Consider the following 57,138-nt stretch of genomic DNA (forward strand, 5'->3'; position numbering starts at 1 on the left):
GCCCGTGCTCGTGCGCGACGGCCGGACCGGCGGCCAGTGGCAGTGCCAGTACCCCGGCGACCAGGGCGATTGTTACCCGCTTCATCCCGTTTCTCCTCCTCCGGCGCGTGGACCGCGCCGGAGGAGGAGTCTTCGTGGCCGAAGTGGACATCGGCTGGCTTCGAGGCGACCGTGGCGTTAACGGTGCGGCCGGCGGGTCTGCCGCGACCGGTCGTGAGTGAGGAACAGTGTTCTGACCCTGTTCCCACTCACGACCGTCAGCGGTGCCGGCGGACGTGGCCCACCGCTGCCCCGCCGCCCAGCACCAGGATCAGCGCCGTCAGGCCCCAGCGGCGTTTCTCCTTCGTCTTCACCGCCGTGCCCTCGACCACCGGTTGCGGTTTCTCCGTCGGCTGCACGCGATGCTTCGACGGGGGCGCCGTGGGCTCCTCCGCCCTCGGCTTCGGCGTCGGCGTGACCACCGGGGGCGGGGTGGGTGCGGGAGCCACCGCCGCCGGCTGCTCCACCGGGGGCGGCCGCGACGGCGGCGGTGGCTCCGGCGCCGGCGTGGTCGGTGTCGTGGGTGTCGTCGCGGTCGGCGAGGGAGGCGGCGGCGAAGTCGTCGAAGAAGGCGTGGGAGCGGGTGACTCCGAGACAGTTATGGGCGGCGGTGCGGCCTCGGCGAAACACCCGGCCGCGTCCCCGCTCACCAGCGCCGGTCCGGTCGACACCTCGACCGCCGGACCCGAACCGTCCCGGAGCAGCCGGTACGTCACACTCCGGCGCCCGTCCCGGTTGGCCGTCGCGTAGATCGCTTCCGGACCGAGCACCACCGACCCGTACGCACCCCCTCGCGGGAACCGCAGTCCGGGCACCACCGCGACCTCCCCCGTCGACGGGTCGAGGCTCACCACCGAACTGTCCCCGCGCGAAGTCGTCGACACCCCGAGCAGCAGGCCGGACGACGAGTCGTACGCGAAGTCGTCCACCCCCACCGCGAGCGACACCGGCCGCAGCGCCGTCCGGTGCACCACGCGCAGGTAGTCCGCCGAAGCCGGGTCGACGTCCACTGTGTACAGATCGCTGTCCTGCCGCACGTACCAGCGGTTCCCGGCGATCGCACCCGCCGTCGCGCCCGTGACCAAGCTCCACACCGGACGCCGCGCGCCCGCCCGGCCGACCACGCCGAGGTCCGTCACCGACCCCGACGCGTCGATCCGCACCGCGTGCGAACCGTGGTCGTACCGGCCGCGGCGCGTTCCGTCGGCGACGCCGTACACCACGTCCTGCGCGGCCGAATACCCCATCGCGTTGATCCAGTACCCCGCCTGCGTCAGGCGTTTCGTCGCGCCGTCGGGCAGGGACAGCAGCCGCAGCGTCGTCGGTGCGCCGTCGCGTTCGTTCTCCGCCTGCAGGATCGTGCAGGACGCCGGGTCCTGGGCCGCCGGGCCGCGGGACGGCCCGGGCGCGAGCCAGCCCGTCGCCGCCAGCAGAGCCGAGACCGCCGCGGCCACGCCGAGCATCGCCGCCCAGCGGGCCCGCCCGCCGGTCAAGCCAGCCTTTCCAGCGCGCCGGTGAAGGCCTCCGCCGGGATCCTCGCGCCCCCGCTGAAGGGGTTCTGCAGCTGGTAGATCGCGAACAGCAGCAACGTGATCGTGCCGGCCAGGGTGGACACGATGATGATGTGCGCGGCCGGCCGCGTGCCGCCGAACAGGTTGGGCAGCAGGATCGCGGTGATCAGGCTGCCGAGGATCAGCGCGAACCAGACGACCGCCCCGACCCCGCCACCACCGGCGTTGTTCAGCCGCTGCGTGCGGGCCTGGTAGACCGACCAGAGCTGGTTGCTCGCCTCGGTCTTGCGGTCGATCTGCCAGTCGCCGTCGACTTCGGCGGCCGCGACGGCCTGGCGCATCTGGTCCAGCTGCGTCCAGCCCGTGACGGGGATCTCGCCGCCGTCGCTCAGCCGCGGCCATTCCTGCTGCTCGACGGTCTGCGCGTACGCGACGGCGAGCTGCTGCACGCGGTCCTTCGTCTCGGCGGGCAGCGCGTCGGCCGCCCAGGTCGCCGCGACCAGGCTGTCCGCCTCGGTCTGCGCGTCCTGGCTCGCGGCGCCGACCGAGTCGAACAGCGAGATGAGCACGAACGCGACCAGCACCGCGTGCAGGCCGCCGACGATGGTGAACACCTGGCCCGCCGCGTCGTTGTTGTCGGGCCGTCCCTCGTCCCAGCCGAACCGGCGGACCAGGTACGCGATCACGCCCCCGACGAGGGCCGCGCCGGCCACCCAGAGACCGCCGGCCACGAAGATGTTCATCCACGTCCTTTCCCACCAGGCGGATTCACCGCCGGATCGCTCAAGTTAGCCACCCATTTCCGGGCCGACAACCAAGAATTGTTCGATTCAGCCGAGCGGCCTCACCCAGGCCGCGACCATAGCCGGTTCGGCGCAGTTCACCGGCACCGGGGCGGCCGGCACCACTCCCGACCGCGACGACGGTTTCCCCTTATGAGCCAGGATCTTCCCGACCGGGTGACGGCCAGGAACGGCGGGTGATGACCGGCACGGACCAGGTGCCCGGAATGGCCGGAAACCAACCAGGTGAATACCGCGCCGACCCGATCGTGTCATTGTGCAGCCGGACGCCGTTGCTATGTTGATTCTCCGTTGCCTGCCTCGGGCATTCCCGGCTTCCGAATGATTGGTGGTTTTCGCTGTGACCGTCACCGACCCGGTGGACACCGACCCGGCACCGCTGAGCCTCGGCCGGGCCGCGGCCCGCACCCTGGCCACCACGACCAAGTCGGTCCCCCAGATGCAGGGCATCTCCTCCCGCTGGCTGCTCAAAACCCTGCCCTGGGTCGAAGTCTCCGGCGGTGCCTACCGGGTCAACCGCCGCCTGTCCTACTCCGTCGGCGACGGCCGGGTCACCTTCACCACCACCGGCGCCGACGTCCGCGTCATCCCACCCGAACTCGGCGAACTCGCCCCGCTGCGCGGCTACGACGACGAAGACGTCCTCACCGAACTCGCCGCCCGCTTCACCCAGCACGACTACGCCCCCGGCGACGCCCTGGTCGAATTCGGCTCCCCCGCCGACCAGGTGTTCCTCATCGCCCACGGCAAAATCACCAAGATCGGCACCGGCGCCTACGGCGACCAGACCGTCCTGGGCACCCTCGCCGACGGCGACCACTTCGGCGACACCACCCTCACCCACACCGACGGGATCTGGGAGTTCACCGCCAAAGCCGTCACCACCTGCACCGTCCTGACCCTCCCCCGCACCGCCTTCGACGACGTCCTGACCCGCTCCGACACCCTCCAAACCCACCTCGACGCCTACACCGCCGGCGGCGCCACCGCCCGCAACGACCACGGCGAAGCCGAAATCTCCCTCGCCTCCGGCCACGACGGGGAACCACTGCTGCCGGGCACCTTCGTCGACTACGACACCCACCCCCGCGAATACGAACTCTCGGTCGCCCAGACCGTGCTGCGGGTGCACTCCCGCGTGGCGGACCTCTACAACCAGCCGATGAACCAGATCGAGCAGCAACTGCGGCTCACGGTCGAGGCGTTGCGGGAACGCCAGGAACACGAACTGATCAACAACACCGAATTCGGGTTGCTGCACAACGCCGACTTCGCCCAGCGCATCCCCACCCGCACCGGTCCCCCGACCCCGGACGATCTGGATGAGTTGCTGGCGTTGGTGTGGAAGGACCCGGGGTTCTTCCTCGCCCACCCCAAGACGATCGCGGCGTTCGGGCGGGAATGCACCAAGGCCGGGATCTACCCGGACGCGGTCGAGTTCGGCGGGCACCACGTGCCGGGGTGGCGGGGGGTGCCGATCCTGCCGTGCAACAAGATCCCCGTCACCGGGACCCGGACCAGCTCGATCCTGCTGATGCGCACCGGGGAACAGGCCCAAGGCGTGGTGGGGTTGCACCAGACCGGGTTGCCGGATGAGTACCAGCCGGGGTTGAACGTGCGGTTCATGGGCGTGTCGGAGCAGGCGATCATGTCGTATCTGGTGTCGGCCTACTACTCCGCCGCCGTGCTGGTGCCCGACGCACTCGCCGTGCTGGAAAGCGCCGAACTCGGCCGGGAAGGCTGAGAACCGTGACCGTGACGGAGGAACCGACGTCCCAGCAGCTGTCGCTGAGTGTCAAAGCCGCGCGGACGCTGAGCACGACGACCAAAACCCTGCCGCAGATGCGCGGCATCACCACCCGCTGGCTGCTCTCCCAGCTCCCCTGGGTCGACGTCCCCGCCGGCAGCTACCGCGTCAACCGCCGCCTCACCTACACCCTCGGCGACGGCAAACTCAGCTTCTACACCACCGGCACCCGCGTCCACGTCGTCCCCGCCGAACTCACCGAACTCGAACTCCTCCGTGACTTCAACGACGAACAGGCGCTGAGCGCGCTGGCCGACGCTTTCGAACAACGCGAATACGAACCCGGCGCCACCATCACCACAGCCGGCCAACCGCTCGACACCCTGATCCTCATCGCCCACGGCAAAGTCACCCGCCACGGCCGCGGCGAATACGGCGACGAAATCACCCTCGGCACCGCCACCGACGGCGACCACTTCGGCGCCGAACTCCTCGCCCACGAGGATGCGAGGTGGAGCTTCACCGCCCGCGCCGCCACCCGGGTGATCGCGCTCGTCCTACCCGCAAGCGCCTACGCGCGGCTCAACGGACGCTCCGAATCACTGCGCGCGCACGTCGCCGACGCCATCAGCCGGCCACGGAAGCCCCAGAACGCCAAAGGCGAAGCCAGCATCGACCTGGCGGCCGGGCACGACGGCGAACCGATGCTGTCCGGCACCTACGTCGACTACGACCCCTCACCCCGCGAATACGACCTCGCCGTGGCCCAAACCGTGCTGCGCGTGCACAACCGCGTAGCCGACCTCTACAACAACCCCCTCAACCAGCTCGAACAACAACTGCGGCTCACCGTCGAAGCACTGCGGGAACGGCAAGAACACGAACTGGTCAACAACACCGAATTCGGGCTGCTGCACAACGTCGACCTCAAACACCGCCTCACCACCCGCACCGGACCACCCACCCCACTCGACCTCGACGACCTGCTCTGCCGCCGCCGCAAGACCAAGTTCTTCCTCGCCCACCCCCGCGCCATCGCCGCGTTCGGCCGCGAATGCACCCGCGCGCACCTCTACCCCGACACCACCGCCCTCGACGGCAAACGCGTCCTGGCCTGGCGCGGCGTCCCGATCCTGCCGTGCGACAAGATCCCGATCACCGACACCGGCGCCACCTCGATCCTGGCCATGCGCACCGGCGAAAACGACGCCGGCGTCATCGGCCTGCGCCCCAAATCGCTACCGGACGAATACCAGCCCGGGCTCAACGTCCGGTTCATGGGCATCACCGACCGCGCCGTGACCTCCTACCTGATCAGCGCCTACCACTCTGCCGCCGTGCTGGTCCCGGACGCGCTCGGCGTGCTCGACGACGTCGAGATCGGACGCTCATGACGACCATGGACTCCCGGACCGCCGCCCGTCCCCTCGCCGACGTGCTCGCGTGGAGCAAGGGCCTGGTCGACCCGGCGTTGCGCACGGCGGCCGAGCGGCTGCCCGAGGCGATGCGGCGGATCGCCGGCTACCACTTCGGCTGGGAAGACGCCCACGGCGAACCCTCTTCCGCCGACGGCGGCAAGGCGTTGCGCCCGGCGCTGGTGCTGCTGTGCGCGGAAGCCGCGGGCGGTGAGCCCGCGGACGCGGTGCTCGCCGCCGTCGCGGTCGAGCTGGTGCACAACTTCTCGTTGCTGCACGACGACGTCATGGACGGCGACACCACCCGGCGCCACCGGCCGACGGCGTGGACGGTCTTCGGCACCGGGGCGGCGGTGCTCGCCGGGGACGCGTTGCTGAGCGTGGCGTTCGAACAACTGTCACCCGAGGGCGCGAAACTGCTGTCCCACGGCGTCCTCGAGCTGCTGGAAGGCCAGGCCGCCGACCTGGACTTCGAGCAGCGCGACGACGTCACGCCGGCCGAGTGCCTCCGGATGGCGGGCGGCAAGACGGCCGCGCTGATCGGCGCGGCCTGCGAACTGGGGGCGCTGCTCGCCGGCCGGCCGGAGGAGGTGCCGCGGTTCGGCGAGTTCGGCCGGTCGATCGGGCTGGCGTTCCAGCACGTCGACGACCTGCTCGGCATCTGGGGCGACCCGGCGGAGACGGGCAAGCCGGTGTATTCGGACCTGCAGAACCGCAAGAAGTCGCTCCCGGTGGTGACGGCGCTGTCGTCCGGCACGACGGCGGGCGCGGAGCTGGCGACCCTGTACTCGGGCACCGACCCGCTCGACGACGCCGAGCTGGCCCGCGCGGCCACGCTCGTCGACGAGGCCGGCGGCCGCCAGTGGAGCCAGGCCCAGGCGGCCGCGCTGGTGGCGAAGGGACTGCGAGAGCTGGCGGCGGTGAACCCGGTCCCCCGCCCGGCCGCGGAACTGGCCTCCCTGGCCCGCCTGATCACCACCCGCACCCACTGAGGCGTGATCAGAACGCCAACTCACGTGATTGGAGGGTCGACACGCGGCGGCAGGCTGGTGGCCGCTGTGTCGACCCTTCAATCACGCGTGTCGACTCCTCAATCACGCGTGTCGTCCGTTACTTGCCGGGGCGGGTGAGGCCGGACTTGTCCGCGTCCAGGCTCAGGATGTTCTTGTCCGTGTCGGACAGGGCCTTGGTGACCTGCGCCGAGGGCTGCGATGTCGACAAGTCGATCAGGCGGATCGGGGCGTCGAGCTTGATCAGCGTCGGGATGTACTCGGCCTTGTCGACCTTCCAGCGGTCGCCGTCGCGGACGAAGCGGAAGCGGGCCGCCGCGCCCTCTTCCGTGTCGCCGCGCGGTTCGGAGTGGCGGGCGACGCTGTTGCCGAGCCCGTAGGCGACCCACTTGCCGCCGATCTTCTCGAACGGCTGGACCACGTGCGCGTGGTGGCCGACGATCAGGTCGATGTCGTCCGACGCCAGGAGCTTCTTGGCCTGCGAGCGCTGCTCGGCCGTCGGGTCGTGCTGGTATTCGACGCCCCAGTGCAGGCTCGCGATCACGACCTGGGCGCCGGCCTCGCGGGCTTTGCGAGCCGCCGCCAGGACGTCGTCGACGTCGATCTGGTTGGCCAGCCACGGCTTCCCGGCCGGCACCTTGATTCCGTTGAACCCGAAGGCGTACGACACCTGCGCGACCTTGACGCCGTGGACGTCGAGGATCAGCGGCTTCGCCGCTTCGGCGGCCGACCGCGCCGAGCCGGTGTGCTTGATCCCGGTGGCGTCGAGCTTGTCCAAGGTCCGCTTCACGCCGTCGGCGCCCTGGTCGATCGTGTGGTTGGACGCCGTCGAGCAGGTGTCGTAGCCGGTGTCCTTGAGCGCGTCGGCGATCTCCGGCGGCGCGCTGAACGACGGGTACCCGCTGTACGGGCCGCCTTCCGGTGCCAGCGGCGTCTCGAGGTGGCAGATCCCGAGGTCGGCCCCGGAGATCAGCGGCTTGACCCCGGCGAGCAACGGCCGGTAGTCGATCTTCCCGCCGCCGTCGGCCTCGGCCTGCTCGGTCAGCGCCGGGTGGATCAGGACGTCGCCGGTCGCGACGACGCTGAACGAGCCGTCCGGGGCCGCTGCCGGCGAAGCAGACGTCTCCGGGAACGGCGTCGGCGCCGGGCCGGACTGCGGCGGGCTGCTGCTGCACGCGGCCGCCAGGACGGCGACACCGGCGAGCGCGGCGACACGGAGCTTCGTCATCGGTCCCCCTGCTGCTGTGGTCCGGCCATCCTGCCATCCGGACGAACCCGGCAGGTGCCGCCTCCCAGTCAACGGAAACTTCCACCACAGTCGACAACACCGATCAGAACATTCACACAGGACAAAACCGGACAACGCGCAGGACAGGGGGTAAAAAATACGATAAATGACCCCTGAGCATGCCACGATGCAACTACAGAGAGTAGGTGTCACTCCGCTAACTGCGGCTTGACGCTCCACGAACGGGTGTTTTGTAATACGAGTCACCCGGCGGTAACCCGCCAGCAACACTCGTCCCCGGCCCCCTTGGGAGCACTCGATGTCCACATACCCGCACAGGTTTCGCACCTGGAGCGTTGTTGGTTGTTGTTTGATTTCCGGTGTCCTGATGGCCTCGTGCTCCTCCGGAAAAGACACCGCCGCACCGCAGCAGCAGGCACCCGCCAACGGCAAGATCACCCTCTACTACCTGCAGAAACAGGGTGATCAGCAGTACTTCGTCGAGCAGGCCCAGGGGGCGCAGGAGAAGGCGAAGGAGCTCGGCGTCGAGCTCAAGGTCGTCAACCTCGGCCAGGACGCCAACAAGGCGATCACCGAACTGGACGCCGCGGTCGCGCAGGGCGCGAACGGCGTCGCCATCGTCGTCCCGGACCAGGCCATCGGCCCGCAGGTGATCGACAAGGCCAAGAGCGCGGGCATCCCGCTGATCGCCTCCGACGACGTCATCAAGGACGGCACCGGCGCGAAGGCCCCGTTCGTCGGCTTCAACGGCAGCCAGATGGGCGACTCGGTCGGCACCGAGGCCGGGAAGCTGTTCAAGGCCGCCGGCTGGACCGCCGCCGACACGAAGATCATCAGCGCCTACAAGCAGGACCTCACCGTCTGCACCGACCGCGTCACCGCGGCCAAGTCGGCCTTCGCCAAGGCCGCGGGCGCGGACGTCCAGGTGATCGACGTCGGCACCGACAACTCCCCCGTCGACGCGCAGAACCGCTCCGGCGCGGTGATCGGCTCCAACCCGGGCGTCAAGCACTGGGTCGTCTGGGGCTGCAACGACGAGAACGAGACCGGCGTCGTGACGGCGCTGGCCAACTCGGGCGTGCAGGCGAACAACATCATCGGCGTCGGGCTCGGCGCGTACCTCGACTGCAAGGACTGGGCGGCCGGCAAGGACACCGGCAACAAGTCCGCGCTCTACATCTCCGGCGCCGAGGTCGGCCGCTCGGCGATCCAGGTGCTGGTGGACAAGGTGAAGAACGGCAAGGAGCTGCCCGCGGAGACGATCGCGAAGACCACGATCGTCAACAAGGACAACTACAAGCAGGCCGGCGTCAACTGCACCTGACCGACCCCTCGTGAGTGGTAATTCGGGTTCTAACCCGAATTACCACTCACGACCGCTGTACGGAAGGCGATCATGTCCAGCTCTGCTCCCGCGCTCGCCGTCGAGGGCATCGGCAAGCGCTTCTCCGGCGTCACCGCCCTCGACGACGTCTCGCTGGAGATCCGCTCCGGCGAGGTGCTCGCGCTGATGGGCGAGAACGGCGCCGGGAAGTCGACGCTGCTGCGGGTCCTCTCCGGTGACCAGGGCCCCGACGACGGCCGGCTCCTCCTGGACGGCACCGAGGTCACGTTCGACACCCCGCGCGCGGCGATGGCCGCCGGGGTCCGCGTGATCTACCAGGAACCCGAGATCATCCCGCACGTTTCGGTCGCGGAGAACGTCTTCGTCGGCGAGCTCCCCGCCAAGGCGCGGGTGTTCAACCGCCGCACACTCCTGAAGGCGACGCAGGACGCGCTCGCCGAGTACGGCTTCGAAGGCGTGCTCAACCCGGCGACGCTCGGCGTCGCGCTGTCGGCCGCGCAACGCCAGATCGTCGAGATCCTGCGCGTCCTCACCGCGGCCACGCCGCCGAAGGTGATCGCCTTCGACGAGCCGACGTCGTCGCTGTCCGAGCACGAGGTCGAGGCGTTGTTCCGGCTGATCGGGCGGCTGCGCGACAGCGGGGTCGCGGTCGTCTACGTCTCGCACCGGATGAAGGAGATCTTCCAGCTGGCGGACCGCGTCGCCGTGCTGCGCGACGGCAAGCTCGTCGGCGTCCAGCAGGTCGCCGAGACCGACGAGCCCGGCCTGGTCCGGATGATGATCGGCCGCGACCTTTCGGCGCTGGAACGCCGCGTCACGCAGGAAACCGGCAACGTCGTGCTGAAGCTGGACGACGTCACGACCGACGACGTCACCGGCATTTCGCTGGAGGTCCGCGCGGGCGAGGTCGTCTGCCTGGCCGGCCTGGTCGGCGCCGGACGCTCGGAGCTGGCCCGCGCGATCGTCGGCGACCTGCCGATCCGGTCGGGCACCGTCGAGCTCGACGGGAAGCGGCTGCGTGCGCACAACCCGGGTGACGCGGTCAAAGCCGGCATCGGCTTCGCGCCCGAAGAACGCAAGACGGACGCGCTGCTCATGCAGCGGTCCGTCCGCGACAACATCTCCATCTCGGTGCTGGACCGGCTTCGCCGCTTCCGCGTCGTGAAGCGCGCGAAGGAACGCGCGCTCGTCGAGGAGTACATCAGCGAGCTTCGCGTGCGGACGCCGTCGATGGAGCAGGAAGTCCGCAAGCTTTCCGGCGGCAACCAGCAGAAGGCCGTGCTCGCGCGCTGGCTCGCGCGGCGGCCGAAGCTGCTGATCCTCGATGAGCCGACCCGCGGCGTCGACGTCGGCGCGAAGGCCGAGATCTACCGGATCATCGACGGTCTCGCCGGCGAAGGCATCGCCCTGCTGGTCATCTCGTCCGACCTGCCCGAGGTGCTGACGCTCGCCGACCGCATCCTCGTGATGCGCGCCGGGCGCCTGGCCGGCGAGATCAGCCGCGAAGAAGCGACCGAGGAAGCCGTGCTGACCCTCGCCATCCCCGAAACCGAACCGGCAGTAGAAGAGCAGCAGGAGATCGGCGCATGAGTACCCCCACCCAGGAGAAAGCCATGTCCTCGGAGCCGGCCGCGCCGCAGCAGCCGTCCGCGTTCCGCCGCGTGCTCGCCGGCATCGGCGTGCAGAACTCGAGCCTGATCATCACGCTGATCGCGCTGATCGTCCTGCTGAGCGTGCTGAACGACAACTTCCTGCGCACCAACAACCTGCTGCTGATCGGCAGCGCGATCACCATCATGGGACTGCTCGCCCTGGTGCAGACCCTGGTGATCATCCTGGGCGCGCTGGACATCTCGGTCGGCTCGATGGCCGGGCTCGCCTCGGTCGTGTCGGCGATGGTGTTCACCTCGACCGGCAACGCCGAGGTCGGCATCCTCGCCGCGGTCGGCGTCGGCATCCTCTGCGGCCTGGTCAACGGCATGATCATCATCTTCGGCCGGGTCAACCCGGTGGTCGCGACGCTGGCGATGCTCGCCACCTACAAGGGCATCGCGCAGGTGATCTCCGACGGCAAGTCGCAGGGGTACACCGGTGGCGACGACCTGTTCATCTTCCTGGCCAAGGGCGCGATCGCGGGCCTGCCGTCGCTGGTGTGGGTGTTCCTCATCGTCGCGGCGCTGCTGCACTTCCTGCTCAAGTACACCGACATCGGCCGCAACGTCTACGCCATCGGCGGCAACGACACCGCCGCGCGGCTGGCCGGCATCAACATCAACCGGTACATCATCGGCGTCTACGCGCTGGCCGGCGTGGTCGCGGCGGTCGCGGGCATCCTCATCACCGCGCGCACCGGTTCCGGCCAGCCGGTGTCCGGGTCCGAAGGCCTGGAGCTGCAGGCCGTCACCGGCGCCGCGCTCGGCGGCACGATGCTCAAGGGCGGCCGCGGGTCGATCATTTCGACTGTGCTCGCGGTGATCATCCTGGGCGTGCTCGACAACGGCATGTCCGGGCTGGGCATCAACCCGTTCTGGCAGAACGTCGCGCACGGCGCCCTGCTCGTGATCGCGGTCGTGCTGCAGCAGCTGCGCAGCGGGGAGCGTCGCGTCGGCCTGCCCGAGTAGCGCGGGCGCCCGGCGATGAGCGCTCCCCGGAACCTGCACGCCCGCATCGTCGACGAACTGGGCAGGCTCATCGTCGAAGGAGTCCTCGGGGACGGGCAGCCGCTCGTCCCCGAGGAGCTCGGCCGGCGGTTCTCCGCGTCCCGGACCGTGGTTCGCGAGGCGCTGCGCGTGCTGGAGTCCAAGGGCATGGTCACCGCGCGGCCGCGGGTCGGCACGTGGACGTTGCCGCCCGACGCCTGGGACGCGATCGACCCGGACGTCATCGCGTGGCGCGTCAACGGGCCCGACGGCCGCAAGCACCTGCACGAGCTGCTGGAGCTGCGGCTGACGATCGAACCGCAGGCGGCGCGGATGGCCGCGCAGCACCGGCGTCCCGACGAGCTTTCGGCAATGGCCGCGGCCTACGAGCTGATGGCGGACGCGGTCGAGCGTTCCGACACCGCGGCGTTCCGGGAAGCCGACTCCCGGTTCCACGCGGCGCTGATCCGCGCGTCCGGGAACGCGCTGATCGCGCAGCTGCAGGTGCCCGTGGTGGCCGCGCTGACCGCGCACGGCGAGCCGATGGAACTGCCGGAGGGCAACACGCTCGTCGCGCACTCCCGCGTGCTGACCATGGTGCTGGCGAAGAACGCCGACGGGGCCGAATCCGCGTCGCGCCGGTTGCTGGAAACCGTTGCGCCGTACCGCTCACCGGCACCTTGACACGTCCACCGGGAACCCTGAACACTCGCTGCGAACGACCGCCGCCATGACGTGCTGAGGAGGACGCTTTCATGCGTTTCCCGGGAATTCGTGGTTTCGGCGTGCTCGCGGCCGCGGTGGTGGCGGGCGGGTTGTTCTCCGCTCCGGCGGCAGTGGCGGCTCCCGCCGAGTGCCCGATCACCGACCAGATGGTGTCCGCGGGCAACTACTGGGTGACCAACGGGACGAACCTGGCCGCCCCGGACTGGCAGAACGCGACGTTCCACGTCGGCAACCTCGCGCTGGTCCGGACCACCGGCCAGTCGAACCACAAGACGCTGCCGTGGGCGCAGGCCAACGGCTACCAGCTGCCGTTCGACCCGAAGCGGCCGTTCTTCCCGGACAACCAGGCCGCCGGCGAGGCGTACCTGGACCTCTACACGTACTTCCACCCGGAGATCTCGCTCGACTCGATCCGCACCCGGATCCGCGACGAGGTCGCCTCGGTGCGGGCCGGGCACCGCGACTACTGGAACTACGTGGACGCGCTGAACATGGCGATGCCGTCGTTCGCCCGGATGAGCGTGATCGACCACGATCCGTCCTATTTGGACGCCATGCAGAAGCTGTTTTCTTCGTCCGAGCGCAAGCTGTTCGACGAGTTCACCGGCCTGTGGTACCGCGACGAGCGGTTCAAGGGCTCCGGGGTGTTCTGGTCGCGCGGCAACGGCTGGGCGCTGGCGGCCCTGACGAAGGTGCTGCAGGTCCTGCCGGCCGACGACGCGCGTCGCCCGGAGTACCTGCGGGTGTACAAGAAGATGGCGTTCTCGTTGTCCTTGCTGCAACGGCGGGACGGCTTCTGGAACTCGGACCTGCTGAACCCGTGGGACCACGGCGGCCCGGAGACGAGCGGCACGGCGTTCTTCACGTTCGGCATCGGCTGGGGCATCAGCGCGGGCATCCTGGACGCGAAGCGGTTCCGCCCGGTGGTGGACAAGGCGTGGACGGCATTGTCGACGAAGGCGTTGCAGGCGGACGGCAAGGTCGGCTACGTCCAGCCGGTGGGCGACCGCCCGGCGACGGCTCGACCGGACGACACGGCGGCCTACGGCGTCGGCGCGTTCCTCCTGGCGGCCCAGGAAGTGGCCAAGCTCCAGGGTTGCTCGGCCGACTAGGTCCCAAGCGCCCCAATGTGGCGTTGGTTGCGTCAGACGCACCCAATGTGGCGTTCGGTGCGTCTGACGCACCGAACGCCACATTGGGGCGCTTCACTTCAGGCAGTCGCCCGGGTCGCCGCGGGTCAGGGCCGGGTCGGACTGGGGGAACGTGCGGGCCGCGCCCGGGCCCGACGAGCGGTGCTCGAAGCGGACCGTCACGCGGCCGTGGCCCGCGCCCTGGACCCAGCCCGTGCCGAACTCCTCGTGCACCACGTCGTCGCCCTGCCGCCACTCCGAAGGCGGAGCCACCGGCGTCGGCGCGGACGAAACCACCGTCGACGCCGGGGCCACCGAAGGGGCCGCCAAGGTGAACAGCGCGTCCTGGTGGGGCACCGAAAGCCCGCTGTAGGCGACGCCGGCGAGGCGGATGCCGCCGAACTCCGCCGGGTCGAGCAGCAGCCGTTCCGCGACGGCCGACAGCTCGGCCAGGTCGTCCGTGGGCGCCGAGATCGTCTCCGAACGGGTCACCGTGTGCATGTCGGTGTGCCGCAGCTTGATCACCACCGTCCGGGCCACGCGCTCGGCCTTGACCAGCCGCTGGTGCGCCCCGACCGCGATCCGCCGGACCTCCGTGCGCAGCGTCGCCAGGTCCTTGATGTCGGTGTCGAACGTCGTCTCCGCGCTGACCTGCTTGGTCTCGCCGCGGTCGGCCACCGGGCGGTCGTCGAACCCCGTCGCCAGCCGGCGCAGGTCGCGGCCGACCACGCCGCCCAGCGTCGCCACCGCGTCCTGTTCGGACAGTGCCGCCAGCTGCCCGAGCGTCTGGACGCCGATGAACCGCAGCTTCCCCTCGGCCACCGGGCCGATCCCCCACAGCGCGCGCACCGGCAGCGGCGCGAGGAACTCCCGTTCGGTGCCCTGCGGCACGACCAGCAGGCCGTCCGGCTTGGCTTCGTCCGAGGCGATCTTGGCGATCTGCTTGCCGTTGCCCGCGCCGATCGACGCCACCAAGCCCGTCTCCGCGCGGATGCGGGCCCGCAGCGTGGCGCAGAACGAAGTCACCTCGTCGAGAGAGGCACCCGTCAGCTGAGGCGGTTCGGCGAAGGCTTCGTCGAGGGAGATCTTCTCCAGCACCGGCGCCACTGCCGTGACGACGGCGAAGACCTCCTGGCTGAGCCGCTCGTACACGCGGAACCGGGGAGGCACGATCACGCCGTTCGCCGGGAGCAGCCGCCGCGCCTGCGCCATCGGCATGGCCGAGCGGATGCCGAACGCGCGGGACTCGTAGCTCGCGCCCGCGACGACGCCGCGGGGCCCGGTGCCGCCGACGAGCACGGGACGCCCGGCCAGCGTCGGGCGGGTGAGCTGCTCGGCCGACGCGTAGAAGGCGTCCAGGTCGAGGTGGATCACCCAGCGGGCCACGTCAGTCCCCGCCGGTGGCGTCCAGCAGCTGGTGCAGCGCCTTGGTGTAGCTCTCGAACGCCGCGCGCCCGGCCGCGGTCAGCCGGACCAGCGTGACCGGCGTGCGGTGCTCGTAGGCCTTGGTGATCTCGACGTACTCGGCGTCCTCGAGCTTGCGCAGGTGCGTCGAGAGGTTGCCGGCGGTCATGTCCAGCAACTGCTGCAGGCGCGGGAAGGTGATCTGGTCGCCGGCCTGCAGCCCGGCGAGCGCGACCGTGACCCGCAGCCGCGCCTGGGCGTGGATGACCGGGTCGAGCTGCGGCAGGTCGCTCATCGGCGCCCGGACTTCTCGCGCACGAAGTAGACGATCGCGCCCAGCAGGAACCCGCCCCCGCCGCAGATCGCCAGCACCAGGAAGTTGGCCGGGAACCCGACCAGCACGCTGAGCCCGGCGGAGACGATCATCCACGCGCCGAGGCCGTACATCAGCTTGTCCTGCCAGAGCATGCCGCCGGCGAGGTACAGCACGCCGGTCAGCAGCAGCCAGGTGCCCGACCAAAGCAGGGACACCTGATCGGAGGACAGCGAGCCGAACTGCGTGATCCGGATGTCGATCACGGTCAGCCCGATGGCGGAAAGCGCCCAGCTGTAGCCGTACATCGCGCCGACCGTCTTGGACGGGCCGCGGATCCCCCGCCCGGCCCGGGCGCTCACGTAGCCGGTGTAGGTGATCGCGAAGACGAACAGCACCGCCACGACCACGCCACCGACCCAGCCCGGGATGCTCTCGGTCCGCGTCGCGAAGTAGGTGAAGCCCCACCCGAGCAGCCAGGCGAGGGCCCACGCGGCGAGCATCCGCGCGGGGCCCCCGCCCAGCTCCCGGCGGTTGCGCCGGTTCTGCTGGGCGATCAGGTTCAGCGACTCCTCCGCCGACATCGGCTCGTCGTCCACCTGTACCGCCCTTCGCCCGCGCAGACCCCTCAGTACTGCACGGAAGTTAACACGCATTCACAGCCTGGCCGTGTCCAGCCGGAACCGGCGCACCACGACCAGCGCGGGCACGACCAGCCAGCCCGCGAGCACGAGCACCGCGAACCCCATCCCGCCGGTGTGGGCCAGGGGTTCGAGGCCGAGCCGGCCGAGCCAGTACGTCGGGAAGAAGTGCGCCAGCGTCGCCATCCAATCCGGGAGGACGTAGAGCGGGATCCACAGGCCGCCGAGCATGCCGAGCGGCATCATGAGGGCGCCGGTCACCGCGCCGACCGTGTCGCCCTTGCCGAACAGGCCGATCGCCAGGCCCAGCACGGCGAACGGCAGCACGCCGGCCCACAGCGACACGAGCACGAGCCCCCACTGCGCGGCGGTCATGTGCACGCCCATCGCCAGGCCCGCGAGGAACACGACCACGAGCACCGGCAGCGCCACGGCCATCGCGGAGATGACCTTGACGACCAGGTAGCCGGAGCCGCGCATCGGGGTCAGCCGCAGCTGCCGCTGCCAGCCGTCGGTGCGTTCCTGCGCCACGCGGGTGCCGGTGAACAGGGCACCGCCGCTGGCGCCGTAGGCGGCGAGGTTGATCATGGTCTGCACGTCGGCGGGCAGGCCGTTCGGCGCGATGAGCTTGCCGAAGATCGACCCGAACAGCACGAACATCGCCACCGGCATGCCGATGGTGAAGATCGTGAACTGCGGGCTCCGGACGATGCGCTTGATCTCCAGGCTCAGGTAGGTGGTGTTCACGCGGCCACCCCTTCGGTCTCGTCGGCGGTGAGCGCCAGGAAGGCCTCTTCCAGGCCCAGCGCGGTGATTTCGATGTCGGCGGCCTGCGGGTACTTCGCCAGCAGCGCGCGGATGGCGGCGTCGGAGTCGGCGCAGGCCAGCTCGGCGCGCCCGGCGCGCAGCTGCACGGTCGTGACGCCCGGCAGGTCCGCCAGGTCGCTTTCGCCGGCGCCCGGCACGACGGCCTTGAGCACCCGCCCGGACACCGCGGCGCGGACCTCGGCGACCGGGCCGTCGGCGACGACGGTGCCGTGGCGCATCAGCACCACGCGGTCGGCGTAGTCCTCGGCCTCGGCGAGGTAGTGCGTCGCGAACAGCACGGTCCGGCCGGTGGCGGCGAACTCGCGGATGGACGCCCAGAACGCGCGCCTGCCGTCGACGTCCATCGCGGCGGTGGGCTCGTCGAGCACCAGCAGCCGCGGGTCGCCGGCCAGCGCGAGCGCGAACCGGACGCGCTGCCGCTCGCCGCCGGAGAGCTTGCCGCAGCGGCGCTTCACGAGGTTCTGCAGGCCCGCCCGCGCGATCACCTCGCTCGCGGGCAGCGGCTTGGCGTGCGTCGAGACGATCAGGCCGACGATCTCGCCGACGGTGACGTCCGGCAGCAGCGCACCGTTCTGCATCATGGCGCCGACGAGGCCGTGGTCGACGGCCTCGCGTGGACTGCCCCCGGCGACGGTGACCTCCCCCGCGTCCGGCTTGGTCAGCCCGAGCAGCATGTCGACGGTGGTCGACTTGCCCGCGCCGTTCGGCCCGAGCAGCGCGACGACCTGCCCCTGCGCGACCTCGACGGAAACGCCGTCGACGGCGGTGACCTGACCGAACCGTTTGGTCAGGCCGTGGAGCGCGAACGCCGGTCCCCCACCCATGACGCTCTCCTTTCGTTCGTGGACTTTGCATCGCAAAGTCGCTACCTACTTTGTAACACAAAGTCCACGCGAATTCAAAGCCCACGGTGCCGGAAAGCGCGAAAAACGAGGTGCCGGGCAGCGTGCCCGACACCCCGTTTCCCAGGGTTTGCGCAGGTCAGCCGGTGAACCGCCCGGCGACCAGGCCCTGCGTGGCACTCAAGTCGGCCTTCGCCGCGGCCGGCGCCGGGGGCGTCGGCTGGGGCAGCGGGGCGCACTCGACGTCAGCGGTGCGGCCCGGCTTGCGGGCCGGGAGCGCGCCCGTCGCCAGGTAGTCCGCGATCTTGGTGTCGACGCACGCGTTGCCGCGCGGGGTGATCGCGTGGCTCGTGCCGCCCGGCTCCGCGACCAGCGACGCGCCCGGGAAGCGGCTGCGGACCTCGAGGCTGCCCGGGAACGGCGTCGCCGCGTCCAGCGTCTCGTCGATCATCAGCACGCTCTTGACGCCGCTGCCGTCGATCTTGGTCAGCTTGCCCGCCTTCGCCGGCCAGTACCGGCACGGCGCGTTGAACCAGGCGTTCTGCCAGGTGAAGTACGGCGCCTTCGCGAACGTCTTCCAGTTGTCGATCTTCCACTGGTTCCAGCTCTGCGGCCACTGGACGTCGGAGCACTGCACGGCGAGGTAGACCGCGTAGCCGTTGTCGTCACCACGGCCGCCGAAGGCCTCGAACAGCGACTTCCGGTTCTGCCAGTCCCCCTGGTTGACGAACCGCGAGAGCGCGTCGCCCAGCAGCGTCCACCGCAGCTGGTAGTACGACGCCTGCTGGATGACGTCGATGATCTCGGCCGATCACGCCGCCGGCGAGCCAGCCGAACCAGATGAGGATGTTCTTGTCGAACGCGACGTCCTGGTCGAGGTTGTCGCCGTACCAGACACCGCGCGGGTCGACCGTCGAGTCGAGCACCATCCGGCGCACGTTCTGCGGGAACAGCGAGCCGTACACCTGGCCGAGGTAGGTGCCGTAGGAGTAGCCGTAGAAGTTCAGCTGCTTCTGGCCGAGCGCCTGGCGGATGGAGTCCACGTCCTTGACCGTGTCGGTCGTCTTCATGTTCTCCAGCAGGGCCTTCGAGTTGTTCTTCGCGCACGCTTCGGCGTAGCCCTTGGCGCGGTCGAGCCAGGTCCGCTCGAGCTGCGGCGTGAACGGCACGTACTGGGGCCGGTCGTAGTCCACGTAATTCGGGTCGCAGCTCAGCGCGGGCTTGCTCGCGCCGACGCCGCGCGGGTCGAAGCCGATCCAGTCGTAGGCGTCACCGGCGTGGTTGGGCACGCGCGGGCCGCGGGTGGCCAGCAGCAGGCCGGAGCCGCCGGGGCCGCCCGGGTTGGTCAGCATGACGCCCTGGTACTGCGCGTCCGCGACCTTGTGCTTGACGCGGCTGACGGCGAGCTGGACCTGCTCGCCGTGGGGCTTCGAGTAGTCGAGCGGCACCCCCAGGTACCCGCAGTCGGCACCGGCGGCGACGAGCGTGGGATCGGTACACGGCCCCCAGGTGATCGTCCCGCCGGCCGGCGCGGGCGCCGCGGACGCGGCCGGCACGGCCACGAGCGCGGACGCCACCGCGGCGACGACCGTGGCGAAAACGGCACGTCTCACTGTTTCTCCCTTTCAGCTTCGGCTTCGAGCGCCCTAGCCCCGCGCCGGGCCCTTGAGGACGGCAAACGGCTGCGTGGCCGCGAATGCCCTACGAAAGGTGGAAATCGGATGCGCCGGCCGCCGGCACGGCGGTGCAGGACTCAGCCGAGGCCGAACCGTCCGGAGTGGACGGTCCGGCCGCCCCACGGCCGATCAGGCGTGCCGCTGGACGAAGGCCTCGATCAGCTGCTGCCGCTCGGCCGAGGTCGCCCGCTCGAGCTCGACCGTGTCGCCGTCGATCGTCATCTTGATCTTGTGGCGGCCCGCCTGCCGGCCCAGCCACTCGCGCAGCGTCTCGACCAGGCCGGGGAACACGCCGCCGGCCGCGCTGAACGCCACCATCAGCGAGCCCACCGTCACCGGGTCGGCCGCCTTCGCGCCCGCCGGGACCTCGCCGGGCACCGGACGCAGGTCGACGTCGAGCTCGGTCAGCTCGGCGCGCAGCCGGCGGGCGAGCCGGTCGAGCTCCTCGGCGTCGGCGTCCACCGCTTCGATGCGCAGCAGCGCCCGCCGCGTGTCCGGTTCGGTCATGCGCGCCATGGTGCGCGCCGGACCGACCACGGGCAAGGTCCGTTCGGGCACCGTCAGGCGCGGACCTCGTTGAGGTAGTTGTAGATCGTGTAGCGCGTGACGTCGAGGCGCCCGGCCAGGTGGTCGACCGCGTCCTTGATGAGGAAATAACCGGCTTCGTCCAGCTCCCGGACCACGGCCGCCTTGTGCCGCTTCTTCATCAGGTCCACCGGGATCCCGGCCTTGGCCACCGCGCGGTCGACGAGGAACCGTTGCAGGCTGTCGACGTCCGGTGGGAAAGTCTCCGGCTCCCCGTTTCCGCCCGCCGAAGCCGACGCGTCGACGCTGTTGACGCACAGGCAGCCGACCGCGACCCCGTCGGCGTCGCGCAGGAACAACGTGGACGAGCGGATCGCGCGGCCGTCCGGGCCGTGCGTGCGGTAGTTCGTCAGGTCCTGCGTCGTGCCGCGGCGGACCAGGCCGAGCAGCAGGTCGGTCATCGGGCCGCCGACGCTGCGGCCGGTCAGGTCGCCCGCGATGGCGACGATCGAGTCCGGCAGCCGGCTCAGGTCGTGCAGCAGCACCTCGTTGCCCGGCCCGAGCATCGCCGCGAGCCCCGGGATCGCCGGCACCAGCGCGGTCAGCACCTCGTGCGTCGTCGCGCCCGCGGCCGGGACGACCAGCGGTTCCCGCGGCTTGGTCAGCGTCTCCAGCGCTTCGCGGAGCAGGTCCGCGGCCGCCGCGGGCGTCGACGCGTGCGGCGACAACCGGACGTGCTCGGGCCGCACGGTCGCCGCGATCCCGGCTGTAGCCAGTGCCGCGCCGACCTGCTCGGCCGGGTGGCCGGGCAGTGTGAACGCGAGGATGCCCGCGCGCCGCTCGGTGGCCGAGACGACCTCGGCGCCGCAGGACGCCAGCACCTCTTCGAAGGACGCGATCCGCTCGGCGATCCGCGCCGCGATGGCGCCGACCCCGGCGTCCTCGACCAGTTCGAGGGCCTCGGCGAACGCGCCGGACGTGATCGGGCTGAGGTTCGAGATCGACCAGGCCTGCGCGGTGACGTCCGGCGGGTGGATCTCGTCGTCGAACAGCCCCGGGTCGCGCGCGCCGGTCCAGCCCGAGAACACCGGGTCCATCCGGGCCAAGGCACGGTCGGACAGCACCGCGAAGCCGGTCCCCCAGCCCGCGCGCAGCCACTTCTGGCCGCCGACGACCAGGACGTCGGCGACCTCCCACGGCGCTTCGACCACGCCGAAGCCCTGGATCCCGTCGACGACGAGCAGCCGGTCGCCGACGACGTCCCGCAGCGCCGCGAGGTCGGCGCGGAAGCCGGTGCGGAAGTCGACGGCGCTGACGCTGACCGTCGTGATCTCCGGTGTCAACGCTTCGGCGACGCGCTCAGGAGTCACGTAACCGCCGGTCAGGCGCCGGACGCGAAGCCGTCCGGCCTGTTCGGCGCGCGCCCACGGGTAGGTGTTGGCGGGGAACTCCGCCGCCGACACCAGCACCTCGCCGGCGCTGTGGAACGCGGCCTGGAACAACCCGAGGCTCGTGTTGGGCAGCAGCACGGTGTGGTCGGTGTCCGAGCCGGACAGCCGCGCGGCGGCGGCCTTGGCCCGGACCTCCTGCCGCATCAATTCGTCCACAGTGGACGGTCCGGCCGTGGTTGCCTGGTCGAGCAGCGCGGCCGTCGTGTCGAGCACCGCGTGCGAGGGCGGGCCGAACCGGGCGAAGTCGAGGTAGCCGGCGGGCTCGTCGAACTGGAGCAGGTACCGGGGCGAAATCCGCGTCACGCGAGGATCCTCGCCAGGAACTGCCGGGTGCGTTCGTGCTTCGGCGCGCTCAGCACCTCCGACGGCGGCCCGGTCTCGACGACGGCGCCGTCGGCCAGGAACACCACCTCGTCGGCGGCCTCCGCGGCGAAGCTCATCTCGTGCGTCACGACGACCATCGTCATCCCCTCCCCCGCCAACGTACTCATCACTTCGAGCACCTCCCCGACCAGCTCCGGGTCCAGCGCCGACGTCGGCTCGTCGAACAGCATCAGCTTCGGTTTCATCGCCAGCGACCGCGCGATCGCGACGCGCTGCTGCTGCCCACCGGACAGCTGCGCCGGGTAGGCGTCGGCGCGGTGCGCGAGCCCGACCCGGTCGAGCAGCTCGAGCCCCTGCTTCCGCGCGTCTTCGGGCTTCAAGCCGAGCACCCGGATCGGGCCCTCGACGACGTTCTCGAGAGCCGTCCGGTGCGCGAACAGGTTGAACCGCTGGAACACCATGCCGATGTCGCGCCGCTGCCGGGCGACCTCGTGTTCGCGCAGTTCGTAGAGCTTCCCGCCGCGCTGCCGGAAGCCGATCGGCTCGCCGTCGACCCAGATCTGGCCGGCGTCGATCGTCTCGAGGTGGTTGATGCAGCGCAGGAACGTGCTCTTCCCGGCGCCGGACGGCCCGAGCAGGCAGACGACCTGTCCCTTGTGGACCTCCAGGTCGATGCCACCGAGGACTTCGGTGTGGCCGTAGGACTTCCGGACGCCGACAGCGCGCAGCAGTGGCTCAGACACGGGCACTCCTCACCAGCGGCACGCCGCGCAACGCCTTGCCCGCGCGAGCGAGCGGCCCGCGGTCGGCCTGCCCGAACGCGCGCTCCAGGTAGTGCTGGCCGACCCCGGCGACGGTCACCACGACCATGTACCAGACGGCCGCCGCCAGCAGCGTCTCCATCACCAGCAGGTTGTTCGACGAAATGTTGTTGGCCGCGTGGATCAGCTCGGTCACGCCGATCACCGACGCCATCGACGTCCCCTTGAGCATGTTGATGAAATCGTTGCCGGTCGGCGGGATGATCACGCGCATCGCCTGCGGCAGCACGACCCGGCGCAGCGTCGCGGCCGGCGTCATGCCGATCGACTTCGCCGCTTCGGTCTGCCCGCTGTCGACGCTGTTCAGCCCGGCCCGGACGATCTCGGCCATGTACGCGCTTTCGTTGAGCGCCAGGCCGAGGAACGCGGCGGTGAACGCGCTGATCAGCACGTTCGTCGGCGCGTCGACCAGGAACGGGATGTGGATCACCGGGAAGACGAGCGCCAGGTTGTACCAGAGCAGGATCTGCAGCAGCACCGGCAGGCCGCGGAAGATCCAGATGTAGCCGGCGGCGAACCACCGGGCGACCGGGTTGGCGCTGCGGCGCAGCAGGGCGATCACGACCCCCAGCACGATCGCGACGGCCTGCGACAGCACCGCCAGCACGACGGTGTTGAGCAGGCCCGTCGCCATCACTTTGAAGAAGACGAAGTCCGGGACCTGGCGCCACTCGATCTGGGCGTTGCCGAGGGCGATGCCCAGCAGCACGAGCAGCGCGAGGATGACGACGGCGGCGACCCAGCGGCCCCAGTGGCGCAGCCGGACGATCGGCAGCGGTTCAGTCGCCGCCACCTCACGATCCACCATTGACCGCGGCCTCCTTGATCGCACCCTGGTCGACGCCCCAGGCCTGCAGGATCTTGCCGTAGGTGCCGTCGGCGATGAGCGCCTGCAGGGCCTTCTGCACGGAGTCGCGCAGCGGCGTGTTCTGCTTGTTGACGCCGATGCCGTAGGGCCCGCCTTCGATCGGTTCACCCGGGACGACCTCGAAGAACTTGCCGTCGCCCGCGGTCCGCGAGATGTAGACGGCGCTGGGCAGGTCGTTGAGGATCGCCGCGACGCGGCCGGTGCGCAGCTGGTTCTGGTTCTGGTTGTCGCTGTCGGTCGCGGTGACGGTGAGCGCGGGCTTGCCTGCCTGCGTGCACTTGGTGCTCTGCGCTTCGGCGAACTTCTGGTGGCTGGTGCCCTGCACGACGGCGACGTTCTTGCCGCAGAGGGTGTCCGGGCCGGTGATGCCGTCCGGGTTGCCCTTGCGGATCATGATCGTGATGCCCGAGGTGAAGTAGTCGACGAAGTCGATCTGCGCCTGGCGGGCCTTGGTGTCGTTCATACCGGCCATGGTCAGGTCGATGCGGCCGGACTGGAGGCTGGTGATGAGCGAGCCGAACGCCATGTCCTGGTGGGCGACGGTGACGCCGAGCTTGGCCGCGATCGCCTTGGCCAGGTCGACCTCGTAGCCGATCGGGGTCTTGCCGTCGGCGGCGTAGAAGTTGTTCGGCGCGGACTGCAGGTTCGACGCCAGGTGCAGCACGCCCGCCTGCTTGACGTTCGTCGGCAAGGCGGCGTTGAGCTGGGCGTCCTTCTGCACGCCCTGGACGATCGCCGCGGTGTCCGGGATGCCGGACGCGGGGGCGCCGGCGGCCTGCGACGTCCCGCCCGCGCCGTCCGGGCCACCACCACAAGCCGTCACCAGCACGGCCAGGCTCGCGAGCAACACCGCCTGCGCGGCACGGGAACGGGACATAACGGACCTCCACTGTTCGGCTGGCCGGAACGGTACAACTCGTTGTTGAAGAGGTCAACTGGCTGTTGAAATCCGGCTCGGTGCTAACTTTCGCGCATGAGCCTGCGGATCGGCATCCTCGGGGCGGCTCGCATCGCCCCCGCTGCCCTGGTCAAGCCCGCTTCAGCCAGCTCCGAGGTCGACGTCGTCGCGGTCGCCGCGCGGTCTCTCGATCGCGCGCAAACGTTTGCGACCAAGCACGGCATCCCGCGTGTTTTCGAGGGCTACGAGGCCTTGCTCGCCGACCCGGACGTCGACGCCGTCTACAACCCGCTGCCGAACGGCCTCCACGGCCGGTGGACGCGGGCGGCACTGGCGGCGGGCAAGCACGTGCTGTGCGAGAAGCCGTTCACGGCCAACGCGGCGGAGGCGCGGGAGATCGCGGACCTGGCGGCGGCGTCGGACCGCGTCGTGATGGAGGCGTTCCACTACCGCTACCACCCGCTGGCCCTGCGGGCGGAGGAGATCGTGGCGTCGGGCGAACTGGGTGAGCTGCAGCGCGTCGAGACGGCGTTGTGCTTCCCGCTGCCGAAGTTCTCCGACATCCGCTACGACTACGAGCTGGCGGGCGGCGCGACGATGGACGCGGGCTGCTACGCGGTCCACATGGCCCGGATCTTCGGCGGCGAGACCCCGGCAGTCGTCTCGGCGTCGGCGAAGCTGCGTTCACCGCGGGTCGACCGGGCGATGACGGCGGAGCTGCGCTACCCGTCGGGCCACACCGGCCGCGTCGAGTGCTCGATGTGGTCGTCGTCGTTCTTGAAGATCAGCGCGAAGGTGACCGGCTCGAAGGGGTCGCTCGCCATCGTCAACCCGCTGATGCCTCAGGCGTTCCACCGCTTCACGGTCCGGATCGGCGACACACGGCGCACGGAGAAGTTCCCGCGCCGGGCGTCGTACGCGTACCAGCTGGACGCGTTCACGGCAGCAGTCCTGCGCGGCGAGCCGGTGAAGACCTCGGCGGCCGACGCGGTCGAGACGATGACCGTGATCGACGAGATCTACCGCGCGGCCGGGCTTCCGCCGCGCGAACCCGGCGAACAGCCGTGAATGGCACATCGAGGGACTTAGAGTCCCTCGATGTGCCATTCACGGACTTGGGGCTCCTCTAAGCGGCCACGTAGTTGCCGCTCAGGATGAGCAGCACCTGGACCGTGATCCCCGTCCCGTAGTAGTCCGTCGCGTCCGGGGACCACGACGAGATCGACGTCCACAGCTTGTCCAGCCACGCCTGGCTGCCCGCGTCCGTCATCGCCGCCACCGCGAACGGGGCCGTGAAGCACGGGTGCTGGCCGCTCTCGGTCTTCGAGCCCGACAGCGAGTAGCCGCTCTGGATCTTGGCCGGGTCGCCACCCGTCGCCGACTTGATCCACGTGTTCATCTTGCGGACCTGGGCCGTGGCCGCGCTGCCGGAGGCCGTGATCGCGTCCGCGCCGAGGTGCCACGGGTCGCGGCAGGCGTTCCAGCTGTACTTGCCGTCGTACGGGCCCTCGAGGAAGTCCGCCGGCGCCGGCTTCGGCGTCGAGTTCGTGTTGACGACGAAGTCCGGCAGCAGCCCGGTGTTCGGCGCGTACTGCGACTGCAGCTGGCTCACGGCTGTCTCCGACCGGGTGCGCACCGAGTCCCAGAAGCTGTCGCCGGTGGCCTTCGCGAATGCTCGCAGGTGCCCGGGCATCCAGTCCGACGAGCGCGAGCTGTTCCGGTACTCCGCGTCGTTGCCCCAGTCGCCGAGCAGCGTGAACTTCGTGGTGCTGTCGACCTCGGACTTCTTGATGGCGTTGATGATCCGGACGGCCTCGGCCTGGTAGTTCACCGAGCCGGTGCTGCCCCACTTCTTGTCGGCGATGAGCAGGCCGTACGCGATTTCCAGGTCGCCGTCGGTCGCGGAGTCGCTGCCGTTGACGCTCTTGCAGTTCGCGTCCTGCTCGGCCGCGTGCAGGTCCTTGTTGTTGACCGACGGGTGGGCCTTCACGAACTTCAGGATCCCGTCGACGATCGAGCGGGCCTGGGTGTCCTTGTCGGCCATCATGGCCGAGATCGTCAGGCCGTAGCCCTCCCCTTCGGCGACGAAGGAGTGGTCGGCGTCCTTCGACAGCACGGCGTAGGTGCCGCTGCCGCACTTGGTGGTGAGGAAGTTCTTCTTCCAGAAGTCGTAGTACTTCTGCAGCGCCTGGTCCTGCGTGGCCTGCGAAACGGACGGCCGCAGGGTCCCCGGGACGTACGGCGTGCCGGCCGCGGCCGCGGTCGTGGGCACGCTCAGCAGGCCGGCGGCGAGTGCGGCCGTGGCCACCACCGCCCGGACGATCTTCTTCATCGCTCCTCCGTAAAGACGGACATCGTTGGCTGCGGCGACGGCGATCAGAGCCTGACAGAAGGTTCAAGACCAGGTCAAGACTGTTAGGAAACTTTCCTTACAATGACCGTGAGTGGTTTCACCACCCCTCGCTCGCCCGGACGGACTAGCGTGAGCCGCATGACGATCGACCGCGGCGCGGACTTCCGCGCCTTCTGGACCGAGCGCCGGCTGGCCACCCTGACGACGGTCCGGCCGGACGGCACCCCGCACGTCGTCGCGGTCGGCGTGACGGTGGACTTCGACGCCGGGCTCGCGCGCGTGATCACGTTCTCGTCGTCGGTCAAGGCCCGGCTGATCCGGGCCGCGGGCGCGGACGGTGTCCCCGTCGCCGTCTGCCAGCTGGAGGGCCCGAAGTGGTCCACTTTGGAAGGACGCGCGGTCCTGCGCGACGACCCGGAGTCGGTACGGGACGCGGAAAACCGCTACGCGGCACGCTACCGGCAGCCCAAGCCGAACCCGCAGCGCGTGGTCCTGGAGATCACCGTGCACCGGATCCTCGGCAACGCCTGACCCCGTCGTGAGTGGTAATTCGGGTTAGAACCCTAATTACCACTCACGACCGGCGGGAGTGCACCAGCCGTGTGTACTCGGCCAGCAGGGTCGCCAGCTCGCTGTGCTCCCCCGCCGACGCCAGCTGCTGGTGCCCCACCAGCATCGCCATGCCCAGGGACGTGAGCGTCCGCGCGAGGTCACCGTCGCCGACGATGCCCTTGACCGCCTTGCCGACCGTCCGCAGCCGCGCGGAGTCGACGCGTTTCTGGGCCGCCCGCACGGTTTCGTCGTTCGCGGCCCACGCGCGGATGGCGGCCTCGGCCTCGTGGGGCAGGCCGAGCGTCAGGTCCATCAGCGCGGCGAAGTCCGCCGACGGGCCGCCGCTGCCGAAGTTCCGTTCGCGCAGGATGAGGACCTGCCGGTTTTCCCAGTGGTCCAGGAGCTGCTCCACGAAGCCCGGCCAGCCGCCGAAGTGGTGGTAGAACGACCCGCTCGTCACGCCGAGGCCGCGGCACAGCCTCCCGACGTTCAGCTCGGTGAACCCGTGCTCGGCCAGCACGTCGAGGGCGGCCGCGAAATACGCCTGCCGCGTCACCGGGGGCATCAGACGTTCCGGTCCCGGTCCCGCCAGTACGGTTCCCGCAGCGAACGCTTGAGGATCTTGCCGGTCGCGTTGCGCGGCAACGCTTCCACGACGTCGACGCTGCGCGGGCACTTGTAGTGGGCCAGGCGCTCGCGGCAGAACTCCATGAGTTTGTCGACATCGAGCTGGTCGCCGGCGACGACGGCCTTGACCTGCTCGCCCCAGCGCTCGTCCGGCACGCCGATCACGGCCACCTCGGCCACGCCGGGGAACTCCGCGACGACGCGCTCGACCTCCGGTGAGTAGACGTTCTCACCGCCGGTGATGATCATGTCCTTGACGCGGTCCTCGAGGAACAGGAACCCGCCGTCGTCGAGGCGCCCGACGTCGCCGGTGCGCACCCAGCCGTCCACGATGGTCTCCGCGGTCGCCTCGGGCTTGCCGAGGTAGCCCGCCATCCGCTGCTCCGTGCGGATCCACACCTCGCCGACCTCGGTGTCCTCGAACGTCGCCGGGTCGACGATCCGGATGTCCACTCCGGACAGTGCGGTGCCCGCGGACGCCAGCCGCTCGGGGCGTGAGGCGTCCCGGTGCGCCTCCGGGGTCAGCGCGGTGACCGCGCCGGACAGCTCGGTCATGCCGTAGACCTGGGCGAACCGGGTGTCCGGCCACGCGGCGAGCGCCGTGCGCAGCAACGGGAGCGGCATCGGCGACGCGCCGTAGCAGAGGTACTTCAGGCGGGCGAACGCCTCGAGCGCGGCCTCGCCGGCCTGCGCGATCCCGGCGACCACGGCGGGCACCAGGAAGGCGTGCGTGATCCCGGCCCGCAGCGCCGCGAACAGCGACGCCGCGTCCGGCTCGCGGGTCAGGTAGGACGGTTCGCCGTAGAGGAACCCGGAAACGGCGTAGCAGCTGCCGCCGACGTGGAACAGCGGCATCGCGACGAGGTTGACGTCGCCGGGGCCGATCGGGAACGCGGTGCCTGCGGAGAGGCCGTGGGCGATGACGCTGCGGTGCGTGAGCACCGCGCCCTTCGGGAAGCCGGTGGTGCCGCTGGTGTACATGATCAGGACGCCGTCGTCCTCGTCGAGGCCGGGCGCCGTGTGCGGCGCGGCGCCCGCCAGGAACGGCTCGTACTCGTCGTGCTCCCCGCCGACGACGACCACGCGTTCCAGCGCGGGCAGCCGGTCGCGGACCGCGTCGAGCGCGGGTACGAGCTCCGCGCCGACGAAGACGACCTTCGCACCGGCGTCCTTGAGGACGTATGCCAGTTCGTCCCCGGAAAGCCGCCAGTTGACCACGGCGTTCGCGGCGCCGATGCCGGCCGCCGCGAAGGTCGTCTCCAGGCAGGCGGGGTGGTTCTTGTCGACGAAGGCGACGCGGTCGCCCCGGGTGACGCCGGCCGCCGCGAGCGCGCCCGAGAGCCGCCGGACCCGCTCGTCGAACTCCGTCCAGGTCCAGGACTGCGCACCGAAGACGAGCGCGGTGTCTCCGGGGCGTTCCCGCGCCCAGTGCGCCAGGAGGTCGCCGAACAGCCGGACCCGGGGGCGGACGTCTTCGGGCATGGCGGAGCTCCTTCGGCCGGCGCTGGACCATAGACCGCTCTATGGTGCGGCGCGGGCGCGCGGACGTCAACGGGCAAAGCGGCCGCGGGCGGCCTCGATGTCCCCGAGGTACCGCCGCGTCCAGCCGCACATGCTGTCGACGGTCGCGCGCAGCCCCTGCCCCGGTTCGGTGAGCGTGTACTCGACCCGCGGCGGCACGGTCGGGTGCACCTCGCGCTCGACCAGCCCGTTGCGCTCCAGCATGCGCAGGTTCTGGGTGAGCATCTTGTGGCTGATGCCCTCGACCGCGTCCCGGAGCGCGCTGAAGCGCAGGGTGCGGTCGCCGAGGGTCTCGATGATCAGGAACGCCCACTTGTTGGCGACGTCGGAGAAGATCTCGCGCGCCAAGGAGTCCGCGCGGGAGAGGTCCGCGTCCTGCTCGGTCACCATCTGGTTCCCCCGTCACCGAAAAGTGCCTTCTTCCGTACCGCCCAGCACTCTCCTACGGTTCCTGGGTAACCACAAGAGACCACGGAGGACGAAGTGCCGATCACCCTGGTGAACCCCCGAGAGCTGCCCGAGATCGACGTGTACCACCAGGTGTCGATCGCGTCGGGGACGAAGCTGGTCTTCGTCGCCGGGCAGGTCGCCTGGGACACCGAACCCGACCTCGCCGCGCAGGTCGAGCAGTGCTACCTCAACGTCGGCACGGCCTTGACCGCGGCCGGCGGTTCGTTCGACGACGTCGCGAAGCTGACCTGCTACGTCGTCGGCTGGACGCCGGACAAGATGCCGGCGCTGCTGGCCGGGATCGCGCGAGCCGCGGAGAAGCTGGGGACGACCGCGAAACCGCCCGCCAGCCTCATCGGCGTGGCCGCGCTGGACGTCCCCGAGCACCTGGTCGAGGTCGAAGCCACCGCGGTGCTCTAGGCGAACAGCGCCAGGAGCCCCTCGGCCGAGCGCACCACGACGTGGGCCGCGGTTCGCTCGGCGTGGGGCCGGTCCGGCCGCTCCGCCTCGTGCCGCCACCGCCGCAGCGCGTCCAGCCCCGCGTCGTAGATGTCCCCCGGGTCCGCGTCCGGCTCCAGGCCCAGACGATCGGCCGGGGCCGTGCCCTGGGCGCCCAGCAACCTGACCGCCTCCTCCGCCGGCTCCCCGGACAGCGCCGTGCGGCCGCCGCGGATGTCGGCGATCAGGCGCAGCTCGCGGAAGTCGTGCGCGGCCGCCGCGAAACGCTCCACCCGGGACACCAGCCGGTCGCCGCCCGGGCGGGGCTGAGCCGCCAGCAACGCCTCCAGCCGGATGATCGCCGTGCGGGCCTTCAGCGCCTCGGCCCGCGCCACGAAACACCCGGCGAGGGTGTCCCGCAGCTCGCCGAGACCGCTGCGGCGGACCAGCTCCGCCGACAGCTTGACGCGGTCGTCGCAGCCGGTGCGGATCAGCGTCAGCGCCAGGCGGACGCCGAACAGCCCGAACCGCACCACCAGCGACCGCCGCGTCTCGACCGGGATCGGGCCGGGGAACGCGGGATCGGTGAACGAGTCCACCGAAAGCACGTGCCGTTCGAGCTCTTCGCGCGGCACCGCGGCGAAGGCCGCCAGGAGGTCGAACTCGTCGTCGCGCAGGGACCGCCCGCCGTAGGCCAGCTGCCCGGCGACGGCGATCACGCCCAGGAACCCCGTGCACAGCGGGTCTTCGCGCCAGGCCCGCCGCGCGAGCTGCTTGGCGGTCAGCAACGCGTCGATCCGGCCCGCGCCGACCTCGTCGGCTCTGGCCAGCACCAGCACCGAGTTGACCGCGCTCTGCCGCGCGAACGCCGAGCCGCCCGGCGGGTGCGCCGCCGCGAGCTCGTCCGGTTCGAGGTGCCGCACGAGCCGCACCGTCGCGTCCGGGAGGTCGTCGGCCGGGCCGGGGTCGTCCAGCAGCACGAGGTCGCGCAGCGCCCGCGTCGGCCACTCGCCCAGCGCCGCCGCGAGCGTCGTCTTCCCCGACGACGGCGCCCCGGCGAAGGCGACGCGCAACGGCTGCTCCAGCCGGTCCAGGCAGTCGTGCAGGACCGCCGAAGCGCGCGGGTCGTCGCGGTAGAGCCCGGCCGCGGCGTGCAGCAGGTCGCGGACGTCCTGGGTCACGCCGAGAGCTCCCGCCGCTTCCGCCCGGCGATCGTGCCGAGCTCGCCCGCGCGCTGGTGCAGCCCGGCCAGGCGATCGATCTCCTTGCGGATGTGCCCGGTCCGCCGCTCGCGCTCCGCGGAACCGGCCATGATCGTCTCGCGCTCGCGCGTCAGCTCGTCCGCGAGGTCCTCGGCCAACCCGGTGAAGTGGTCGCGCAGCCGCCGCTGCACGCCGCGGATCGCGTCGCGGAACTCCTTGCTGTACCTGAGGAAGACGTCGTCGACGTGCCGCTGCGCCGCCTGCTTGGCCACGGCCTGGCGCCGCTGCAGCCGCATCCCGCCCTCGTCGCGGATCGTCTTCACGGCGAACGCGGCACCCGCACCGAGCGAGATCGGGTTGATCAGCTGCAGCCCCAGCCAGGGCAGGCTGGTGATCAGGCCGAACATCAGGACGCCACCGTAGGACCCGCGAAGCCCGGTGAAGGCCTGGTGGCCGATCTTGAACTTCTCGATCTTGGGCCGCCGGACGTCGTCGAGGTCTTCGGCGCCCGAACCGTCGAGCGGCAGGTCCGGCAGTGCCTGGTCGTACTGGGCACCGAAGCACGCCGCGACCGCCTGCGCGACCCACTGCGCCCGTTCGGCCAGCCAGGAGTAGTTCGTTTCGACCGCTTCGGTCAACGCCTCGTCCAGCCAGACCGCGAACTCTTCCCAGACCTTCACCGGGTCGCCCTCGTCGAAGGTCTGGTCGATGGTGTTGACGATCTTGCGCGTGCGTTCGCGCAGGTCGTACTCGACGTCGCCCATCAGGTCGGTGATCTCGTCGGAAAGCAGGTTCTGCCACCGGGTGTTCCGCCGCCGCAGGTCGTCGGCGCGGCGTTGCGCGCGCTGCAGCAGCGCGGCCTGCCCGAGCCCGGCGTCCTGCCCCGCGGCGTCCACGCGGTCGCGCAGCGACTCGACGAGCTCCGCGGCCGCGGCGCGCACGCCGACGGCGGCGAGCAGTGCCCGGGACTGCTCCGGCGGCCGCGCGGCCTGCTCGGCGATCCAGGTGAGCAGCTCGGGAAAGCCCGACCGCGCGTTGAGCTCGGCGTCGCCGGCCTTCGCGGCGGCTTCGCGCACGACGGCCGAAACCGGCAGCACGGGCGCGTCGATCCCGGCCTCGGCGAGCATCCCGCGGTTGCGCTCGGCGACCGCGCGCCACCCCGGCGAGGCGTCGATCTTGGTGAGCGCCAGCACGACGTGCGGGCACCAGGTGCGGACGTGGCGGGCCAGCGCGAGCTCGGCGGCGCTGAGCGGCGCCGTCGCGTCGGAGACGAGGATCACGGCGTCCGCTTCGGCGAGCAGGTCGAGCGCGGCGGCGGTGCGCGGCGACCGCGGGTCGCCGACCGGCGGGGTGTCCACGAGGACGAGCCCGGCGGAAAGGAGCTCGCGCGGCACGCCGACCTCGACGCGGCTGAGTGTGCCGGCGGGCCGGGCGCCGAGCTCACTGGTGAGCCGTTCGACCGCGACGGGGGTCCGTTCGCGGGAGCGGCCGACCAGGGTGGCGGCAGGTTCGGGGGCGTAGCCGATCTCGGTCGGCACCTCGGGGGTCGGGGCGTCGCCGACCGCGCACACGGGCGCGTTCAGCACCGCGTTGAGCAGGTATCCCTTGCCCTGTTTGGGGAATCCGAGCACGCCGAGGCGGATCTGCCCCTCGGGGGCGTCTCGACGTCTGCGGAGGCGCTCGGCGAGATCGGCGCGGCCGTGGGTGCGGCACGCGTCCAGCGTCTCGTTGAGCACTTCGAGCCAAGCCGGTGCGGTCACAGCGGACGAGTGTCCCCGGTTTACTCCCAGTGCGCACACCGGGTGCCCGTCCCGCGGCTGCACCCAGACCGCGGGACGGGCACCGGTGACCGGTTCGGGGATCAGTGCCCGAGGTGGATGTCGTTCGAGGCGATGTCGCCGACGTGCAGGTTGCCCAGCGCGTTGTGGCTGACGTCCGCCACGTCGGAGACGACGTCGTGGACGGCGGTGCCGGCGCTGTTGCCGCTGGCGACGTCCCCGACCGCGCCGGCGACGTCGTGCTCGACGTTGATGCCGGTGGCGTTGGTCACGACGCTGGTGACCTCGCCCAGCGGGCCGTGGCCGGCGCCGTGGCCGCCGTGCGAGGACGCGACGTCGCCGGCGCCCTGGAGGATGCCGGAGAAGTCACCGATGTGGCCGGTGAGGCTGCCCACCGTGTCGCTGACGCCGAGGGTGTTGGTCACGTCGCCGATGTGGCCGTTGACCTCGTGGATCTCCGCGTTGGAGGTGGCGAGGACCTGCTGGGTCTCGCCGACGCCCGCGGCCGCGGCGTAGGCCACGTTGCCGGTCACGCCCGACTCGGGGTCGGTGAGGTAAGCCGGAGCGGCGGTCAGGTTGGTCAGCGCGGCCGAGTCGAGGCCGCCCGCCAGGTCGCCGCCGAGGACGGCACCGGTCACGTTGCCGGCCAGCGCGGTCGCGTTGGCGGCGTTGGTGACGTCGTTCACGCCCGGGAGCGCGCCGACGGCGGGCAGCTGGCCCACGCCGGGCAGCTCGCCGACGCCGAGGTCGCCGACACCCGGCAGCTCCGGGGTGGCCGGCAGGCCGAGGCCCGCGGTGAGGGCGGTGAGCTGGTCGATCGCACCCTGGATGCCCGGGGCGTCGGTGCCGAGGCCGGGGAGGCTGCCGACGGCGGGGAGGCCACCGACGGCCGGGAGGCTGTCGACCGGGACGAAGTCGAGCACCAGCGGGATGACCTCGTGCACGTCGGCGGCGCTGACGTCACCGAGACCGGCGGCAGCGAGGGCGCCCTGCGGGTCCGTCCCGAACGCGGCGAGCGCGGTCGGGTCGTTGAGCAGGTTCAGGGCGAAGTCGTGCAACGTCTGCACGGAGTCCATGGGGTTTTCTCCTGGTCCGGTGGTTCGGGGGACGGCAACGGCCGCAAGGACCGCTGCTCCGACATCAAGCTAGGGATCCGGTCCCCCCACGCACATCGGGGATCACTCCGAGTCGCGGGCCAGTCAGCCAATAGGGGATCGATATGTCATCGTTAGGGAGTTAGGGGCTCATCCGAGACGCACTCAGTTGGGTTAAATCCCTCCAGCCACTTGCTTGACTAACCCGTTTGGGTGAGGATGCCCCGAGCCCTAGGGGGATTCCGCACCCCCGATCGGCCCCCGCGAGGTGAGGAGGAAGCGCCGTTGCCCTACGTCCTCGGGATCGATGTGGCACAGGGGCGGACCCACGCCGCGACCTGCCGACGTCAAGGCCCCGGCTGGGGCGACCCCGAACCGCTCTGGCTGGGTGAACGAACCCCCGCCGCCGCGTCCGCGCTGTTCCTGGACGACGAGGGGTACCTGCTCACGGGGGACGCGGCCGCGCAGGCGGGCGCCCGGGTCCCGTCCCGGCTGCTCACCGGCTTCCACCGGCGGATCGGCGACGACGTGCCGATGCTCGTCGAAGGCGAGCCGTTCCCGCCCGAGACGCTGACCACCGTGCTCGTCGAAGGCATCGCCGAGCACGCCGCGAACCTGCTCGGCGGCGCCCCGCACCACCTGGTGCTGACCCACCCCGGCGACTGGGGCGGCTACCGCCGCGACGTGCTGCGCCGCGCCCTGGCCGACGCCGGGTTCCCCGCGGTCACGCTGGTCCCCGGCTCGATCGCCGCGCTCGGCGCGCACCTGCCGGTCCCCGGTCCCGGCGCGACCGCGGCCGGGGTCTGCGAGTTCGGCGCCGACGGCGTGAACGTCACGCTGGCCACGGCGACCGGCTCGGGCGGGTGGCAGCCGGCCGCGACTGCCGAGGGCGTGGCCCCGGCCGCGGCGCTCAGCACGCTCTTCGCCCTCGCGGGCGCGGCGTCGACGTCCCCCAAGCGCCTCGCCGGCGTGGTGTTCTGCGGCGACGTCCCGCCGCACGCACTGCCGGCCCGGCCGCCGTGCCCGGTGTTCGCGGGACCGGTTCCGCCGGCGGCCGCCGCACTCGGCGCAGCCGCCCTCGCGACACTGCGTGCGGACCACCGGGGTGCCCCGCACGAACCCCCCGCCGTCGAGACCACCCTGCTCCCCCAGGTGGACACGTTCGGTGACCTCGGCGAGCGGCCGCCCCGGCCGCCGGTCGAGATCACGCCGTTCGAGCTGCCCGAAAAGAGCAGCCCGATGAACCTGTTCCGGCGGCGGCGCCCCCTCGCCGCCGCGATCCTCGTGCTCGCCGCGGCCGTCTCGGCCGTGGTGATCACCGTCACCGCCCGCGAAGCCACCGCCGGCCCCGACCAGTCCCCCGCCCCGAGCCACTGCGCCCGCCCCGGCGCCCCCTCCGGTGAAGGTCACTGTTGAACACTCTGCTCACGCAGGCTTCCCCGTTCCGCACCGTCCCCGTGCACCCGGCCGCACGCCAGTTGCTCGACCAGGTCGCGGCCGATCCGGCCGCGCCGCTGCGGCTCGCCGTCGTCGCGCCCGGCGGGTACGGCAAGAGCGTGCTGCTCGCCGCGCTCGACCGCTGCTTCCGCGCGGCCGGCGTCGAGGCCCTGCTCGTCGACGACGCCGACCGGCTGGGTCCCGACCAGCTCGAGGAGCTGCTCACGGGCGCGGACGGACCGATCGTCGTCGCGCACCGGCCGGCTTCGGTGGCGTCGAGCTGGACGCTGCTGCAGCTCGGCCCGCTCGGCGTCGAGGACATCGCGCGGCTGATCTCGGCGGTGACGGGTTCGCCCGCCGAGCCCGCGGCGGCGGCCGAGCTGCACGCGCGCAGCGGCGGGGTGCCGCGGCTGGCCGAGCGGGAGCTGCTCGGGCGGCTGGAGGACTTCCGGCCGGAGCTGGACGAGCTCGACGACGACGTCCTGCGCTACCTGATCGCGGCCGAAGCCGGGGCGGGGCGCAACCTCGACCTGCTGTGCGCGCTGCTGGACCGCGGTCCCGACCAGCTCCCCGCGATCGTCGACGCCGCCCGCGCGACCGGGCTGCTCGGCCCGGACGACGCGCTGCTACCGCTGGCCGCGGCCGCGGTCCGCGACTTCGGGCCGCCCGCGCGCCGGCTGACGACGGTGCAGCGGCTCGTCGAACTGCAGCTGGCGAACGGCCTCCCGGTGCTCGACCTGGCGCGCTCGCTGCTCGGCACAGGCAGCTCCGGCGCGTCCGCCGCGGCCGCGTTCGCCGCCGCGGCCGCCGAAGCCCTGCCGTCCGACCCGCGCCTGGCGACCCGGCTCTTCGAGGCCGCCGCCGAAGCGGGCGACCGCTCTTCCGCCGTCACGACGGGGTGGGCGCGCGCGGCCGCGTTGTCGGGCGACCTCGACACGGCGCTGCGCCTCGGCGACGGGATGCTCGGCGCGGCCGACCCCGAAACCCGCGCGGCCGGGGCGGCGATCGCGGCCACCGTGCTGGCGCACCGCGGCGAGCTGGCCCGCAGCGCGGAGCTGTACCACTGGGCCTCCCGCAGCGCCGGCACGACAGCCCAGGGCGACGGCGGGTCTTCTGGCGGCGCTGGGCTTTCCCGCGGCGCTGGGTATTCCGGCAACGCCGGGCAGTCCGGTGGCGCCGGGCAGTCCGCCAACGGCGGGAATTCCGCCAACGCCGGGCAGTCCGCCAACGCCGGGTTTTCCGGCGGCGCCGGGCCCCTCGCGGGCGGAGGGTTCCCGGGCGCCGGGCTTCCCGCGGGTGCGGGCACCTGGGCCGGGGCCGACGCGTTCGCGGCGATCGCGCTGGTCGGCACCGGCGACCTCGACGGCGCCCGGCGGCTCCTCGACTCCCCCGCGCCCGGCGTCGCGCCGACGTTGTTCGCCGGCGCGGCCACCCGGATGGCCCGCGGCATCGCCGATTCGGTGCCAGGCTGCGCGACGGAGACGTTGTCGACGCTGCTCGGCGCCGCGGCGATGCTGGAACCGGCCCTGGGCGGCACGCTGCTGCCGGACAGCCCGGCGGCGCTGGCCGCGCTCGCCGCGCTGCACACCGGGGAGCTGGCGCTCGCGGAGCCGGTGCTGACCCGGGCCCTCGACGGCGGGATCGGCGGCGACCTGCTGTCGGTGCGCCACCGCCTGCTGCTGGGCTGGACCGCGATGACGGCCGGCGACCTCGCGACGGCGGCCGAACACCACGACGCCGTCGCCGGCCGGACGCTGGAGGCCCGCGACGAGCTGTTCTTCGCGACGCTGGAGCTCGGCCTGGCGCGCCGGGCCAGTGATCTGGTGGGGCTGCAGCGGTCGTGGCACCGCGCGTACCAGGCGTCGATGCGGCAGCAGACGGATCTGTTCACGCTGCTGCCGCTGGGCGAGCTGGCGATCGCGGCGGCCCGCACGGGCGCGTTCGCGAAGATTTCGGGCCAGCTGGAACGCGCCCACAGCCTGCTGGCCCGCCTCGGCGAGCCTCCACTGTGGACGGTCTCCCTGGTGTGGCACGAGCTGCACGCGGCGATCACGCTGGAGGACGCGGACGCGGCGAAGGCACACCTGGCGACATTGACCACGCACGCACACTGCGGCCGCTACCCGAGTGCCCTGGCAACGGCGGCCCAGTGCTGGCTGTCGGTCCTGGGCGGCACGTTCGACCCGGACACGATCTCCGCGGCGGCGGCCGAGATGCACGACCTGGGCCTGCGCTGGGACGCGGCGCGCCTGGCCGGCCAGGCGGCGATCCGCACGTCCGACCGCAAGGCGATGGTCCAGCTGCTGGAGGCGGCCCGCCAGTTCCAGGGAACGGCGGCCCGCCGGGAGCCGGGAACATCCGAACCCGCGGCGGCCGGCACCGGGTTGGCGGCGTTGAGCGAGCGGGAGCTCGAGGTGGCCCGGTTGGTCGTGGAGGGGCTGACGTACAAGCAGGCGGGTTCGAAGCTGTTCATCTCGGGCAAGACGGTGGAGCACCACATGGCCCGCATCCGCGGAAAGCTGGGGGCGGCCGACCGCCGCGAGCTGCTCGCGACGCTCCGAGAGCTGCTTTCCCGCCCGGACGCACCGTAGAGCGGCCCGCGCCCTTAGAGCAGCCCCCGCCCTCTCCGGGGGTCCGGCCCCGTGTCCAGCGTATCGGGGATGCCCGACGAAAGCCGTGGGCGAGCGCGGCTGGGGCCGAGTTGTCCACATCGGTGCCTGGCTGTGGATTGCGCTGGGCTCAGTCGCGGCTGGGGCCGAACCGCTCCGTGCGGATGCGGTGCGGATCGTGGCCCAGGGCGACCAGGATGTCCGCCGCCGTCTCGACGAAGCCCGTCGGGCCGCAGATGAAGCACGATGCGCCGAACTCCGCCGGCCAGGCCGCCGTGTTGAGCGTGGCCACGTCGATGCGTCGCGGGATTCCCGGGCGGCCTTCGGGCAGCTCGCGCGTGTACACGTACGTGATGTCCAGCCCCGCCACCGGCGTGCGCAGCTCGTCGGCGTAGTACAGCTCCGCCGGGGTGCGCAGGGAATAGATCAGCTTGAACGGCGTGCGGACGCCCGCCGCCCGGCGGGCGCGGATCATCGCCATCACCGGCACGATGCCCGAGCCGCCCGCGATCAGCAGGACCGGTGCCGGGTCCGCCGGGTGCCAGACGAACCAGCCGCCGACCGGGCCGCGGATCTCCACCGGGTCGCCGATCGCGTACGGGCCGGTGAGGTGTTCGGACACCTCGCCGTCGGCGACGCGCTGGACCGTCAGCTCGACGCGGTCACCGTCGGCGGGCGCAGCGAGCGAGTAGCTGCGCTGCGCTCGGTAGCCGTCGGCCGCGGTGAGCCGGACGTCGACGTGCTGACCCGCCAGGTGCCCCGGCCAGCCCGGCAGGTCGAAGACGAGCGTGCGGGCCGTCGGCGTCTCGTCGCGGAACTCGGCCAAGCGGGCGACCCGCCAGGCTAGTCGCCCTGATACCGCTGTTCGCGCCATGGATCCCCGTAGTCGTGGTAGCCGACGTTCTCCCAGAAACCGGGTTCGTCCCGGGTCTTCAGCTCGAGCGCGCGCACCCACTTCGCGGACTTCCAGAAGTACAGGTGCGGTACCAGCAGCCGCGCCGGGCCGCCGTGTTCGGGAGTGAGCGGCTTGCCGCCGTACTCGTAGGCGATCCAGGCCTGGCCGTCGAGCAGGTCGGCGAGCGGCAGGTTCGTGGTGTAGCCGCCGTAGGAGTGCACCATGACGTAGTCGGCGGCCGTGTCGAGCCCGCCGACCAGCGTGTCCACCGCGACGCCGCGCCAGCGGGTGTCCAGTTTGGACCACTGGGTGACGCAGTGGATGTCCACTGTGGGCTTCTCGCTGGGCAGGGCCATCAGCTCGGCCCAGTTCCAGGCGTGCTTCTCGCCCGTCTCGGTCGTGACCGTGAACTCCCACGTCTCGGTGCGCACGCGCGGGGTCGGGCCGGCCGACAGGACGGGGAAGTCCTCGGCCAGGTACTGACCGGGTGGCAGGCGCGGGTTGCCGCTGCGGGCCCGGCCGCTGAATCCCGGTGTCACGACACCCATCGCGGCCCTCCTTCCGGTCGGCCCGAGCTTACGCCCGGACGCGCAGCCCGAGCGACGTGACGAGCACCGCAGCCTGTTCGGGTGACACGATCGCGCCGTCCAGTTGGGCGTTCACCGGGTCGAGCGACGAGAGGTCGCTGCCGCGCAGGTCGGCGCGGGGCAGCTTGACGGCGTGCAGCGTCGCCGCCGAAAGGTCGACGTCGGCGAACACAGCGTCGGCGCAGTTCGCCCCGGTGAGGTCGGCCTCGCGCATGCGGACCCCGTGGAAGGCGACCGACCGCAGGTCGGCGCCCGCGAGCCCGGTGAACGACCAGTCGCCGCCGGTGACCCGCAGCGGCCGCAGCTCGCACTCGCTGAACGTCGCGCCGACGAGCTTGCACCCGGTGAACTCGGCGTCGAAGAAATTGCACCGCTTGAAGGCGCAGCCGGTGAACGCCGAGTCCGTGTGGCGGGACGCGTTGAAGCGGACGTTGCCGAACACGCAGTCGGTGAAGACCGAGTTCCGGGTGTGCGCCTCCGAGAAGTCGACCTCGCGGAACTCGCACCGCACGTAGTGCCGTCCGGTGATCTCCTCCCCGTACCAGTCCTCGCGGACGAACCGCTGCTCCTCGACGGGTGGATCTTGCGTGGCATCGGACACCCCGCCAGGCTAGCGGCAGTTCCGACTCCGAAGGGTCCGCGCATGCTCGATGCTCACGCCGTCCGGGCGGCCGTGCCGATGACCGCCGCCGTCGACGCGGTGCGGGCGGCCTTCCTCGACCTCGCCGCCGGCCGTTTCGTGGTACCGCAACGGTTGTCCTTCGGCGGCGGCACGACGCTGGTGATGAGCGCCTGCCACACGCCGACGTCGACGACGGTGGTGAAGACGCTCAGCCTGGTCGCCGGCCGCACGCCGATGATCCTCGGGACGCTGGTGTGGAACACCGCCGCGGGCCAGGTGGTCGCCGATGCGATCGAGGTGACGACGCTGCGCACGGGCGCGGCGTCCGGCGTCGCGACGGACCTGCTCGCGCCGGCTTCCGCCACCCGCTTGGCGCCCCTCGGCACCGGCGCGCAGGCCGCCGACCAAGTGCGGGCGGTGGCCGCGGTGCGCCCGGTGAACCGGCTGGCGGTGTTCGGCCGGGATCCGTCGCGTGCTCACGCCTTCGCGGACCGTTTGCGAGCCGAGTTCCCCGGGATCGTGACGCGGGTTGCCGCTTCGGCCGCTGATGCGGTCTCCGATGCGGAGATCGTTTGCTGTGCTACGTCGTCTTCGACTCCTCTGTTCGATGTGGATGATCTTCCGGAGCGGGTTCACGTCAATGCGATCGGGTCCTACCTGCCTTCCATGCGGGAGCTTCCGGCCGAGTTGCTCAGTGCTGCCGCGTGTGTGGTCGTGGATCAGGTCGAGGCCGTGCTCGAGGAGGCCGGCGAGGTGATTCACGCCGTGGACAGCGGAGTGGTGAAGCGGTCTTCGTTGGTTGAGCTCGGCGATGCGTTGGGCGCTCCGCCGGTGGTGAGCGGGCGGACGGTTTTCAAGTCCGTCGGTCTCGCGGTGCAGGACTGGGCCATCGCTCGGCTGCTCGGCGCTGCCGAAGCGGCGGCGGACGCGCGCACCTAGCTGGCCGACACGCGCTCGGGCTGTCCGCGGTGTGCCGCGAGACCGGATGCCGACCACGGGATCGGCACCGAACTCGCGTGATCGCGCGCAGATCTCGCGTGATCGGGGCCGTGACTCGCGTGATTGGCGGCGGAACTCGCGTGGCCGCGCACAAGCGAGGGGCTTACTCAGTGTCCAGAAGAGGCGGCGGAGAGCAACGGGAGCCGCCGAACGGCGCAATCTTGGGGTTGGAGCGTTTGATCGGTCACCCAATGCGGGAATTTTCCGGACATGTCTCCTTGGCGAACCACCACCAGACGGAACACGGCCGTGCGGGTCATCACGGCGATCGGCGCGATCTTCGCGGGGATCGAAGTCCTTTACATGATCATGGTGCTCGCCGGCGCGAATGCCGGCAACGCCTTCTTCGTCTTCATCAAGTCCCTGGCGGTTCCTCTCGCTTTGTTCTTCCCGGGCCTGTTCCCGGTGGACAACCCCAGCCTGGCCGTCATCCTCGACTTCGGCCTGGCCGCGGTGTTCTGGCTGGTCATCACCGGCATCATCGCCCGCTTCGCGGGCCGGTGACCGGCGGCGGTCACGCCGCTTCACCCAGCTGCGGGACCACCCGCCGTCGCCATCCTCGGTGTTCTTCAGCGACACTGGACGGATGAGCGACGGCAGGTGGTTCGACGGCTGGGTGCCCTGGCCCGAACTGGCCGGGCTGGCCGCGGCCGGGCGTTCCCTGCTCCCGAACGTCCCGGTCACGCCCGGCGCGCTGGTGCGCACGGTCACCGAGCAGCTCGTCGGGCGCCGGCTGACCGCCAAGGTCGACGGCCGCGACGTCGGCCTGACCCTCACCGAACTCGACTACCCGGCCGACAGCCTCCGGCTGGCCACCGGCCGCATCGGCAACGTCCGGATCATCGCCGAGGACGTCGACTGGCCCGAGCCCGAAGGCGGCAGCATTCCGCTGCGCCGGGTCACCGTGCTCGCCGAGGACGTCCGCCTCCGCTCGCTGCCCACGCCGGCCGCCAAGCCGGCCCGTGTCGAACTGCGCATCGCCGTGTCCGCGGACGTGCTGCGGGACCGGGTGGCGGCGGTCCGCCCCGGGATCGTCGCGGCCCCGGCCGGAAGCGGGCTGCTCCAGATCCACTGGGCCAAGAAACCGCAGTGGGGCCACCTGACCCTGGAGGCCCGGGTGGAGGACGACGCCGTGGTGCTCGAGCCGCGGAACCTCCACATCGGACAGCGGAAACTCCGGCCACCGAAGCGCTTCCGGCCCATCGTGCTGCCGCTGCCGGAACTCCCGCCGGGGATAAGGCTGACGAAGGTCGAGCCGCGGCACGACGAACTCGTGCTGCACACAGTGGCGGAGGAATGGCCGGACCGGCTTTCCCGCATTCCTCTCGCCGACCTGCTGAGCTGGCTGACGACCGCCGCGATGACGCTGACCCTGCCGAACCTCGGTACCCGTTCATGACCCCTCCTCGGTGAGCCGGACACCGAAAACGCTACTCGAACGCGAGTTCGAACGTCATCACTCACAAGAGGGGACTTCGACTCGGTTGACGCGGCAGGAAGCCGGTTCGAAGTGAACGGCCAATAAAGGAACGGGGTCAGGTCACCGGGAACCAGGTCCCGGACGCCCATTCCGTGTCACCCCAGGCTTTTCGCTCGTCCGGGCGTGGGTCGAGCACGAGATCCGTGTCTTCCCGGAAAACCAGCACCGGGCGCAGTTCCGGGCCGTACGCGGGCCATTCGGGTCCGTCGGCGTCCGCGACGCCGTCGCGGATGAACCGCACCCAGCTCCGGTGGATCAGCAGCGCCGCGCGCTCGCGCTTCGGGTTGACCGCGGAGCCCTGCGTGGCGAGCGGCAGCGGCGTCTTCCACGCCATCGTCGTCTCGGTGCCGTGGCCGCCGTCGAGCTGTTCGGGCACGCCGGGTGCGGCGATGTCGATGCGGTAGCGGTAGACGGGCGCGTGCGCGGACTGCGCGTCGGCCAGCCGCTGCGTCGGGATGCCGTAGCGTTCGTCGCCCATCGCGGCGATCTTCGCCGACTTCAGGTCGGGGACGCGGCGAAGGTAGGTCTCGAGAAGGTGCGAAGCGCCTTCGTCACCGAGGATTCCCGAAAGGACGCCGCTCGCCGGAGCGGTCGCGACGTCGTCGCCGAGCATCAGCGCGTACGTGCTGCCTTCGTTGCTGTTGCAGCCGACCAGCAGCGGGATCCCGGCCGCGCTCCCCCGCCGGATCGGCCCGATCGGGACCTCGGGCAGCACGCGGGGATGCAGCGTCGGACGCCAGAGCCACAGCGCTTGGAGCCCGCTCAGGATCCGTTCCTGCGCCTCGACGAACTCCTTGGCCGGCAAGGCGCGCAGCGCTTCGGCGTCGTGGCAGCCGACCTCGTCGAGGAGCCGCCGGGCCAGTGCGGTCCCGGCCTCCGGCGTAGCGACGTGGTCCGCGCCGCCACTGCTGCTGATCGCCCGGGCGAACAACCCGGCGCCGAGCGGGCTGCCCATCAGGTTCCCGATGCTCTTCGCGCCCGCCGAGACGCCGTAGACGGTGATCCGCGCCGGGTCACCGCCGAACGCGGAGACGTTGCGGTGCACCCACTTCAGGGCCTCGATCTGGTCGAGGAGCCCGCACACCCCCGCGTCCGCTTCGGCCTCCCCGAAGATCCCGGCGAGGTGCAGGAAGCCGAGCGAGCCGAGCCGGTAGTTGATCGTGACGACGACGATCCCGGCGCGCGCGAACTCCTCGCCGTCGCCGAGCTGCTCGCCGTGGCCGACGCGGTAGCCGCCGCCGTGCAGCCAGAACAGCACGGGCCAGCCGCCCTCGGGAGGAGGCCCGTCCGGCGTGCAGACGTTGAGGTAGAGACAGTCCTCGTCGCACACGGCGGACGGGTTCATCGGGTCCGGCGGTTGCGTCGCGTGCGGCCCGTACTCCGTCGCGACGTGCACGCCGCCCGAGAGCGCGGGCGGCCGCGGCGCCTTCCAGCGCAGCTCGCCGACCGGCGGACGGGCATACGGGATCCCGCGCCAGACGCGGACGCCGTCGCCCGCCAGCCCCACCAGCGCCCCGAGCTCGGTCGTGACCGTCGGGACGGAAGCCATCAGAGCGAGGCCTGCTCGACCGTCGGCAGGCAGACCTCGAACCGGGTGTTCCCGGGCTCCGACTCGACGCGCAGGTCACCCTGGTGGCGCTCGACGACGATCTTCCACGAGATGTCCAGGCCGAGCCCGGTGCCCTCGCCGACCGGCTTCGTCGTGAAGAACGGCTCGAAGATCCGCTGCTTGATGTCCGCCGGGATGCCCGGGCCGGTGTCGCCGATCTCCACGCGGACCTGGTCGTTCTGACCCCAGGTGCGCAGCGTCAGCGTGCCCTCGCCCTGCATCGCGCCGAGGGCGTTGTCGATGACGTTCGTCCAGACCTGGTTCAGCTCGGCCGGGTACGCCGGGATCTTCGGCAGGCTGCGGTCGTACTCCTTGACGACGCGGACGCCGTCGCCGATCTTGCCCGCGAGCATGACGAGCGTGGAGTCGAGGCCGTCGTGGACGTCGACCCACTGGTGCGGCGCCCGGTCCATCTGGGAGTACTGCTTGGCCTTGCCGACCAGCGCGGAGATCCGCGTGGTGGAGTCCTCGATCTCGCCCATCAGCATCTCGGTCTCGAGCGCGTAGGCCAGCCACCGGACGGCGCCGTCGATGAAGGTGTCGCCGACCTGCTCGAGGACGTTGTCCAGGTCGGCCGTGGTCAGGCCGGCGCGGACGTAGATGTCGGCGAGGTCCCAGCCCTGGTCGATACCGCGGTCCTCGAACCAGCCGGTGATCTCGTCCTCGCGGTCGGCCTGCTGCATCGCGGACAGCTTCTCGGCCTGCGCGACCTGCTTGACCAGGCGTTCCTGGACGTCGATGAGCTGGTAGAGCAGCTCCGGGTCGATGTCCTTCTTCGCGAGGAAGGCGAGCTTGTGGCGCATCCCGGCGACGCGTTCGCGCAGGGCGGACGTCGCCCGGACGGCGGCCGCGGCCGGGTTGTTCAGCTCGTGCGTCAGGCCGGCCGACAGCTCGCCCAGCGCCAGCAGCCGGCGGCGCGAGCCGATCACGGTGTCGCTGTTGCGCCAGCCGAGGTACATGCCTTCCAGCAGGTGCGTCGCCATCGGGAACCACCGGCGGAACTCGAAGGAGAACTCCTTCGACGGCAGGGTGAGGAACGTGACGTCGGACAGCGCGCGCACCGTGGCGTTGTAGGTGTGCTCGTTCTCCTGGTGCACGAAGAACTGGGTCGCGCCGAAGTACGCCCCACGCTGGTCGGACCGGTTGGTCTCCACCTCCGTGCCGCTGACCAGCCGCGTCATCCGGATCGCGCCGTTGAGCAGGACGTAGAAGCACGTGGCTTCGGCGCCCTCGCTGATGACGGTCGAGTCGCTTTCGTACTCCTCGAGCACGGCGTTGGCGGCGATCCAGTCGAGCTGGTCTTCGGAAAGGTGTTCGAAAAGGAAGAGCCCGCGAAGCTCTTCCCGCGGCAGTGCGCTCATTGTTCCTCCAGGTACCGGTGTACCAGCGTCACGGCCATCGCGCCCTCGCCGACCGCGGACGCCACCCGCTTGACCGACTGGGACCGCACGTCACCGGCCACGAACACGCCGGGGATCGACGACTCGAGGTAGTGCGGATCACGGTCGAGCGGCCAGCCGGCCGGCCGCTGCCCGGCGGACAGCAGGTCGGGGCCGGTGCAGACGAAGCCGTGCTCGTCGCGGTGGATGCCCTCGCCGAGCCAGTCGGTGCGCGGGGCGGCGCCGATGAAGATGAACAGGTGCCCGGTCTCGACCGTCTCGGTGACACCGTTTTCGCACAGCGTGAGCCGCTCCAGGTGACCGTCGCCGTGAACCTGCTTGACCGTGGTGTGCGTGCGGACGTGGATGTTCTCGATGCCCGCGATCTGCTCGATCAGGTAGTGCGACATCGACGACTCCAGCGACGCGCCGCGCACCAGGATCGTGACGTCGCTGGCGTGCCGGGAGAAGAACACCGCGGCCTGCCCGGCCGAGTTAGCGCCGCCGACGATGTAGACGTGCTCGCCCTTGCACTCGGGCGCCTCGGTCGCGGCCGAGCCGTAGTAGACGCCGCGGCCGGACAGCTCCTCGATGCCGTCGGCCTCCAGCGCGCGGTAGGTGACGCCGCTGGCCAGGATCACCGAATGCGCGGCGATCTCGCTGCCGTCGCCGAAGGTGATCACCCGCGACGAGCCGCGGGCTTCGAGGCCGACGACGTCGCGCGCGGTCAGCACCTCCGCGCCGAACTTCTGCGCCTGGCGCCGCGCCCGGTCGGTCAGCTGCGCACCGGAGACGCCGTCGGGGAAGCCGAGGTAGTTCTCGATGCGCGAGCTGGTGCCGGCCTGGCCGCCGGTGGCCTTCTTCTCGACGAGCACTGTGCGCAGGCCCTCGGACGCGCCGTAGACCGCGGCGCCGAGCCCGGCGGGTCCGCCGCCGATCACGACGAGGTCGTAGAACTCCTGCGCCGGGCGGGTCGACAACCCGACCGCGTCCGCGATCGCGCCGCCGGTGGGGTTCTTGAGCACGGTGCCGTCGGGGGTGACGACGACCGGGATGTCGGTCTCGGTGGCTTCCGCGGCCTGCAGGATCCGGCGGCCTTCGTCGTCCTCGACGGAGTACCAGCGGTACGGGACGGCGTTGCGGGCGAGGAAGTCGCGCAGGTGGAACGACGGCGAGTTGTAGCGGTGGCCGATGAGCTTGACCTCTTCGACCGGCTTGTCGCCGACCGCGCGCCAGGTCTCGACCAGCGCGTCGATCACCGGGTAGAGCTTCTCCTCCGGCGGGTCCCACGGCTTGAGCAGGTAGTGGTCGACGTCGACGACGTTGATCGCCTGGATCGCGGCGTCGGTGTCGGCGTAGGCGGTCAGCAGGGCGCGGCGGGCGTGCGGGAACAGGTCCATCGCCTTCTCGAGGAAGGCGATCCCGTCCATCTGCGGCATCCGGTAGTCGGCGAGGATCGCCGCGACGGCGTCGCCGCGCAGCTTGATCTCGCGCAGCGCGTCGAGGGCGTCCGCGCCGGAGTCGGCGCGGATGACGCGGTAGTCCTTCCCGTAGCGGCGCCGCAGGTCACGGGCGACCGAGCGGGACACGGCGGGATCGTCGTCGACGGTCATCAGGATCGGCTGGCTCACGAGATGCAGCCTACGGCGCCCGGTGGTCCGCTGGGGAGGACCGGCGTTTCGGGACCTGGACCCGCTCCAGGTCCTCGGCCACCACGATCTCGCCGTCGAACTCGGCCCGCGCCTCCGCCAGGAAGCGCGCCGGATCGGGGTAGCGCTGGGAAAAGTGGGTCAGCACGAGCTGCCGGACGCCGGATTCGGCGGCGACGCGGGCGGCCTGCTGCGCGGTCAGGTGCCCGAAGTCACGGGCGAGGTGGGTGTCCTCGGCGAGGAACGTCGACTCGATCACGAGCAGGTCGGCGTTCTCGGCGAGGGCGTAGACGGCGTCGCAGAGGCGGGTGTCCATCACGAACGCGAACCGCTGTCCCGGCCGGGGCGTGCTGACGTCTTCGAGGCTCGTGGTCCCGAGCCGGCCCTCGCGCTGCAGCCGCCCGACGTCCGGCCCGGTGATGCCGCGTTCGCGCAGCCGCTCGGGCAGCATGGTCCGGCCGTCCGGCTCGACCAGGCGGTAGCCGAACGCCTCGACGGGGTGGCTCAGCCGCTTCGCCTCCAGGGCGAGCTTCCCGGTCGCGATCGGGCCGTCCTCGGTGATCGGGTGTTCGCGCAGGTCAGCGGTCTCGTAGAACGCTGTCGCGTGCCTCAGCCGCGCGAAGTAGTGCGCGCCGGACGCCGGGAAGTGGGCGTGGACCGGGTGCGGCACCTTGTCCAGCGACAGCCGCTGGATCACCCCGGAGAGCCCCAGGCTGTGGTCGCCGTGGAAGTGCGTGACGCAGAGGCGTGTGATGTCCGTGGCGGCGACGCCGGCCCGCAGCATCTGGCGCTGGGTGCCTTCGCCGGGGTCGAAGAGGATGCCCTCGCCGTCCCAGCGGAGGAGGTAGCCGTTCTGGTTGCGGTGGCGCGTGGGCACCTGGGACGCGGTGCCCAGCACCACCAGTTCGCGGGTCGACACCCCCGCACGCTACTCACGCGGCGGGGGTGGTGTCCCCCAGTTTGCGCAACCGGAAGGCCAGCACCAGCAGCATGATCCCGTAGATCAGGGCGTAGATCCCGACGAGCAGCGCGATGCCGAACGCGCCGGCGATCGGGTTGAACACGATGAGCACGCCCGCGATCACCGAAATCGCACCGGCGGCGATGAGGAACGCCTCGCCCTGGATCTGCTTGCGGAGCCGGATCGCGGCGGCGATCTCCGCGACGCCGGTGACGATCGCCCACAGGCCGACCAGCAGGGCCAGGAGCAGAACCGTGATGCCGGGCCAGACCAGGACCAGGATTCCGGCGATGATGCCGAGCGCGCCGAGGATTCCGTAGGCGGCGCGGTGGCCGGCGTCGCCCGGGCGGAAGGCCTGCATCAGGCCGCCGACGCCGTCGACGATCGCGTACACGCCGTACAGGATCGCCAGAGCGAGCACCGTGACGCCCGGCCAGACCAGGGCGAAGATTCCGAAGAGCACGGCGAACGCACCGCGGACGGCCGCGATCGGCCACGCCTTGCGGGGCTCGATGACGGAAAACGCTGCGAAGGAGGTCATGAGGTCGCTCCTCGGGTGTCGGGACACCCAGTATCGCGACAAACTGCCCGAGTGGCGCGGTTCACCACCCGTTCGGGCCATGCGTCCACTGTGTCCGGCCACATAGGACCGGCGTGCGCCGCGGCCGCCACCACGGCGCACGCCGGTTGCTCAGGGGTAGCTGACCAGGTTGACCGGCTTGGTGCCGGCCGGGGTCGTGTCACCCGTGGTGTTGATGACGTGCGTGATCGTGCCCTGGTAGTTGAGCGACACGGTCACCATGTCGTGGAACTTCACGCCCGGGGTGTTCGGCGCCTCGAAGGCGTGGGCGCTGGCGACCGAGGGGTTGGTGCTGAAGTAGCAGTAGCTGCCCAGCCCCCACGCCTCGTGGCTCGTGACGTTCGGGCCCACCTTGTAGGCGGAGTAGCCCTTGGTCGACCCGTTCATCCAGCCGGCCTGGTTCGGCACGTCGTAGGGCATCTCGTTCTGGAAGAAGTACGTCCGGCCGCCGTTGCCGTTCCAGACGACCTGCGTCTTCTGGTAGTGCTCGACGAACAGGCCGTACGTCGTCACGTTGTTGCCGTTGACCGTCAGCCCGGTGTCGGCGGTGTTGGTGGTCCAGCCGACGTTGTCGCCGTTGTCGGCGTGGTCGGCGCGCCAGATCCACATGTGGTCGCCGATCACGTTGTTGCTGTTCACCACCAGGCTGTTCGTCGCCTTGCCGACGGCCGGGCCGCCGATCCGGAAGAACACGTCGTGCAGCGACGTCGGGTCCGCCGCGTGGTCGGCGGTCGAGCCGGCCTGGCCGACCTGCATGAGGGTGTTCGAGTTGGTCGTGCCGGCGTCGATCAGCAGGCCGGCGACCTTGACGCCGTCGACGTCGTCGACGTTCATCGCGGTGACGCCGCCGTCCGGCACCAGCGTGGCGATGCCGAGGCCGAGCACGACGGTGTCCGGCCGGGTGACGTGCAGCGCCTGGCTGAGGTGGTAGACACCCGGCGTGACCAGCAGGTTCTTGCCCGCGGCGAGCGCGGCGTTCATGTCCGCGGCGGTGGCGCCCGGCTTGGCGATGTAGAACTGGTCGATCGGGATCGAGCTGCCGGGGGCGGTGCCGTTCGCCCAGCTCGTGCCGGACGCGTTGGTCTTCACGCTCGGGACGAACACCTGGTAGTTGCCGGCGTTGTCGACGTAGAGGAACGGCTTCTCGCGCGTGACCGGCGTCTGGCCGACCGTGGTGTACGGCGGCGACGGGAACGTGTTCGCCGGGGCGCCCTGGACGCCCGCGAAGACCATGTTCCAGTTCGAGCCGTTCCAGCTGCCGAACTGCGAGTTGCGGGAGATCCACTGCTGCTGCGAGCCGGAGCGGACCTGGCCGTCGATCTTCGAGTCGGAGATCCAGCCGCCGCTGGCCCAGCCGCCGTCGTCGAGCTGGAGGTCACCGCGGACGTGCATGCGGCGGTACGGCGCGGCCTGGCTGACGGCCCAGCGGTCGGCGCCGCCGGTCGGGTTGACGGACAGGTTCTCGGCGCCGCGCCAGAAGTTCTGCGTCGCGTTCTGCGGCGGGAACCAGTCGGCCTCGACGTGCACGGCGCCGTTGATCGTCACGGCGTCGGGACTCAGGCCGAGGCCGAGGACCTGCGTGTAGAAGCCGACGTTGACGTCGTTGGAGTACGTGCCCGGCTTGAACATCACGGCGTAGCGCTGGCTGCCGAACTGGTTGCGTTCCTGCTGGCCGAAGATGCTGTTGAGGCGGCTCTGGATCGTCGAACTCGGCATCGAGGGGTCGAAGATCACCACGTTCGGGCCGAGGTCCGGCTGGCCGGGCTGCGTCGTGTTCACGGGGTTCAGGGTGAAGGATTGGGCGGCGGTCCCGTTGCAGGCGTACTGCTGGAGCTGGACGGAGTCGGCGGTCGAGGCGCTCGGGACGTCGAGGCACTTCCCGCTGTTGCGGCTGACGAAGTGGTAGCGGCCGTTGCCCTCGTCGACCGCCTGCCACTGCTGGTTGGCGCCGTTCGAGTAGGTCCAGAGCTGCACGAGGCCGCCGTCGGCGGTGGAGACACCGGTGACGTCCCAGGCCGCGGCGGGGTTGCCACGGGCGTTGACCCGGAAGTAGCCGTCGCCGGTGGACTGGAACTGCCACTCCTGTGACGCGGTCTGGTTGCAGGAGTACTGCTGCACGACGGTGCCGTTGGCGGTCCCGGCGGCCCGCGCATCGACGCACTTCCCGCTGTTGGCGGCGACCACGGTGTACCAGCCGTCCGGAGTGACCGCGGCTTGCGCCTGGCTCGTGGTCAGCATGCCCGCGACCAGGGCGGATGCCGCGGAGAGCAGCACCATCACCCGCCGTCTCGTCTTCATCGAAACCTCCTCTGCCGCGTTCCGCGGCGTTCGTAGAGCAGGAAACGGCAGAGGCGTGCCCGGTCTTGGGGTAGACGCGGCGTAACGGGCGGGGACCTCGGCGTCACAACCGCGGCAAAATGTAACGGCGGCCACACCACGAGGTCAATACACGACTAAAAATAAGGTGTAAAAACGCAGGTCAGGGCTTCAGCCGCCGACGCGGTGACCCTGAGGCACCCCCTGCGCAGGAGCCGTTCGGGGGTCGTGTAGCGTATGGCCATACGAGATGCGGAGTTCACCTTCGCTCCGGGGCTATGGCGCAGCTGGTAGCGCACCTCACTGGCAGTGAGGGGGTCAGGGGTTCGAGTCCCCTTAGCTCCACATCGCAATGAACCCCTTCGTTTCAGCCGTTGTAGCTGGTCGGAGGGGTTTTCTGCGTTCCGGGTTCGATCTCCGCTGATCAGCTTACGGCGTGATCTTGTGCTCCTGGTGGGGCAGAACTGGAGCACCACCCCACCCTCGATATGGCGTCGGCGCGGTGTTCCCGCTGCTCCCGGGCTCGCCCGGCGGGTGACCCCCACCGTGGCGAAGAGGGGGACAACCACCGCCATATGGCGGCCCTCGACCACGCCGGGTGACGGCGTCGGCGGCAGTGGTGCCGCCATGCGCCAGCGGCGCTCGAGATCGTCCAGCAGCCGCTGCTCGACCTCCGGGGCGACGTGGGAGTAGGTCTCGATGACCCGGTTGTCCAAGTGGTGACCGAGCCGGCGGGCCTGAGCGATCTCCGGTGCGCCGCCGGCGATCAGCCAGGTCTTGTGACTGTGCCGCAGTCCGTGGAAGGTCAACCCTGACCGGACCGCCGCGCAGCCCGCCTTCGTCCCGGACGCCTCGCTGCCGTCGACCGCGGGACGGAAAACCCGCCGGAGGAACGTCGAGCGCCACAACCACGTCCCGCTCGGCGTGGTGAACACGAACCCGTACCGGTGCCGCGCGAGATGCTCGCGCAGCAGCGCGACCAGGAACGGCGGCAGCGCGATCGTCCGCGCCGAGGCCCGGGTCTTCGGCGGCCCGAGCCACCGCATCGACCCAGACTCGTGCAATGCCCCCACCAGCGGATCGATCACGATCACCCCACGTCGGAGGTCGACATTGTCCCGATGGAGACCGGCGAGTTCGCCCCACCGGCAACCGGTCCACGCCGCGGTGATCACCAGCAGCCGCGCGATCGGCCCGCCGAGAACGCCGGCCTGCTCGGCGATCCGCACCACCTGTTCCGGAGTCGCCCAGATCCGCTCCGGCACCGCCCGTCGTGACCGCCGGCCCCGGCGCCTCCGCCACCGCACCGGATTGAACGGGATCAGCCGCTCATCGGCCGCATCGGTCAGCAGCATCGACAGGAGATTCAGCTGCGAACTCACCGTCGACGGGGCGAATCCGGCTCGCTCCAGCTCCCGAGCCCACTCGGTCACACCCAGCGCCGTGATCGCACCCAACGGCAGGTCGCCGAACTTCGGCAGGATGTGACACCGCAGCCGGCTCCGGTAGCTCTCGATCGTCCGTGGACCCAGATCCAGCGACCGGAACCATCGCGCCACCCACTCAGCCGCGGTGACCGCGCTGTCGGCCGGATCGATCCACACCCGCCGGCGCCGATCCACCTCCAGCCCGGCGGCGTAGGCCGCGGCGTCACGCTGTGAGCCGAAACCGGACACCGAACGAACGCCACAGCCTTGCTGTCGATACCGCACCCGCCACGTTTTGCTGCCGCACTGCTCCACCCACGCCATAACAGCCTCCACACCGGAACAAAACCAACCCAGCGTTGGGCCGCTTCGGTGTATTTTCCCGACACAGCCATCTTCAACGATGCTCGCTAATCGGGAGGGCGCAGCCGGGCGACCACCGCCTGTGATGTCGAGTGCACGTAACGATGGCGTTGTGCTGGCGTTTGCTATCCCAGATACGCCGGTTTCGGGCCGTCGTAACTCAGCCCGCCTGATATCCGGTCACGGCTTGTCCGAGCCACCCCGCGGCGTCCGCGCCTTCTTAGGTTTCGGCTGTACCGGTTGCGGCGGCGCGATATTCTTGATGAAGCCGAACGTGACGGGGACGTGCATCAGCCGGTCCAACGCCCGGATGTTGCGCGCTAGACTGATTCGCGAAAAAAGCGGTAAGTTCAGCGACTTGCGGACCGGATCTTTCCTCGTGATGATCGCGAACACGACCGAGTATCGACCCGCATCGACCGGCGCGGTCAGGCTCCCTACGTCGTCCTTCTCCTTCGCCTTCGCGCGCAGAAGCTCTTTCAGCTTGTCCGGGGACTCATCGTCACTACGGAGTAGTTCGACGGCGTTGGTGCCCTGGTTGAAGAGATGGCTGAGCTGACTCGAAGCCGTGGAGATCTTCACGTGGACCAACACCGCGTGATCGTCGATGACGGTGTAGACGTCGCACGGCTCGACTTGCGTCTGTCCCTTGCGGCTCACGTCAGTCGTGTCCAAGCAGACGTATCCGGCCTTCTTGCCGATCTCCTTGTTGTAGTCGGCTTCGAGGTGCTCCGAGCAGTCCTCGAGGAAGGTCAGATCACACCAGAACGGGTCCAACCGTGTTTGGAGACCGTTCACGTAGTCCCGGTCGACTTCGTACCAGTTCCCCTCGTTCAGGTAGTACGCTGCGGAGTCTCTCGACAGGCTGGTGTCGAACAACAGTGACTTGAATACCGAGTGACTGTCACGACGGTCGCCGTCTTGGTTCACGAGCTTGAGCCGGTGTGCTTTGAGTTGCTCGATCGTCAAGGTGCGGACATCGATACCCTTGGCCGTCAGATGGTCGTAGTAGTGGACGATCGCGACGTCCGAGTACAGCTCTCCCTGGCCACCCGCCTCGAACATCGCGTACATGCTGTCGCTGTCACGGCTGTAGTCGAGCATCTCCGGCACGGCAAGCTGCAGGTTGTCGGCCCGACGCCGAACTGCTTTCTCGAGGTTGCGGTTCAACCGTGAAACCTGGGTGGGGTCCCGGACCGGGACGATCTTCTGGATGTCAGGGAACGACTCGATGTAGGACTCATCCGCGTACAGGTCCAGCAAACGTTCACACAGGTCGATCAAGTCTGCAGACACAACCGGCGTGCTTACCCGGAGGCCGCTCCCTCCGGTGGCGTGCTTGAGCACATCCGCGTACTCGGCCTTCACCTTGCCGGTAATGCTCTTCAACACCGAGCTATCCTGGTCGAAGTCGAAATAGGTCAGGTCGGTTTCCATCGCGTGCTGGGTACGCTGACGCCGTGCCGATCCCGGCTCGAGGGTGTCGGTGTTCTTCAGCTTCGTGGGGTCGACGCAATTCAACGTGACTCTGATCCCGAAGTCGTACTCGTAGGACTCGTCCCGGAGATTATGGGACACGTGCCCGAACGCAAGCACGCACACCCGGTCGGCCACCGGCAAGAAGACCAGAGCCCCCTTGCTCGCTTGCCACAGCTCCCGGTCCACGCCGAAATACGTCTTCCACCAGGGCGCCCGCGGCTGCCCATCCAAGACGAACAACGACGCCTCGGACGGCAGGCGGGTCGCTGGAACGGCCTCGATCAGCTTGTGGTCGTCCTTCAACGCGGTAGTCGCGTCATAGTCATCCTTCAACAGGAAGATCGAGAAATCCCTGCTGCGCGCCATGACACGCCCTCCGTCCTGCCCCCGACCTTGATCACCTCACGATTCGTTCGCCTGCAGTTATTTGCTACAACGCACGATCGAAAAATATGCGAATGTGACAATCGAATCCAAGGTGACTTGCTGAAACCCACCTGGCCTGCCGGCGTTCGGTCAGCCAGCCCACAGCAGGACGCGGCCCGAAAATTCGTTTGCGACCCCAACAAACTGCACGGCGGCGCGCTGGCGATGCCGGGCGATGGCCGGACGACTCAGGCCGTTCAACGCCCCGACCTGGCGGTCGACGGTCGCCCGGTCGCGGCCGACCGAGCGACGGAAGTACCGCGGTATTCAAGATGGTCGCGGAGTGCTCGTCGAGCCGCTCTTCCCGACTGCCCACGCCGGTAGCTCAAGCAGTTCTTCCGAGGCGTCCAGCTCACCGGGTGGGACACGACACCGACTCACTTGGTTCAAATGGCAAGATGCGGGTCAGCGTCGGATCAAGCTGAGGTTCACTCGCCAGAGTGATTCAGAGATCCAGTCCGTTCGGGAATCGCACCGGTCGCCCGAGCTTCCAGCGCTTCCCCGTGAGCCGGTGAAACGCCGGATGGGCGGCGAGCGCACGCTCGATCGCCGCAGCGGTGACCTCGCGGTCACCGAGCCCAGGTCGACGTGAACGGCGAAGGGCGTCACGCAACTCCGACGCGGTCATCGGCTGCGGCGCACGAGCGAGCCGACGGGCCGCACCCTCGACGAGACCATCCGAGCCTCGCGGCTGAACGCGGTACAACCGAGCTTCCGCGGCTTCCGAGCGCACGGCGAGTTCGTTAGCATACTTGACGACGAAGCGGCCGCCGGCGGTGAACGCGGTACGCGTCCGCGCCCACCGAGAGCCGCCAGGACCGACCAGTCCGAAGAGTGCGGCGCCGACGCCAAGCCCTAAGCCCAGCGCCTGGAGCGGACCTTGCCGGGCGAACCTCGCACCGGCCTTCGCGAGTTCGACGAGGGCGGTACTCGTCAGCGCGGTCAGCCCCAGCCCGCCTGCCCACGCTGCTTCGGTTCTGGCGAGTTCGACCAACGCTTCGCCGGTTTCTCGCCAGCTCAGCTCCGAGGCGAAGCCCGTGTCGGTCAAAGAGTGGTCTTCACTCCAGACCAGCGCCGGTCCGACCAGCAGCGCCAAGGCTCCCGTCAGAACGTCGTCCGGGTCGAGTTCGACGATTCCGCGGACGGCGGGATGAAGGACATCGCCGAACGGGAGATCGACCACAGTGATCGACGGCGCGAGCAGCCTGCGCCATGCTTCGAGGGCCGCCTCGGCCGAGACGTGCTTGGCGACCTTCTCCATCCTATGGATGACCTCGCGCTCGACCTCCGCGGTGATGTAGATGCGGGCGTGCCCGGTCCTCGTCGCGTCGACTGCCAAGGCCGTCGGACCGGCGTCCAACGCCAACCGGCACGACATCCTCATCAGAATCATGGCGTCGGCGACGACAACGGTGACTGGGTGAGACGGCCGGCTCATCAGGCCATGGTGCACCGAACTGCCGCTCGGACGGGCCACTCGACATTCGCCCGAACGAGTGAGCGCGCCCGGCTCGGCGCCAGCTCGCTCCGGCCCACTTCGGCATAGCGGTCTCGGCGGGGAGCAGCGTGCCCGTGAACGGGTCCTGGTAGACATGCGGCGATCACCTAGACATGACAGCCGGAGCAGACCTTCTGGCCGAGCCGTGCCCGACGGAGCCGAACGGTGCACTGAGGTTCACCCCGAACGGTGGACAGGGGCTTACGAGGGATCAGGCAGCCGTGCGAAGTGACTGCTCGAAATTGTCGGGACTGAGCATCCCGATTGCGGAGTGCCGCCGCACACTGTTGTAGAAACGAACCCAATTGTCAACTGCGGCAACGAGTTCCATCTTCGTGGCGTAGGCATGCCGGTAGTAGTGCTCATGTTTGAACGTCGACCAGAACGACTCTGCCGGGCTGTTGTCCCAGCAGATACCGGTTTCGCCCATCGACCGGCGCAGCCCGTGCCGGAAGCACGCTTGCGCCGTCAGATGCGCCGTGAACTCCCCGCCGCGGTCGGAATGCAGTACCGTGCCGCGACATTCACCGCCACGGGCGGCGACCGCGTCGTGGATGGCGTCCGTGACCATCTCAGCGCTGATACGGTCAGATACACTGTGG

49 protein-coding genes, 1 tRNA gene and 2 pseudogenes (2 of these 52 only partly in view) are annotated in these 57,138 nt (G+C 70.5%); 17 read left to right on the forward strand and 35 right to left on the reverse strand.

Annotated features, from left to right (window positions below; all coding sequences use genetic code 11):
• The 3 genes from QRX60_RS03215 to QRX60_RS03225 all read right to left on the reverse strand — a co-directional run.
• Positions 1-85, reverse strand: partial view of an esterase-like activity of phytase family protein gene (locus QRX60_RS03215; RefSeq protein WP_285999305.1) — the 5' portion only. The gene continues 1,478 nt to the left of window position 1, outside the view; only the first 85 of its 1,563 coding nucleotides appear in the window; the start codon lies at positions 83-85; its stop codon lies beyond the left edge, outside the window.
• Between the two features lie 172 nt (positions 86-257).
• Positions 258-1,532, reverse strand: coding sequence for a DUF6923 family protein (locus QRX60_RS03220; RefSeq protein ID WP_285999306.1), 1,275 nt, complete (start codon positions 1,530-1,532; stop codon positions 258-260).
• A complete protein-coding gene (locus QRX60_RS03225) occupies positions 1,529-2,293 on the reverse strand; it encodes a bestrophin-like domain (protein WP_285999307.1) in 765 nt (254 codons plus the stop codon). Before QRX60_RS03225 ends, QRX60_RS03220 begins: the two co-directional genes overlap by 4 nt.
• A gap of 400 nt (positions 2,294-2,693) precedes the next feature.
• Here QRX60_RS03225 and QRX60_RS03230 point away from each other — a divergent pair, with 400 nt between their 5' ends.
• From QRX60_RS03230 to QRX60_RS03240, 3 genes are read left to right on the forward strand one after another with little or no spacing between them, the layout of a single operon-like run.
• Positions 2,694-4,097 (forward strand): family 2B encapsulin nanocompartment shell protein, encoded by a 1,404-nt coding sequence (locus QRX60_RS03230; protein WP_285999308.1) that lies wholly within the window; start codon positions 2,694-2,696, stop codon positions 4,095-4,097.
• 5 nt (positions 4,098-4,102) lie between these two features.
• Positions 4,103-5,494: a family 2B encapsulin nanocompartment shell protein gene (locus QRX60_RS03235; protein WP_285999309.1), complete on the forward strand. Its 1,392-nt coding sequence runs from the start codon at positions 4,103-4,105 to the stop codon at positions 5,492-5,494.
• Positions 5,491-6,507 (forward strand): family 2 encapsulin nanocompartment cargo protein polyprenyl transferase, encoded by a 1,017-nt coding sequence (locus tag QRX60_RS03240; protein WP_285999310.1) that lies wholly within the window; start codon positions 5,491-5,493, stop codon positions 6,505-6,507. Before QRX60_RS03235 ends, QRX60_RS03240 begins: the two co-directional genes overlap by 4 nt.
• A 118-nt stretch (positions 6,508-6,625) precedes the next feature.
• Here the strand turns inward: QRX60_RS03240 and QRX60_RS03245 are convergent, their stop codons facing one another.
• Positions 6,626-7,753, reverse strand: a complete 1,128-nt coding sequence (locus QRX60_RS03245; protein ID WP_285999311.1) for a CapA family protein — start codon at positions 7,751-7,753, stop codon at positions 6,626-6,628.
• Between the two features lie 370 nt (positions 7,754-8,123).
• On the opposite strand from QRX60_RS03245, the gene QRX60_RS03250 reads away from it, so the two are divergent.
• The 5 genes from QRX60_RS03250 to QRX60_RS03270 all read left to right on the forward strand — a co-directional run bounded on the left by QRX60_RS03250 (position 8,124) and on the right by QRX60_RS03270 (position 13,596).
• A complete protein-coding gene (locus QRX60_RS03250) occupies positions 8,124-9,098 on the forward strand; it encodes a substrate-binding domain-containing protein (protein ID WP_332845822.1) in 975 nt (324 codons plus the stop codon).
• Between the two features lie 72 nt (positions 9,099-9,170).
• On the forward strand, positions 9,171-10,709 hold the full coding sequence (locus QRX60_RS03255; RefSeq protein ID WP_285999313.1) for a sugar ABC transporter ATP-binding protein: 1,539 nt from the start codon (positions 9,171-9,173) through the stop codon (positions 10,707-10,709).
• Positions 10,706-11,740: an ABC transporter permease gene (locus QRX60_RS03260; protein ID WP_285999314.1), complete on the forward strand. Its 1,035-nt coding sequence runs from the start codon at positions 10,706-10,708 to the stop codon at positions 11,738-11,740. Before QRX60_RS03255 ends, QRX60_RS03260 begins: the two co-directional genes overlap by 4 nt.
• Positions 11,741-11,755: 15 nt before the next feature.
• On the forward strand, positions 11,756-12,442 hold the full coding sequence (locus tag QRX60_RS03265; RefSeq protein ID WP_285999315.1) for a FadR/GntR family transcriptional regulator: 687 nt from the start codon (positions 11,756-11,758) through the stop codon (positions 12,440-12,442).
• A 71-nt stretch (positions 12,443-12,513) separates the two neighbouring features.
• Entirely contained in the window at positions 12,514-13,596 is a 1,083-nt protein-coding gene (locus tag QRX60_RS03270) for a glycoside hydrolase family 88 protein (protein ID WP_285999316.1), read from the forward strand.
• Positions 13,597-13,689: 93 nt separating this feature from the next.
• Here the strand turns inward: QRX60_RS03270 and QRX60_RS03275 are convergent, their stop codons facing one another.
• The 11 genes and pseudogenes from QRX60_RS03275 to QRX60_RS03325 form a co-directional block, all read right to left on the reverse strand.
• Positions 13,690-15,000, reverse strand: a complete 1,311-nt coding sequence (locus QRX60_RS03275) for a DNA polymerase IV (protein WP_285999317.1) — start codon at positions 14,998-15,000, stop codon at positions 13,690-13,692.
• 1 nt (position 15,001) lies between these two features.
• Positions 15,002-15,313 carry a winged helix-turn-helix domain-containing protein gene (locus tag QRX60_RS03280; protein WP_285999318.1) on the reverse strand — a complete coding sequence of 104 codons (312 nt, stop codon included), beginning with the start codon at positions 15,311-15,313 and terminating at the stop codon, positions 15,002-15,004.
• Complete coding sequence (locus QRX60_RS03285) at positions 15,310-15,930, reverse strand: hypothetical protein (protein WP_285999319.1); 621 nt, start codon at positions 15,928-15,930, stop codon at positions 15,310-15,312. Before QRX60_RS03285 ends, QRX60_RS03280 begins: the two co-directional genes overlap by 4 nt.
• Positions 15,931-15,987: 57 nt before the next feature.
• The gene (locus QRX60_RS03290; protein ID WP_285999320.1) at positions 15,988-16,719 is read right to left on the reverse strand and encodes an ABC transporter permease; all 732 of its coding nucleotides are present in this window, start codon (positions 16,717-16,719) and stop codon (positions 15,988-15,990) included.
• Positions 16,716-17,624 carry an ABC transporter ATP-binding protein gene (locus QRX60_RS03295; RefSeq protein WP_285999321.1) on the reverse strand — a complete coding sequence of 303 codons (909 nt, stop codon included), beginning with the start codon at positions 17,622-17,624 and terminating at the stop codon, positions 16,716-16,718. Before QRX60_RS03295 ends, QRX60_RS03290 begins: the two co-directional genes overlap by 4 nt.
• Before the next feature lie 157 nt (positions 17,625-17,781).
• Positions 17,782-19,255 (reverse strand): annotated as a pseudogene (locus tag QRX60_RS03300) (alpha/beta hydrolase).
• A 192-nt stretch (positions 19,256-19,447) separates the two neighbouring features.
• Positions 19,448-19,825: an effector-associated constant component EACC1 gene (locus QRX60_RS03305; RefSeq protein WP_285999322.1), complete on the reverse strand. Its 378-nt coding sequence runs from the start codon at positions 19,823-19,825 to the stop codon at positions 19,448-19,450.
• 53 nt (positions 19,826-19,878) lie between these two features.
• The gene (locus tag QRX60_RS03310; protein WP_285999323.1) at positions 19,879-21,597 is read right to left on the reverse strand and encodes an aminotransferase class V-fold PLP-dependent enzyme; all 1,719 of its coding nucleotides are present in this window, start codon (positions 21,595-21,597) and stop codon (positions 19,879-19,881) included.
• On the reverse strand, positions 21,594-22,361 hold the full coding sequence (locus QRX60_RS03315) for an amino acid ABC transporter ATP-binding protein (protein WP_285999324.1): 768 nt from the start codon (positions 22,359-22,361) through the stop codon (positions 21,594-21,596). Before QRX60_RS03315 ends, QRX60_RS03310 begins: the two co-directional genes overlap by 4 nt.
• Positions 22,354-23,232, reverse strand: a complete 879-nt coding sequence (locus QRX60_RS03320; RefSeq protein ID WP_286003486.1) for an amino acid ABC transporter permease — start codon at positions 23,230-23,232, stop codon at positions 22,354-22,356. The genes QRX60_RS03315 and QRX60_RS03320 overlap by 8 nt, the downstream gene beginning before the upstream one ends.
• A gap of 1 nt (position 23,233) precedes the next feature.
• Positions 23,234-24,184 (reverse strand): ABC transporter substrate-binding protein, encoded by a 951-nt coding sequence (locus QRX60_RS03325; protein ID WP_285999325.1) that lies wholly within the window; start codon positions 24,182-24,184, stop codon positions 23,234-23,236.
• Between the two features lie 96 nt (positions 24,185-24,280).
• On the opposite strand from QRX60_RS03325, the gene QRX60_RS03330 reads away from it, so the two are divergent.
• Positions 24,281-25,273, forward strand: coding sequence for a Gfo/Idh/MocA family protein (locus QRX60_RS03330; RefSeq protein WP_285999326.1), 993 nt, complete (start codon positions 24,281-24,283; stop codon positions 25,271-25,273).
• A gap of 58 nt (positions 25,274-25,331) precedes the next feature.
• On the opposite strand, the gene QRX60_RS03335 is transcribed toward QRX60_RS03330, so the two are convergent.
• Positions 25,332-26,537, reverse strand: a complete 1,206-nt coding sequence (locus QRX60_RS03335; RefSeq protein ID WP_285999327.1) for a glycosyl hydrolase family 8 — start codon at positions 26,535-26,537, stop codon at positions 25,332-25,334.
• Positions 26,538-26,696: 159 nt separating this feature from the next.
• Here QRX60_RS03335 and QRX60_RS03340 point away from each other — a divergent pair, with 159 nt between their 5' ends.
• The gene (locus QRX60_RS03340; RefSeq protein ID WP_285999328.1) at positions 26,697-27,089 is read left to right on the forward strand and encodes a TIGR03618 family F420-dependent PPOX class oxidoreductase; all 393 of its coding nucleotides are present in this window, start codon (positions 26,697-26,699) and stop codon (positions 27,087-27,089) included.
• 43 nt (positions 27,090-27,132) lie between these two features.
• Here the strand turns inward: QRX60_RS03340 and QRX60_RS03345 are convergent, their stop codons facing one another.
• From QRX60_RS03345 to QRX60_RS03355, 3 genes are all read right to left on the reverse strand, one after another.
• Positions 27,133-27,675: a TetR/AcrR family transcriptional regulator gene (locus QRX60_RS03345; protein ID WP_285999329.1), complete on the reverse strand. Its 543-nt coding sequence runs from the start codon at positions 27,673-27,675 to the stop codon at positions 27,133-27,135.
• The gene (locus QRX60_RS03350) at positions 27,675-29,219 is read right to left on the reverse strand and encodes a long-chain-fatty-acid--CoA ligase (RefSeq protein ID WP_285999330.1); all 1,545 of its coding nucleotides are present in this window, start codon (positions 29,217-29,219) and stop codon (positions 27,675-27,677) included. Before QRX60_RS03350 ends, QRX60_RS03345 begins: the two co-directional genes overlap by 1 nt.
• A 66-nt stretch (positions 29,220-29,285) precedes the next feature.
• On the reverse strand, positions 29,286-29,648 hold the full coding sequence (locus QRX60_RS03355) for a winged helix-turn-helix transcriptional regulator (RefSeq protein WP_285999331.1): 363 nt from the start codon (positions 29,646-29,648) through the stop codon (positions 29,286-29,288).
• A 93-nt stretch (positions 29,649-29,741) separates the two neighbouring features.
• Here QRX60_RS03355 and QRX60_RS03360 point away from each other — a divergent pair, with 93 nt between their 5' ends.
• On the forward strand, positions 29,742-30,128 hold the full coding sequence (locus QRX60_RS03360; protein WP_285999332.1) for a RidA family protein: 387 nt from the start codon (positions 29,742-29,744) through the stop codon (positions 30,126-30,128).
• On the opposite strand, the gene QRX60_RS03365 is transcribed toward QRX60_RS03360, so the two are convergent.
• The 3 genes from QRX60_RS03365 to QRX60_RS03375 form a co-directional block, all read right to left on the reverse strand.
• Positions 30,125-31,327 (reverse strand): GTPase, encoded by a 1,203-nt coding sequence (locus QRX60_RS03365; protein ID WP_285999333.1) that lies wholly within the window; start codon positions 31,325-31,327, stop codon positions 30,125-30,127. The two genes, QRX60_RS03360 and QRX60_RS03365, sit on opposite strands and share 4 nt — an antisense overlap.
• Positions 31,324-33,108: a dynamin family protein gene (locus QRX60_RS03370; protein ID WP_285999334.1), complete on the reverse strand. Its 1,785-nt coding sequence runs from the start codon at positions 33,106-33,108 to the stop codon at positions 31,324-31,326. The genes QRX60_RS03365 and QRX60_RS03370 overlap by 4 nt, the downstream gene beginning before the upstream one ends.
• A 101-nt stretch (positions 33,109-33,209) precedes the next feature.
• Entirely contained in the window at positions 33,210-34,202 is a 993-nt protein-coding gene (locus tag QRX60_RS03375) for an IniB N-terminal domain-containing protein (RefSeq protein ID WP_285999335.1), read from the reverse strand.
• A gap of 303 nt (positions 34,203-34,505) precedes the next feature.
• Here QRX60_RS03375 and QRX60_RS03380 point away from each other — a divergent pair, with 303 nt between their 5' ends.
• Both QRX60_RS03380 and QRX60_RS03385 read left to right on the forward strand, forming a co-directional pair.
• Positions 34,506-35,636 carry an Hsp70 family protein gene (locus tag QRX60_RS03380; RefSeq protein ID WP_285999336.1) on the forward strand — a complete coding sequence of 377 codons (1,131 nt, stop codon included), beginning with the start codon at positions 34,506-34,508 and terminating at the stop codon, positions 35,634-35,636.
• Positions 35,633-38,248 carry a helix-turn-helix transcriptional regulator gene (locus QRX60_RS03385; protein WP_285999337.1) on the forward strand — a complete coding sequence of 872 codons (2,616 nt, stop codon included), beginning with the start codon at positions 35,633-35,635 and terminating at the stop codon, positions 38,246-38,248. Before QRX60_RS03380 ends, QRX60_RS03385 begins: the two co-directional genes overlap by 4 nt.
• A gap of 148 nt (positions 38,249-38,396) precedes the next feature.
• Here the strand turns inward: QRX60_RS03385 and QRX60_RS03390 are convergent, their stop codons facing one another.
• Genes QRX60_RS03390 through QRX60_RS03400 form a run of 3 tightly spaced genes read right to left on the reverse strand, consistent with a single transcriptional unit; the run spans position 38,397 to position 40,349 of the window.
• Complete coding sequence (locus QRX60_RS03390) at positions 38,397-39,140, reverse strand: ferredoxin reductase (RefSeq protein WP_285999338.1); 744 nt, start codon at positions 39,138-39,140, stop codon at positions 38,397-38,399.
• On the reverse strand, positions 39,110-39,709 hold the full coding sequence (locus QRX60_RS03395) for a sulfite oxidase-like oxidoreductase (RefSeq protein ID WP_285999339.1): 600 nt from the start codon (positions 39,707-39,709) through the stop codon (positions 39,110-39,112). The genes QRX60_RS03390 and QRX60_RS03395 overlap by 31 nt, the downstream gene beginning before the upstream one ends.
• A gap of 28 nt (positions 39,710-39,737) precedes the next feature.
• Positions 39,738-40,349 (reverse strand): pentapeptide repeat-containing protein, encoded by a 612-nt coding sequence (locus tag QRX60_RS03400; protein WP_285999340.1) that lies wholly within the window; start codon positions 40,347-40,349, stop codon positions 39,738-39,740.
• 42 nt (positions 40,350-40,391) lie between these two features.
• On the opposite strand from QRX60_RS03400, the gene QRX60_RS03405 reads away from it, so the two are divergent.
• The 3 genes from QRX60_RS03405 (at position 40,392) to QRX60_RS03415 (ending at position 42,768) form a co-directional block, all read left to right on the forward strand.
• Positions 40,392-41,309, forward strand: a complete 918-nt coding sequence (locus QRX60_RS03405) for an ornithine cyclodeaminase family protein (protein WP_285999341.1) — start codon at positions 40,392-40,394, stop codon at positions 41,307-41,309.
• Between the two features lie 309 nt (positions 41,310-41,618).
• Entirely contained in the window at positions 41,619-41,873 is a 255-nt protein-coding gene (locus tag QRX60_RS03410; RefSeq protein ID WP_285999342.1) for a hypothetical protein, read from the forward strand.
• A gap of 82 nt (positions 41,874-41,955) precedes the next feature.
• Positions 41,956-42,768 carry an LmeA family phospholipid-binding protein gene (locus QRX60_RS03415; RefSeq protein WP_285999343.1) on the forward strand — a complete coding sequence of 271 codons (813 nt, stop codon included), beginning with the start codon at positions 41,956-41,958 and terminating at the stop codon, positions 42,766-42,768.
• Between the two features lie 136 nt (positions 42,769-42,904).
• On the opposite strand, the gene QRX60_RS03420 is transcribed toward QRX60_RS03415, so the two are convergent.
• The 6 genes from QRX60_RS03420 to QRX60_RS03445 form a co-directional block, all read right to left on the reverse strand.
• Entirely contained in the window at positions 42,905-44,398 is a 1,494-nt protein-coding gene (locus tag QRX60_RS03420) for a carboxylesterase/lipase family protein (RefSeq protein WP_285999344.1), read from the reverse strand.
• Complete coding sequence (locus QRX60_RS03425; protein ID WP_285999345.1) at positions 44,398-45,819, reverse strand: ATP-binding protein; 1,422 nt, start codon at positions 45,817-45,819, stop codon at positions 44,398-44,400. Before QRX60_RS03425 ends, QRX60_RS03420 begins: the two co-directional genes overlap by 1 nt.
• Complete coding sequence (locus QRX60_RS03430) at positions 45,816-47,468, reverse strand: response regulator (protein ID WP_285999346.1); 1,653 nt, start codon at positions 47,466-47,468, stop codon at positions 45,816-45,818. The genes QRX60_RS03425 and QRX60_RS03430 overlap by 4 nt, the downstream gene beginning before the upstream one ends.
• Positions 47,469-47,478: 10 nt before the next feature.
• Positions 47,479-48,405 carry a ribonuclease Z gene (locus QRX60_RS03435; protein ID WP_285999347.1) on the reverse strand — a complete coding sequence of 309 codons (927 nt, stop codon included), beginning with the start codon at positions 48,403-48,405 and terminating at the stop codon, positions 47,479-47,481.
• A 13-nt stretch (positions 48,406-48,418) separates the two neighbouring features.
• The gene (locus QRX60_RS03440) at positions 48,419-48,988 is read right to left on the reverse strand and encodes an HdeD family acid-resistance protein (RefSeq protein ID WP_285999348.1); all 570 of its coding nucleotides are present in this window, start codon (positions 48,986-48,988) and stop codon (positions 48,419-48,421) included.
• 150 nt (positions 48,989-49,138) lie between these two features.
• The gene (locus QRX60_RS03445; protein ID WP_285999349.1) at positions 49,139-51,325 is read right to left on the reverse strand and encodes an RICIN domain-containing protein; all 2,187 of its coding nucleotides are present in this window, start codon (positions 51,323-51,325) and stop codon (positions 49,139-49,141) included.
• A gap of 290 nt (positions 51,326-51,615) precedes the next feature.
• On the opposite strand from QRX60_RS03445, the gene QRX60_RS03450 reads away from it, so the two are divergent.
• Positions 51,616-51,688: transfer RNA gene (locus QRX60_RS03450), tRNA-Ala, on the forward strand.
• 341 nt (positions 51,689-52,029) lie between these two features.
• Here QRX60_RS03450 and QRX60_RS51555 read toward each other — a convergent pair.
• The 4 genes and pseudogenes from QRX60_RS51555 to QRX60_RS03465 form a co-directional block, all read right to left on the reverse strand.
• A pseudogene (locus tag QRX60_RS51555) lies at positions 52,030-53,094 on the reverse strand (tyrosine-type recombinase/integrase); the annotation flags it as partial.
• A 219-nt stretch (positions 53,095-53,313) separates the two neighbouring features.
• Positions 53,314-54,978 carry a DUF6119 family protein gene (locus QRX60_RS03455; RefSeq protein WP_285999350.1) on the reverse strand — a complete coding sequence of 555 codons (1,665 nt, stop codon included), beginning with the start codon at positions 54,976-54,978 and terminating at the stop codon, positions 53,314-53,316.
• A gap of 505 nt (positions 54,979-55,483) precedes the next feature.
• Positions 55,484-56,476 carry a PIN domain-containing protein gene (locus QRX60_RS03460; RefSeq protein WP_285999351.1) on the reverse strand — a complete coding sequence of 331 codons (993 nt, stop codon included), beginning with the start codon at positions 56,474-56,476 and terminating at the stop codon, positions 55,484-55,486.
• A gap of 271 nt (positions 56,477-56,747) precedes the next feature.
• A protein-coding gene (locus QRX60_RS03465) for an IS3 family transposase (protein ID WP_285994935.1) crosses the window boundary here: on the reverse strand, positions 56,748-57,138 show its 3' end. Its footprint extends 524 nt past the window's final position; 391 of the gene's 915 nt are visible here — the last part of the coding sequence; its start codon lies beyond the right edge, outside the window; the stop codon is at positions 56,748-56,750.

Source organism: Amycolatopsis mongoliensis (assembly GCF_030285665.1).
Taxonomy (GTDB): Bacteria; Actinomycetota; Actinomycetes; order Mycobacteriales; family Pseudonocardiaceae; genus Amycolatopsis; species Amycolatopsis mongoliensis.

Bases quoted from the DNA above. Each gene is read 5' to 3' on its own strand.
- QRX60_RS03265 (WP_285999315.1), top strand. From the start codon at position 11,756: ATGAGCGCTCCCCGGAACCTGCACGCCCGCATCGTCGACGAACTGGGC.
- QRX60_RS03440 (WP_285999348.1), bottom strand. From the start codon at position 48,988: ATGACCTCCTTCGCAGCGTTTTCCGTCATCGAGCCCCGCAAGGCGTGG.
- QRX60_RS03340 (WP_285999328.1), top strand. From the start codon at position 26,697: ATGACGATCGACCGCGGCGCGGACTTCCGCGCCTTCTGGACCGAGCGC.
- QRX60_RS03305 (WP_285999322.1), bottom strand. From the start codon at position 19,825: ATGACCGAACCGGACACGCGGCGGGCGCTGCTGCGCATCGAAGCGGTG.
- QRX60_RS03270 (WP_285999316.1), top strand. From the start codon at position 12,514: ATGCGTTTCCCGGGAATTCGTGGTTTCGGCGTGCTCGCGGCCGCGGTG.
- QRX60_RS03355 (WP_285999331.1), bottom strand. From the start codon at position 29,648: ATGGTGACCGAGCAGGACGCGGACCTCTCCCGCGCGGACTCCTTGGCG.
- QRX60_RS03460 (WP_285999351.1), bottom strand. From the start codon at position 56,476: ATGAGCCGGCCGTCTCACCCAGTCACCGTTGTCGTCGCCGACGCCATG.
- QRX60_RS03350 (WP_285999330.1), bottom strand. From the start codon at position 29,219: ATGCCCGAAGACGTCCGCCCCCGGGTCCGGCTGTTCGGCGACCTCCTG.
- QRX60_RS03455 (WP_285999350.1), bottom strand. From the start codon at position 54,978: ATGGCGCGCAGCAGGGATTTCTCGATCTTCCTGTTGAAGGATGACTAT.
- QRX60_RS03405 (WP_285999341.1), top strand. From the start codon at position 40,392: ATGCTCGATGCTCACGCCGTCCGGGCGGCCGTGCCGATGACCGCCGCC.
- QRX60_RS03240 (WP_285999310.1), top strand. From the start codon at position 5,491: ATGACGACCATGGACTCCCGGACCGCCGCCCGTCCCCTCGCCGACGTG.
- QRX60_RS03280 (WP_285999318.1), bottom strand. From the start codon at position 15,313: ATGAGCGACCTGCCGCAGCTCGACCCGGTCATCCACGCCCAGGCGCGG.
- QRX60_RS03335 (WP_285999327.1), bottom strand. From the start codon at position 26,537: ATGAAGAAGATCGTCCGGGCGGTGGTGGCCACGGCCGCACTCGCCGCC.
- QRX60_RS03325 (WP_285999325.1), bottom strand. From the start codon at position 24,184: ATGTCCCGTTCCCGTGCCGCGCAGGCGGTGTTGCTCGCGAGCCTGGCC.
- QRX60_RS03415 (WP_285999343.1), top strand. From the start codon at position 41,956: ATGAGCGACGGCAGGTGGTTCGACGGCTGGGTGCCCTGGCCCGAACTG.
- QRX60_RS03395 (WP_285999339.1), bottom strand. From the start codon at position 39,709: ATGGGTGTCGTGACACCGGGATTCAGCGGCCGGGCCCGCAGCGGCAAC.
- QRX60_RS03260 (WP_285999314.1), top strand. From the start codon at position 10,706: ATGAGTACCCCCACCCAGGAGAAAGCCATGTCCTCGGAGCCGGCCGCG.
- QRX60_RS03375 (WP_285999335.1), bottom strand. From the start codon at position 34,202: ATGGACTCCGTGCAGACGTTGCACGACTTCGCCCTGAACCTGCTCAAC.
- QRX60_RS03445 (WP_285999349.1), bottom strand. From the start codon at position 51,325: ATGAAGACGAGACGGCGGGTGATGGTGCTGCTCTCCGCGGCATCCGCC.
- QRX60_RS03425 (WP_285999345.1), bottom strand. From the start codon at position 45,819: ATGAGCGCACTGCCGCGGGAAGAGCTTCGCGGGCTCTTCCTTTTCGAA.
- QRX60_RS03255 (WP_285999313.1), top strand. From the start codon at position 9,171: ATGTCCAGCTCTGCTCCCGCGCTCGCCGTCGAGGGCATCGGCAAGCGC.
- QRX60_RS03245 (WP_285999311.1), bottom strand. From the start codon at position 7,753: ATGACGAAGCTCCGTGTCGCCGCGCTCGCCGGTGTCGCCGTCCTGGCG.
- QRX60_RS03330 (WP_285999326.1), top strand. From the start codon at position 24,281: ATGAGCCTGCGGATCGGCATCCTCGGGGCGGCTCGCATCGCCCCCGCT.
- QRX60_RS03225 (WP_285999307.1), bottom strand. From the start codon at position 2,293: ATGAACATCTTCGTGGCCGGCGGTCTCTGGGTGGCCGGCGCGGCCCTC.
- QRX60_RS03390 (WP_285999338.1), bottom strand. From the start codon at position 39,140: ATGGCGCGAACAGCGGTATCAGGGCGACTAGCCTGGCGGGTCGCCCGC.
- QRX60_RS03420 (WP_285999344.1), bottom strand. From the start codon at position 44,398: ATGGCTTCCGTCCCGACGGTCACGACCGAGCTCGGGGCGCTGGTGGGG.
- QRX60_RS03345 (WP_285999329.1), bottom strand. From the start codon at position 27,675: ATGCCCCCGGTGACGCGGCAGGCGTATTTCGCGGCCGCCCTCGACGTG.
- QRX60_RS03295 (WP_285999321.1), bottom strand. From the start codon at position 17,624: ATGGGTGGGGGACCGGCGTTCGCGCTCCACGGCCTGACCAAACGGTTC.